The following is a 57,286-nucleotide window of genomic DNA, read 5'->3' on the forward strand; positions in this document are numbered from 1 at the left end:
GCCGATTCGCCTGAAGTCGAGCAGATCACGATTCACGAATCGGGTCTCCCCGACAACTATTCCGTTCTGGGTCTGCAGATTAGTGAAGTGACCCTGGAAAGGGCATTTCGCTATTTTGTCCACTGGTCCAAGGACCCGGTTGGACGAACCGTTGTCGTGCGCGACGTCCATGGCATTGTGAAAGCGATCGATGACCCTCAACTTGCCAGAATCCACAATTCGGCAGACATGGTCACGCCGGATGGAATGCCTCTCGTGTGGTCTGGAAGGATGTTGGGCAGATCGGTGAGCCGGACATGCGGGCCTGACCTGATGCACTACGTCCTCAAGCATTCCGCACGGGCGAACCTGAAGCACTACTTTTACGGCGGCAAGCCCGGTGTTGCGGGTCGTCTCAAGCTAGCATTCGAAAAGCGATTTCCAGATGTTGGAATTGTCGGAACTTCGACGCCGCCATTCCGTACGATAACGGACGAAGAGTTGAACGTCGTTGCCGAAGAAATTCGCCAGAGCGGAGCGCATGTTGTCTGGATCGGCATTTCCAGCCCGAAGCAGGAATATCTGATCGAGCGCCTGAAGTCCCTGGTGCCTGCTACGTTCATCGGCGTGGGTGCGGCCTTTGACTTCCACACCGGAGCTGTCAGTCGCGCTCCCTACTGGATGCAGGTTGCAGGCCTCGAATGGGGGTTCCGGCTTTTTTCCGAGCCGCGCAGATTGTGGCGGCGCTATCTTATCGTTGCCCCGCGTTTCGTCTGGCTGATGCTGAAGGACCATTTCTCAAAACATCCGGTCTAATAGCAGTTCCCTCGTTTCGGACAGGAATGTCGGCATTTAATTTCAGGTAAATGAAACATGAAGAAAGCTTTGACCGTCCTGGTGACTGCGCCATCGCTGGCTCATTCGAAAAACGTGTCTGGTGTTTCTTCCGTCGTGCGCGAACTCATAGCAGTGCTCGATGGAAAATTTCGTTTCAGGCACTTGCGGGTGGGATCAGAGCAGAATCCGAGCAGGTTTCTCCCCGCACGGATCGATAGCGTTGCCCGTACCGTAGGAGCGTTCTTCATTTGCCTTTTTGGCAGCTACGATATTCTCCACGCCAATGTTGCGCTCAACCGAAAGTCGATGATGCGTGAGCTGCTCTTATGCGTGGCAGCCCGATTGCGCGCCAAACCCATCATACTCCACCTCCATGGCGGCACTTATATCGAAGAGATTCCGCACGGTACGATCGCATGGCTGCAGAACGGCCTTTTCGACATGGCGAATACCATTGTCACGTTGAGCGAACGCGAGAGACGTCTGTTGACTGCAAGACGACCGGATTGCGCGTCCAAATTCCGAGTCGTCTATAACGGAACTCGTGTCCCTACCGCACTCGATCGGCCGAAGAAAAAGCCGGGCAGAATCGATGTCGTTTTCGCAGGGCGGCTCGTGGAAGAAAAGGGGATCGCGGCAATCATCAACCTGGGGCGCCGTATCAAAGGCACAGGTGGTATTTTTCTTCACATTTACGGCGAGGGAAATCTAAGGCCGCAGTTGGAGGAGCTGGCGGATAATTCATCGGTCTTTTACCACGGGATCTTCTCGCCTTCGGATCGGGAAAAGATCTTCAATGGCTGTGACATCATGATCCTTCCTTCTTTACGAGGAGAGGGAATGCCGATGGTTGTCGTCGAAGGCATGGCAGCCGGGGTCGTGCCGGTATGCACTCAGTTATCGTCCGTCCCCGAAATCATCACGGATGGACAGAATGGGGTTCTGCTTTCCGCATCAAGCGGAGAGGAAATGCATAATGTCCTGCTCGCACTTTTGAAAGATCCAGATCATCTGGATAGGATGTCCACACAGGCCCACGACTTCGCCAGAAGCCACCTCGATTCATCCGTCAACATGGCGATCTTCGACGGGTTGTATCGTCGAGCGACCAACAGCCTGTCTCTCGAGTAGATTTGCGGCTTGGCGCTATTGAGCCTCAGCTATCTCGGCAGTTGACGCAAAAATTTATGTGCTCCCCGATTTCAGGCCAGCTGGCGCAAGAATTTTCCGGGGGGCATGCTCTGGGACCAAACTTTAGCCCGGAGGCCGCTGCGAAGCGTGTATCGGTTATTCGATACAGTAGGAGCCACCATCCAGAATTGAGCAGTTTTGCACCGGTAGATTCGCAATGATGGGATTGCCGGTTCAGATCTTTTCAAGACCCGAATATCGAAAATCCGACAAAGCTACGGGAACATCGCAGCAATCAGCCCCAGCGGATGGCGGATGACGTTACCCGTCATTCTTTCTGTCTGGCATCTGCAAGAATATCCCGTCGACGATTTTAGGCCATCTGCTTCCTTTTCCAGCTGCGGCTTCCAAGAAAGATCGAAGAGGCGCCGCGATACCGTCTGGTGCCGCTTTTGATGGCCGAATAGGCCAGCCATGCCGCAACATCCCGTTGTCGGGATAGATAGATCGACGCCAAGTGCGTGGAAAACGTCGCGCCAGAGCATTCCGGCAGACGGCAGCGCTGTCGTCTCTGTACAATGCATCAGAAGTGTCGCTGTCCGCGGGTCTGTGACACGCGGAAACGCCCGTCCCTGCAGAACCTCTTGGGCCAGAAATTCCTGTGGCAGCATCACGGCGGGAACGCGATATCCTGCCTTCGCGTATTCCTGCCGCAAGGTCATCACAAATGCTGGGTCTATCCCGATCATCGGCAAGCCGGTCTTGGCTCCGCGTTCAAGAGCCTCCGTTATAACGGTAGCCATTTTGTCAAAGCCGAGATTGTCTCCCAGAGACCGAGCAGCTTTGCCGGCAGGTATCATGTCGACGAGAAGCGCGTGGTAACCGAGGGCGCGCAATCCGTCGATCGTATCGCGCTGAACCCCTTCGTCGAAAAGCGCGGTGAACCAGTCCTGCCAAACAAGGACAGTGTTGCTGGCAAGCGGATAGGCTCCGAGTTCGGCATGCGCGATCCTGTTTTCGGCCGGCATTTTGGCAGCGATCAGGTCGGGAAGATCCACTGCGTTCATCAGACGCTCCGCGATAGGTCGGATCTTGCTCCAGATCGGCCGGATTACCGGTGTCAAGGCGATCAGCCAGGGACTGAGGCGTTCGCCGAGCAGCGTCAACCTGTCCGCCAGAGGGCGGCGGTTGCGGCGGTAGAAATCGGCATAGAAGGCCGAGCGCATCTGCGGAATATCGACCTGGATCGGACAGGTCGAGGCGCAGGCCTTGCAGCCGAGACAAGTGTCGAGCACGCCCATAAGGTTCCGTTCGTCGACCGGCGGCGTGCCGCGCTCGCGGGCCGTTTTCCAGGCGCGTAGCGCATCTGCGCGGCCCTTGGGTGAATGCCGTAGGTCACCGGAGGCCTTGAAGGACGGGCACATGGGTGTCGTCGCCGCATAGCTCAGGCACTGGGCATTGCCGTTACAGCGAAAGGCCGCCGCGAGCGGATCGCCGGGCGCGGCGTTGAACGGCCGGAAAGCCGTGCCGGCAATATCCATCATCTGTTCAGGGGGGCCTACCAGCTTGCCGGGATTGAAGCGGTTTTTCGGATCGAAGGCGGCCTTGACGCCCTGAAGCGCCGCATAGGCCTGCGGGCCGAGCCATTCGGCCACATAGGCTCCGCGCACGCCCTTACCGTGTTCGCCCCAGAAAATGCCGCCATGGCGGCGGGTGAGGGCGAAGACCGCGTCGGAGACCGAGACCAGCTTGGCGCGATCGGCATCGCTGTCGATATTGAGCGCCGGGCGGATATGCAGGCAGCCGACATCGACATGGCCGTATATGCCGAAACCGAGGCCGTGATCTTTCAGAACCGCCAGAAATCCGTCGAGAAAATCCGGTAGGTTTTGCGGCGGCACGACGCAATCCTCGACAAAGGCGACGGGGCGCGCCGGCCCGTCCACCTTGCCGAGCAGGCCGACGCCGGCGGAACGGATCGCCCAGAGTTCGCGGATGTCCGCGCGGTCGCGCGCCACATGGATGGCGCCCGCGCCGGAAAGCGTTGCAAGACGGTGTCGGCAGGCGTCCAGGTTGCGGTCCAGCGCCTGACAATCCTCGCCGTTGAATTCGAGAAAGACATAGGCGCAGCGCAGATCGCCCTGCGGCCGCAGCGGGTCCGGCAGGCGCCGCAGAATGCCGGCTTCCGCGGCGATCTGCTGGACCCATTCGTCCATCACCTCGATCGCCGTCGGATCGTCCTGCAGAAGCGGTGTCGCGGCCGCGAGTGCATCGCGAAAGGTCGCGAAGGTGGCAACGATCAGCCGCTTTTCGGGTTCGATGCGCCGGAGTTTGACCCTGATCCGCGTGATCGGCCCGAGCGTGCCCTCGGCACCGAGAAACAGGCGCCACCATTCGAACCTGCCGTCATCGCGGCAGGCGCGCTCAAGATCATAGCCGGTAAAACGCCGGTTCAGCCGCGGCGTCTTCGCAATGAAGGCGTCGCGCCCTTCGCGGGCGGCCGCTTCCGCCGCTGCCAGCATGGGCCCGGCCCAGTCCGGCGCGGGTGCCAGGCTGGACATAAGTCCCTCCGCCTTGGCGATCTCGATCCCTAAAATATTGTCGGAGGTCTTGCCGTAGATCCGTGATCCCTTGCCGGATGCGTCGGTCGAGACCATGCCGCCGATGGTGCAGCGGGTCGAGGTTGAGGTTTCCGGCGCGAAGAACAGGCCGTGCGGGAGAAGCTGTTCGTTGAGATCGTCCAGCACCATGCCCGGCTCGACATCGGCCCATTGCTCCGCAACGTTGACGTCCAGCAGCCGCGACATGTGCCGGCGAAAATCGATGACGATGCCGCGGTTGAGGCTCTGGCCATTCGTGCCGGTGCCGCCGCCGCGCGCCGTCAGGGGCAGGCCGGCAAAGTCCGGACGGTCGATGACGCGTATCAGGACGACGACATCCGCCGTGCTCTGCGGGGCGACGACGATATCGGGAAAGATCTGGTAGACCGAATTGTCGGTGGACATGGCGGCGCGCAAGGCGCTGTCCGTCTCGATCTCGCCCTCAAAACCGTCACGCGCGAGGGCACGGGCAAAACGGCCGATCGCCTCGCCGTCCGGACTCATGGCTCCAGCGGCCGGAACAGGGGCACGGCCTGTTCGCCATCCTGCGACGGCTTGAACACCAGCGTGACCGGCTGGCCGATCGACAGCGCTTCCGGATCGCAATCGACGATATTGGTCATCATCGTCGGGCCTTCCTCAAGCGTCACATAGGCGATCACATAGGGTTCGGCCATGCGTCGCAGATAGCTGTAGGAATAGATTTTTCCGCGGCCGCTTGCCTGTCGCCAGACCGTTTTGGCACTGGCGCAGAAGGGGCAGCAGGGGCGGGGATACCAATGCGCCTGGTCACATTCCTCGCATTGCTTGATCAGGAATTCGCCGCGATTGGCGGCCTGCCAGAAGGGCAGGCTGTCGGGGCTCGGCTCCGGCGCGGGGTTTTGATAGGTCATTAGCTTATTCCCGTTCGAGAATGATGGTCGAGGAGGCATGGCGGACACCGAGCTGGCCGCCGATCGCATTGGCGAGCGCCAGCCTGCAATCGGGCACCTGCACGGCCGGATGCGCCTCGCCGCGGATCTGGCGCACCGCCTCGATCGCCTTGGTCATGCCGCCGCGATTGACCGGATGATTGTTGCAGAGCCCGCCGCCATCGGTGTTGAACGGCAGTCTGCCGACACCGGAAATCAGGTTGCCGTCCATCACGAAACGGCCGACCTCGCCTTTCGGGCAGAAGCCGAGATCCTCGATCTGCAGCATCGCGGTGATGGTAAAGCTGTCATAGAGCGAGACATAGCCGATATCGGCCGGCTTCACGCCCGCCTGGGCAAAGGCGGTGGCGCCGGAGCGCTGCGCACCGGTATCGGTAATTTCCATGTAGCCGCCATTCTGGCCGACCGGCGCCTCGCCGCAGCCGATCACTTTGACCAGCGGCCGTTTCAGGCTTTTGGCGATTTCCGGCCGGGTGACGATCAGCGCGCCGCCGCCATCGGTGACGACGCAGCAGTCGAGCCGGTGCAGCGGATCGGCGACGAGCGGCGAATTCACCACGTCCTCGACGGTCACCACATCGCGCAGCATGGCATGCGGATTGTGCTGGGCGTGATGCGAGGCGGCCACCTTGACCCAGGCCATCTGTTCGGCCGTGGTGCCGTAGAGGTTGCGGTGCCTTTGCGCCACCATGCCGTAGACGCCGAGGATCTGGATGCCAAACGGGCTTTCCCACTGGAAATCGGGCTGGTTCGGATCGTCCGCCCGCTTCAGCGCGCCCTTCGACTTGCCCTGCTGGCGCGGCCGGCCGGCGAGCGTGATCAGAGCGACATTGCATTTTCCGGCAGCGATCGCCTGGGCGGCGTGGGCGACATGGATGAGATAGGACGAGCCGGATGTGTTGGTCGTATCCACATGTCGCAGCTTCAGGTTCATGTAGTCGGCCAACGACAGCGGCCCGGTGCCCGGCGCGTCCGGTCCGCAGAAAAAGCCATCGACATCGTCCTTGCTCAGTCCTGCATCCGCCAGTGCGCCGAAGGCGACTTCTGCATGCAGCTGCGCGACGGACGTATCGGGCGCATTGCGCAGCGGATGTTCATAGGCGCCCGCAATATAGGCAAGGGCAGAGTGCGGCATGGTCGATCCTTTCGAACTCGTGCTTCTCTGACTTGCGCCTTGCCGGCACGGGTCTTGCGAAGTCGAGCGGCAGGATAAAGGCCGGAAGGAAAACCACAAACGCTGCTTTTTCGATGATCCGTTGAGAGAAGCTCAAAGCGCCTCCGCAGGACTGCGCAAAGGCGGCATGACGAAATCTAATCAACGCAGGCTTGATATTCACTCGTTTGACAGACGCGGCCGGCGATTGAAGTTTGCGTGCAAGGAGCGGTCGATCCGCGGGAGGAGATTTGCGCGACATGAACACTCTTTGCACCCAGACGAGACCTGGCCGGACAAGACCGGACGCGCGGAAGGTTCTTTAGAATGCAGCCGTTGCGAAAGACCCGGATCCTGGAATGGGCGGATGCATCGGTTGCGCCCTCGGTGTGCCGGGCGATTGCGCTGGCCGGCCGGATCGCCGCCGATTTCGGCGCCTCCGTCATGCATGGCGGTGAAGGCATGGCTGCCTTCTACCGGTCGGCGCCGGCCTATCTTGCGATCGGCAAGTCCGCTTCTGCCGGGATGGCCGTCGATACCGATGCCGTATTGGTGGGGCAGGGTGCGGAGAATGCCGCGGCCGTGTCGCCAGCCAGGGCGGTCGTCACCGTATCGCTGAAACCGGCCGGGGAAGAGCCTAGTCCGGCCAGCGCCTTCACGATCATGGCCTCGGCCGGCGTTCTCGATGTCATCGGTGATCCCGAGCGGGCACCGCTGCGCCTGCCGGGCGCGCAGCTCGACCTCTCGGCCGGGTTGTCCGCCTATACGGCGCTGGCGGGCCTGCTGGTCGGCGGCGGCGGCAAGGCGAGCGTGTCGCTGCTCGACGTCGCCATCTGGCTTAACTGGAAGAACATCGTCATGGCGCATGTCAACGGCACGGCGCCGAGCCGCAAGGGCCGGGGTGCCGAATGGCAGACGCTGCGCTGCAAGGACGGTTGGGTCGCGCTCGTCTATCGCGAAGGCGATTGGGCGGCCGTCAAGAAGCTGATCGGCGATCCGGCGATGGACGCGCCCGAACTTGAGGACCGCGGTATGCGCCGTCGTAATGCCAAATGGATCGCCGACCGGGCGGAAAAGGCATTCTCGACGATGACGCGCAGTGACATCGCCGCCTTTTCACGCGCAAACCGCATTCCGCTCGGGCCGGTCCAGCTGCCGCAGGAACTATTCGATGAGCCGCAATATCGCGAGCGCGGCTTTTTTGCCGAAACGGAAAGCGGTCCCATGCCGCGGCTTCCGGTTCTGTGGAACGGTGCGGCCTTTCAACCGGGCGGGAGGTCCGCATGACGATCAAGGCCAAGCCGCTTGCCGGTATCCGGGTCCTCGATCTCGGCATCATCACGGCCGGCGCCGCGACCTCGGCGATCCTCGCCGATCTCGGGGCCGAGGTGATCAAGGTGGAAAGCCCGACCTATCGCGATCCGTTCCGCATATGGGTGGCGATGCGCGAGGAGGACAAGAAAAAGCTCTCGCCGCATTTCCGGGCTACCAACCGCGGCAAGCGATCCGTCGCTATCAATGTCAAGACGCCGGAAGGGCGGGCCTGCCTGCTGAAACTCGCGGAACATTGCGATGTCGTAGTCGAGAATTTCCGCCGCGGCGTGATGGACAATCTCGGCATCGGCTTTGCGGCGCTGAAGGCGGCAAACCCGAAGATCGTGCTCGCTTCGATTTCGAGCCAGGGCGAAACCGGGCCGGACGCGCTCTACGTTTCCTATGGCTCGACGCTTGAAAGCATGGCCGGCATGGCCTGGCTGACCGGTTATGCCGGCGAGGCGCCGATGGTGAGCGGCGTCGATCTCAACTATCCCGACCAGGTCGTGGCGATCTTTGCCGCCGGCGTGATCTGCACCGCCTTGCAGGACCGGGAGCGGAACGAGGCGCTGCATCTCGACCTGTCGCAGCGCGAATTGACGAGTTTTCTGATCAGCGATGCCTTTGCCGAAACGCTGCCTGATGATGCGCAGCCTAGCAATCCACGGCTTGGCAATGGCGATCCGGAGTTCTTTTTGCAGGATTGCTTTCAGGCCATGGACGGGCGCTGGGTCGCCCTGTCGGTGACGGAGGCCGAACGGCAGCGGCTTGAGGATCTTGCCGGATCCGGCGGTATCGCGCCATGGATCGCCGCTCAGGATGCCGAAAAGGCGGCCGCGTCGCTGCAAGAGGCCGGGCTTGCCGCGGCCGTCAATCTTTCCGGCGAGGCGGTGCTTGCGGCACAGGAATGGCAGGCGGGGATGACGACCGCAAGTGACGGGCAGCCGCTGAAAGGCTCGCCCTTCGTGATCGACGGGCTGGATGCGCGCCCGGACGAGATCGGTGATTTCGGCGCCGAGACGGTTGCGGTTCTCAAAGAGATTGCCGGCTTCACGGATCGGGATCTGGCGCATCTGGCCGATGCCGGCGCCATCCCGGCGCCGGTCAAGGAATTGCCCAAAGAACTGCTTTGAGACGACAAGAGGAGGATTTTACCATGCAGGATACACGTCTCCTGATTGATGGCCGCTGGGCGGCCGGCAGCAAGGGCGAAAGGCTGGAGGTTTTTAACCCCGCGACGGGCGAGGTGTTCGGCCATGCCGCCGTCGCGACGGCTGAGGATATCGAGCGCGCCGCTGCGGCCGCCCATGGCGCCTTTGCCGCCTGGTCGAAAGTCTCCGGCTTCGAGCGGAGCGGCCTGCTGAAGGCGGCTGCCGCCCTGCTCAAGGAGAGGATCGAGACGATCGCGCCGATCCTGACGCAGGAACAGGGAAAGCCGCTTTCCGAGGCCAGGGGCGAGCTCGGCAATGCCGTCAATCTGATCGAGTTCTTTGCCGAGGAAGCGCGGCGGATCTATGGGCGCGATATTCCCGGCCGCACGCCGGCGGTCGTCCAGACGGTCCGTAAGGAACCGGTCGGCCCGGTTGCCGCCTTCACGCCGTGGAACTTCCCGGTCGCGCAATCCTGCCGCAAGATCGCAGCCGGCCTTGCCGCCGGCTGCACGGTCGTGCTCAAGGGGTCGGAAGAGACGCCGCATTCGGTGGCGGCGCTGGTCGGCTGTTTCGTCGATGCCGGCCTGCCCGCCGGCGCGCTCAACCTTCTCTATGGTGATCCGGCGATGATCTCCTCGCAGCTGATCGCCGACCGGCGCATCCGCAAGGTTTCCTTCACCGGCTCGACCCCGGTCGGCAAGAAGCTGGCGGCGCTGGCCGGCGCCCATATGAAGCGCACCACGTTCGAGCTTGGCGGCCATGCGCCGGTTCTCGTCTTCCGCGATGCCGATATCGACCAGGCGGCAACCCGGCTGGCCGGTGCAAAATACCGCAATGCCGGCCAGGTCTGCATTTCACCGACGCGCTTTCTCGTCGAGGAGGACGTGCTCGAGGAATTCACCGACAAGTTCGTGGCGCAGGTCAAGGCAGTAAAGGTCGGCAATGGTCTCGATCCGCAATCGACGATGGGGCCGCTCGCCAATCCCCGCCGCATCGATGCGATGGAACGGCTGGTGGCCGATGCGGTGGCCGGCGGCGCGACGCTGGCCGCGGGCGGTTCGCGCATCGGCAATGCCGGCAATTTCTTCGAACCGACCGTGCTGACCGATGTTCCGACCACCATCGCGGCGATGAACGAGGAACCGTTCGGCCCGATGGCGCTGATCCGGCCTTTCAAGGGGATAGACGAGGCGCTGTCGGAGGCGAACCGGCTCGATTACGGCCTCGCCGCCTATGGCTATACGCGCTCGTCCGAAACGGCTCATCGCATGGCGAGCGGCATCGAGACCGGTATGCTGTCGATCAACCATCACGGTCTGTCCCTGCCGGAAACGCCTTTCGGCGGCGTCAAGGATTCCGGCTACGGCTCGGAAGGCGGGGTGGAGGCGGTCGAAGCCTATCTCAACGGCAAGTTCGTGACGCACGCGACATTTTGAAATCCTCCCCCGAACGCACATGGCCGCCCCGATCTTCTCGGGGCGGCCATGTTGTTTTCAGATCATCCTGCCTATTCGGCGACGACCGTGTTCGAGAGCAGTCCGACCTTCTCGATCTCGACCTCGACGACATCGCCCGGCCGCATCCAGACCGGCGGCTTTCGCGCCCGGCCGATGCCTTCGGGCGTGCCGGTGATGATGACGTCGCCGGCCTCGAGCGGCGTGAAGACAGAGACGAATTCGATGATCGTCGGCAGGTCGAAGATCATTTTTGCCGTGCTGCTCGACTGCATCGTGGCGCCGTTCAGCCGCGTTTCGAGTGTCAGGCCCTCGCCCGGATCACCGACCGCGTCCGATGTCGTCAGCCAGGGGCCGAAACCGCCGGTCGAGGGAAAGTTCTTGCCGATCGTCGCCGAATATTTCGCCTGGAAATCGCGCATCGTCGCATCCATAAAACAGCTGTAGCCTGCAACATGGCCGAGCGCGTCGGCGCGGGCGATATGGCGGCCCGGCTTGCCGATGATGACGGCGAGCTCGCCCTCGTAATCGAGATTGTCGGAGGCCGGCCCGTGCAGGATTGGCCCCCGATGGCCGGTCAGCGTCGAGGCAAAACGCAGGAACAGGCCCGGATAGGCGGGCAGGTCGGCATTCTTGCCCTCGGTCAGATGATCGAGATAGTTGCGGCCGACGCAGATGATCCGGGCCGGATCGGGGATCGGCGGAAGCAGCGTGAGGGCGTCGAGCGGCAATCGCCGCGCCTCGCCCTTGCGGGCAAGGGCATTGTCGAGGCCTGCGGCGAGCGCCTGGCGCAGGCCGGAGCCGGTGAGGCTGCCGAGATCGAGTATCGCGTCGCCGTCGATAAGGCCGAAACTCTGCCGTCCGTCATGGGTGAAGCTGGCAAAGCGCATCTCAGCTTACTTTCCTGAAGGCGGTGACGGAGCGCAGGTCGTCCAGCAGCCAGCTGTCGCCGCGGCGGACATAACGCGCCGTCCACTCGCCGAGCGTATTGGGGACGCTGCTCGGCGAGACGCCCTTTTCGTCGGTTTCGCCGACATGCACCCAGGCGATGCAGTAGAAGGTGAGTTTTGCGGTGTCCGGATCGATGAAATCGACGACATGGTTCGTCAGCGTGTGCCGGGAATGGCGGTTGGCCGGCCGTTTTGCGGTCATGCCGAGAAGGCCTTCGGGCCCTTTCAGTTCGACCCCGGCGCGAAACCAGATGCATGTCGGGGTGATGAGGCCCGTCATCGTTTCGAATTCGCGGTTGTCGAGAGCGATGAAATAGCGGTTCATCGTCCGGATGATCGCGGCCTCGGCGGCCAGCATTGTATCGGCTGTCATCCCATTCCTCCTTCACGGGCATTTCCCTGCCGGCATCAGCTCTCCATGCCCCCGGAGGGTCAACTGATTTTACCGCAAGAGTTTTTTGCAGATTTGTCGTTTGACCTTTGTGGGCGTGCGACTACTCAAAGGTCGGGAAGATGTGAGGAGAAAATCATGAACGGTGCAGAATCTGTCGTTGCCACGCTGGTCGAAGCCGGGGTGGAAGTGTGCTTTGCCAATCCCGGCACGTCCGAACTGCATCTGGTCGCGGCCCTCGACCGCGTGCCCGGCATGCGCTGCGTGCTCTGCCTGTTCGAAGGCGGCGTGACCGGGGCTGCAGACGGTTATGCCCGCATGACCGGCAAGCCGGCGGCAACGCTTCTGCATCTCGGCCCCGGCCTGATGAATGCTGGCGCCAACCTGCACAATGCGAGGCGTGCCCACAGCCCGGTCCTTAATCTCGTCGGCGAGCACGCCACCTATCACCTGCAATATGACGCCCCGCTGACCTCGGATATCGCCGCCGTCGCCGGTGCCGTTTCCGCGCATATCGCCACGGCAAGCGCGGCCGAAACGGTGTCGAAGGATGCAGCCGAGGCGCTTGCGGCGGCACAGACGGGGCAGGGCCGGGTTTCGACGCTGATCATTCCAGCCGATGTCGCCTGGGGCGAGGGCGGTGTCGTCGCATCGCCCGTTGCAGCACCGGCCCGGCGAACGGTTTCGGACGAACTGGTGAAGGAAGCCGCCGCTGCGCTTGGTCGCGGCCAGGCGATGATCCTGGTCGGCAACGGTGCCCTGATGAAGGAACCGCTGATCAAGGCCGCTGCCGTCGCCCAGGCGACCAGCGCACGGCTTGCCTCGATCGGCCGCAATCCGCGCCTACAGCGCGGCGTCGGCACGCCGGTCGTCGAGCGCCTGTCCAATCCCGCCAGCCAGCAGATCAAGCAACTCGGCGAGATCCGCAACCTCATTCTGGTCGGCGAGGAGCCCCCGGTCGCCTTCTTCGCCCATCCGGACCGGCCGAGCGTCACGACCCATCCGGATTGCAACATCATCCGGCTTGCCGATGTGCATGACGACATTTCCGAATGCCTGGACCGGCTGGCGGCGGCGACCGGTGCCGATATCGCCGCCGTGCCGCTGCAGCAGCTCGTGCGCCCGGACATCCCGACCGGTCCGATCACGCCCGACACGGTCGCCATGGCCGTCGGCGCGCTGATGCCGGAAAACTGCATCGTCGCGGATGAATCGATCACCGTCGGCCGCAGCTTCTACCGCCAGACGGCCGGCGCCCCGGCGCATGACTGGCTGCATCTGCCCGGCGGCGCGATCGGCATCGGCATTCCGCTGGCGACCGGCGCGGCCGTCGCCTGCCCCGACCGCAAGGTCATCAACCTGCAGGCGGACGGTTCCGGCATGTATACGCTGCAGGCGCTATGGACCCAGGTGCGCGAAAACCTCAACGTCCTGACGGTCATCTGGTCGAACCGCAGCTACAAGATCCTGCGGGACGAATTGTCCAATGTCGGCCTGCCCGATCCCGGTCCGACCGCACTCGGCATGCTGGACCTGAGCAATCCGCCGCTCGACTGGGTGAGCCTTGCCCGCGGCATGGGCGCCGACGGGCGCCGGGTCTCCGATATGGACGGTTTCGTCGAAGCGTTTCGCGACGGTCTGGCGCGCAACACGCCCTATCTGATCGAGGTCGAAATCTGAGCGGGTCGTCGCGGCCGCTTCAGGCGGCCGCCTCCGTCGAGGAGAACGGCCGGCGCTTGGTCGCTTCCTCGCAGACCCATTCGACGAAGCCGGAAATGGCCGGGTGGGTGCGCGCCGTATGCTGGTAGACGACGTGAAATGCATTGCCGTCCGAACAGACATGTTCGAAAGGCGCGACCAGCCTTCCCGACATCAGGTCGTCCTCCACGAGCGGGCGCATCGCAATCGCAAGGCCGAAACCGCTGGCCGCCGTCTCATAGGCCATGGAAGAGCTTTCAAAGGTCAGGATCTCGCGGCTTTCCGGCGGCTCGACATGAAAACTTTCGAACCAGAGCTGCCAGTCCTGCAGCCGTTGTGACGATTGCAGCAGCGTCGTTCCCTCGATATCGGCAATGCTCCTGATATTGTGGGTGTCGCGATAGGCCGGGCTGCAGACCGGCGTCAGGTCGATGTCGAACATCCGCTCTCCCTTCAGATTGTGGGAGGGACCGGCAAGCCGGATGGCAACGTCGATGCCTTCCGCCTCCAAATCGACCGGCGGCATGCCCTTGTTGATCAACTTGATCGCCTGATTGGGGAAACGGGCATGCCAGGAGGCCATGCGCGGCATCAGCCAGCGCAAGGCGAAGGTGATCGGCGCAAACACGCGCAACTGCTCCTGGGTGCCCTGGCCGGCAAACCGCTTGGTTGCCTGGTCGACCCGCGCGAAGGCGGTGAAAAGCTCATCCGCATAGGCGCGGCTTTCATCGCTCAGGCGCACTTCGCGATAGTCGCGATCGAAGAGCGGCTTGCCGAGATAATCCTCCAGCGCCCGGATCTGCCGGCTGACGGCGCCTGGTGTGACGCAAAGTTCATCGGCCGCCCGCGTGAAGCTCGAATGGCGGGCGGTAACTTCAAAGACCCGCAGCGCGTTGAGCGGTGGCAATTTCCAGGACATGCAATTCCTCCCTTGCATTCAATTCATTCGAGAACTCTTCAAATCTCCCGGTTTGAAGCGGTTCCTGATTTTATGTCTTGAGTTTCTTTCACGAGAACATGGGATGGGCAACATTTTTCGTCGATGTCTGCGCTGGCCTCCCACTGCTCTCGGCATGCATGTCCTTGATCAGCGTTTCGGTGGAGCGAAATTCAACGGGGTCAGAAGAAAACGTCGTTTGACCGGTCTTGTCGATAAGGTCACGTTGGGTGCACGGAACGGCAAGGAGGGTTGCCGGTCGGTGAGGAGACATTGCTTGGTAGTCCATCTCGAAAAAGCTGAACATGTCGCGATCGTACGGCTCGACCGTCCGGAGGCGCTGAACGCGATCGATCCGGAAACGCGCGAGGAACTTCGCACGGTCTTTGCCGATCTCGGCGCTGACGACGCGATCCGCGTGGTCATCCTGACCGGCACCGGCGAAAAGGCCTTCTGCACGGGCTCCGACCTCAAAAAGACCATGCCGCCGGCCGAAACTTTTGCCCAGCAGGCCTTTGGCGGAACAAAAACCCGTGAAGCCTCGGAGACGATCACCAAGGTTCTGGCGATCCCGCAACCGATCATCTGTGCCATCAACGGCATCGCGGTCGCTGGCGGTCTCGAACTTGCTCTGGCCTGCGATATCCGCATTGCCGTATCGCATGCGACCTTCGGCCTTTCGGAGGTGAGGATCGGTTCTATCCCCGGGGGCGGCGGCACACAGCGCCTGCCGCGCCTCGTCGGCCTCAGCAATGCCATGCCCATGCTTCTCGGCGGCGGCCGGGTCGATGCCGAACAGGCGCTTCGCATGGGGCTGGTCTCGAAGATCGTCGATGCTGCCGATCTGATGGCGGAGGCGCTCGGCATGGCGACGCAGATCGCGGAGAATGCGCCGCTTGCGGTGCGCGCCGTCAAGGCGCTTGTCCATCAGGGGTCGAACCTGCCGTTGAGCGAGGGGCTCGAAATGGAGCGCATGGTGTTCGGCAACCTGCGCAATACGGAGGATCGGATCGAAGGCCGGCGCGCCTTCGCCGAAAAGAGAAAGCCTGTCTATCGGGGGTGGTGAGCCGGAACAGGCAACAAAAGGGAGGAAGAACGTGAGGAAACTGCTTCTAACACTGGCCCTGTCGCTTTCGGCAGCGCTTCCCGCCTGGTCGGCTGACCAGGCTCTGATCGATGCCGCCAAGAAGGAAGGCAAGGTCGTCTGGTATACGTCGCTGATCCAGGATCAGGCCGTGCGGCCGCTCGCCAAGGCATTCGAGGCGAAATATCCGGGCGTCAAGGTCGACGCGGTGACGGGCAAGACGTCGGAACTGCTGTTGCGCATCACCGATGAGATGAAGGCCGGCGCCCTGCAAGCCGATGTCCATCATGGCGGCGGCGCGGCGCAGGAATTGCTGGCCAAGGGCGCGCTGGAAAAATTCATTCCCGATTCCGCCGCCTCCTTCCCGGCCGATCTGAAGGATACCGATGGCTACTGGACGGCGCATGTCGTCAACTTTCTCGTTCCCGCCTACAATACTGACATGGTTCAGGGCGGCGACATCCCCAAGACCTACGAGGATCTGCTCGATCCGAAATGGAAGGGCCAGATCGCCTGGGCCGCCAGCATGAGCCAGGGCGGACCTCCCGGCTTCATCGGCACCGTGCTCGGCGTGATGGGCGAGGAGAAGGGGATGGATTATCTGCGCAAGCTCGCGCAGCAGAAGATCGTCAACGTGCCGACCAACCAGCGCGTCGTCGTCGACCAGGTGATGCAGGGGGAGTATCCGCTGGCGCTCTGCACCTTCAGCCACCATTCGGACATCAGCGCCGCCCAGGGGGCGCCGGTGAAATGGGCAGCCCTCGGTCCGGCCGTCACCAATACGATCGATCCGATCTTTCTGCTGAAGGGCGCGCCGCATCCCAATGCCGGCAAGCTGCTGATCGATTTCATCGAGTCGGACGAGGGCCAGCAGGCGCTCGCCAAGGCAAACTATATCCCGGCCAATCCAAAGTTCCGCAAGGAAGGCTCCGACCCCAAGGCATTCACGCTGACGCCGCAACTGATCGCCAAGGATTTCGACCGCTGGGTCTCAATCTATAACGAGCTGTTCAAGTGACGGCAGGCGAAGTCGACCGGCGGCATGCCCGTGCCGCCGGCACGGCGCGCATGCCATGGACCATGTCTTGGAAGGAGGATGTCATGTCGATCTGTCAGGCTTTCGGTTGCCAATGGCCAAGGGCAGCATCATGAATGCGGGTCAGGCTTTGCCGACAAATATGCCGAAAAACGGTGTCCCTGCCGCAAGCCCGAGCCGTCGGGGCGCCACCAGCTGGCGCGGCCGCGGATGGGTGCTGAAGGCGCCAGTCGCCCTGCTCGGATTGCTGCTCGCGATCCTCGTGGTGCCGCCGCTGATCATGCTCGTCCAGACCAGCCTCACGGATTATGCGAACCCGGATGCCGGCCTGTCCTTCATCAATTACCGGCAACTGATTGCCGATCCGCTTCTCTATATCAGCATAGCCAATTCGGTGATCTTCGCAGCCTGCGCCACGGTCCTGTCGCTCGTGCTCGGCGCCACCGTCGCCTGGGTGGTGGAGCGCACGAATGCGCCCTTCAAGCCGCTCGCCTATGTCACCACAGTCGTGTCGCTCGGCACGCCGGCCATTCTTTACGTCTCGGCCTGGACTTTCCTGCTCGGCAAGGCCGGACCGGTCAATGCCCTGTGGCGGTCGATCACCGGCGGTTTCCAGCCCCTGGTCAACATCTATTCGATCCCCGGCATGGTCCTGGTCGAGGGACTGCTCTGGGTGCCGCTCGTCTTCCTTCTCTGCGGCGCCACGTTCAAGCGCCAGAATGCCGATCTGGAGGAAGCCGCCCGCATGGCCGGCGCCTCGGTCTTCGATACGGTGCGGCGGGTCTCCATGCCGCTCGCTAAGCCGGCGCTGCTCGGTCTTGCGATCTTCATTTTCATCCGCAATCTCGAGGCCTTCGACGTGCCGGTCCTTCTCGGCACACCAGGCGGCGTTAAGCTTCTGACCTCCGACGTCTATCTGGCCATGACCCAGGTGCCGCCCGATCTTGGCCATTCCAGCGCCTTCGCCGTGCTGATGGTTCTGTTCGTGTCGATCCTTCTCGTTTTCTACGGCCGTGTCTCGCGTAGCGCCGACCGCTATGCCAGCGTGACCGGCAAGGGGTTCCGGCCGCGTCCGTTCAATCTCGGTCGCTATCGCTGGCTCGGCGGCCTGGTGATCTGGTTCAACTTTCTGCTGGTGCTGATCATTCCGATGACGGCGATCCTGTGGAATTCGTTGACCCCGTTCATCCGTCCGTTCAGCATGGCCGGCCTGAAGACGATGACGCTCAAGCATTATCTCGTCGCCCTGACAGACAGCTATTACCTGCACATGGCCTGGAATACCGTGCTGATCTCCGGCATTGCGGCGACCGCCGTCATCGCGATCACGGCGCTGGCGGCCTGGTTTTCCGTCCGGCGCTGGCCGGGCGCCTCCCTTCTCGATCAGCTGGCGAGCCTGCCGATCGTTCTGCCCGGCATCGTGCTCGGCGTGGCGATGATCCAGATCGCGCTGCGCACGCCCTTCGGCCTCTACGGGTCGCTGTCCTTGATCGGGATCGCCTTCGTCGTCCGCTACATGCCCTATGGAATGCGCTATGCCCAGCCGGGCGTGATGCAGATCCACCGTGAACTGGAAGAGGCGGCCGGCATATCGGGCGCGACTCAGCCGGCGATCTTTCGCCGCGTCGTCCTGCCGCTGCTGTCGCCGGCGCTGATCGCGGGCTGGCTGTTCATCTTCCTGCTGGCGGCCAAGGAACTGTCTATCGCCGTGCTTCTGGCCGGTGCCAATTCCAAGACGATCGCGGTCGCCATGTTCGACCAGTGGACCAACGGCCAGGCCGGCGAAGTGGCCGCGCTCGGCATCATCTGGACGGTCATCATGTCCTGCCTTGCGGCGCTGATGACCCGGCTGACGCGCAAGGACAACAATTCGGAAGGTGCCCTCTGATGCTCGCTCCCAACAATACGCTCGAAGTGCGCGGTCTCGGCAAGACATATTGGCCGAAAAGCAAATCCTTTCCCGGCGGCGGCATCCGGCCGATCTCGTTTTCGCTGAAGCCTGGAACCTTCTTCACCCTGCTCGGTCCATCGGGTTGCGGCAAGACGACGACGCTGCGCTGCATTGCCGGGCTGGAACATCCCGATACGGGCAGCCTGAAACTCGGCAACGAGGTGTTCTTCAATGCCGAGGCCGATCATGTCGTGCCGCTCAACAAGCGCAATATCGGCATGGTCTTCCAGTCCTATGCGATCTGGCCGCATATGACGGTCTTCGACAATGTCGCCTTTCCGCTGCAGGTCCGCGCCGGCGCAAAACCTGCCAAGGCGGAGATCGCCAAAATGGTCGAGACGGCTTTGGCGACGGTCGGGCTGGAAGGCTATTCCTCCCGTTCCGCCACCCAGTTGTCCGGCGGCCAGCAGCAGCGCGTCGCGCTTGCCCGCGCCATCGTCCATCAGCCGAGCCTGCTTCTGCTCGACGAGCCGCTTTCCAACCTCGATGCGCGGCTGCGCGACGAGATGCGCAACGAGCTGAAGCGGCTGCAGAAGCAGATCGGCATCACGACGATTTACGTCACCCACGACCAGAGCGAGGCGCTGGAAATGTCGGATGTGATCGCCGTCATCAATGCCGGCGAGCTGGAACAGATGGGCACGCCGCGGGAAATCTACGACCGGCCGCGCAACGCCTTCGTCGCGAGCTTCATGGGCGGCACCAATCTTCTGCCGGCGACGTTGACGGAGGCGGCCGCCGACGATGCGCGGATGATCGTAAAGCTCGATTCCGGCGCACCGCTCAAAGTCTGGTTTCCCTATGCGGTGCCGGCCGGCAGCCGGATTTCGGTGTCGATCCGGCCGGAGGTCATCGGCCTTGTCCGGCCGGGGCAGGCGGTGCCGGAAAACCACAACAGCCTTGCCGGAACGATCGTCTCCGCCAGCTATCTGGGTGGGATGATGCGCTACACGGTCGACATTGCCGGCGGCCGTCTGCAGCTGCATCAGCCGACCGAGGCCCTGTTCGAGCAGGGGCAGGCGGTTGCGCTGCATTTCCCGGTCGACAAGACACTCGGGCTGATCGCCGCGGCATGAGGACGGATGAGGACAGATGATCGACAAGAGAAAATATTCGCTGGCCGAAGCGCTTGAGGGGATAAGCGACGGGGCCGTGGTGATGATCGGCGGCTTTGGCGCCGTCGGCCAGCCGGATGCGCTGGTCGATGCGCTGGCCGAGATCGGCCCGCGCGACCTCACCGTGATCGCCAACAATGCCGGCTGGAGCCGCGAGACCGGCATTCCGCGCCTGATGGATCTCGGCCTAGTGCGCAAGATCATCTGCTCGTTTCCAAAGGGGTCGGAAGTCTTCAAGAGCCTCTACCTGGCCGGCAAGATCGAGCTTGAGATCGTGCCGCAGGGGACGTTGGCGGAGCGTATCCGCTGCGCTGGCGCCGGGATTCCGGCCTTCTACACCGCGACGGCCGCCGGCACGCAGCTCGAAAAGGGCAAGGAAACGCGCGAATTCGACGGCCGGCGTTACGTCATGGAACGCGCGTTGCCGGCCGATGTGGCGCTGATCGAGGCCTGGGCCGGCGATCGTTGGGGCAATCTCAGCTATCAGGGCTCCGGCCGTAATTTCAACCCGGTCATGGCGACCGCCGCGAAGCTGACGATCTGCCAGGTGCATGAACTCTTGGACGCCCCTCTCGATCCGAATGCGATCGTCACGCCGGGGATTTTCGTCAACCGGATCGTCCAGGTGAAGGCCGACAGCGACCGCCTGATCGCCGCCCAGCGGCTGGCCTGACCATCACCAGAGGGATTAATCCATGACCGTTCAAACCATCATCCAGCCGCAGGATCGCGAAGCGCCGGCACGACGACTGGCGCGCGACATCGAGGATGGCTGGTATGTCAATCTCGGCGTCGGCATGCCGACCAAGGTCGCCGACATGATCAACGACGAGCGCGAGGTCGTGTTTCACTCGGAAAACGGCATTCTGGGCATGGGCCCGACGCCGCCGGAAGGCGAGATCGATCCTTGGCTGGTCAATGCCGGCAAGAAGCCGGTGACGCTCCTGCCCGGCGCCTCGCTGTTCCACCATGCCGACAGTTTCACGATGATCCGCGGCGGCCATATCGATCTCTGCGTGCTCGGCGCGTTCGAAGTGTCGCAGACAGGCGATCTCGCCAACTGGACGACCGGCGGCGACGAACTCATGCCGGCCGTCGGCGGCGCGATGGATCTGAGCGTCGGTGCAAAACGCATCTGGGTGCTGATGCAGCACAATGCCAAGGGCGGCGAGAGCAAGCTGGTCGAAGCCTGCTCCTATCCGCTGACGGCGCCGGGCGCCGTGTCGCGGATCTATACGGATCTCGGGGTTTTCGGCGTCGCGGATGGCGGCTTTTACGTCATCGATCTTGCCGAGGGCGTTTCGCTGGGCGAGGCGCGGGCACGCACGGGAGCGCCTCTGCATGCAGAGTGAACGTACCGATGGCACCCGACCGCAAGCGGGCCCGGCCCGCCTGACGCCGGCCGGCGCGCGAAAACAACTGCGGACAATCCTGGCCGGCGACAAATGCGTCAGCCCGGCTTCGGTCTATGATCCGCTCTCGATGCGCATGGCGGCCGATCTCGGTTTCGAGCTCGCCATGCTCGGCGGCTCCGTCGCGGCGCTGGCCGTGCTCGGCGCGCCGGACCATGGCCTGCTGACGCTCTCCGAATTTGCTGGACTGTGCCGGCGCCTGTGCCGCACCGGCGCCCTGCCGCTCTTGGTCGATGCCGATCACGGTTTTGGCAATGCGCTGAATGTCATGCGCTGCGTCGAGGAACTCGAAACAGCCGGTATCGCCGGCATGACGCTCGAAGACAGCGAATTGCCGGCGCCTTTCGCGGCACCGGAAGGCCGGATCACCGGCATAGACGAGGCGGCGGCCAAGATCGCCGCTGCCGTATCGGCCCGCAGCGACCCGGATTTCATTGTCGTGGGTCGCACGACGGTCGGTGCCAAAATGGCGGGAAGCGGCAGGCCGGCCGACGATCTTCGCGATCGCACCTCCGCCTTTGCCGCGGCCGGCGCCCAGGCGATCTTTCTGGCGCGCGCACGCACAATCGCCGAGGTCGAGATGGCGGCCGAGGCCTCCGGCCTGCCCGTCATTCTGGCGGCGGCGAAAGGCGAGTTGGAAAAAGCCGATCTTGCCGCGCTCGGCGTGCGCATCTGCCTGCGCGGCCACGACACGATCGTCCGGGCGACGGCCGGCGCGTGGCAGAGCCTTGCCGATGCGGCTGGATCGGAACAGTCGCGGCCGGACGGTCTGATGGCCCGGTTCAGCGAGGAGGACCGGTACGAACGTCTGATCTCGGCCCATCTGAAGCCGCCTGCGGGCTGAGGCCGCAAAACCTGCGCACCCTGTGACGGGCGCGAGCATTGAGGGACTGCCGGAAAGGATGGCGATCGCCATCGCCATCGCGGAGGATAACCGCTTGTCTTCGCGTCCGCAAAATTGATGACCTGAGGACACTAAGTGCATGATTTTTCGTCGTTTGACGACCGGCAAAAGGGAAAGCAATCATCGCATTGCCGATGGGCTCCCCCCGTCGCATCTGCCGAACTCGTCGGTCATGGACCGCATCGCGGCGCTCTTTCGGCCGCATAGTCTAGAGAATGGGAAGACGTTGTGAGCAATCAACTTTCGAATGTCGCCGCGGTTGTCGGCATCGGCCATACGGATTGGCGCAAGGATTATGCCGCGCATCGTGCCGGCGAGGCCGGAAAGCTGGACTCGATCGGCCTCGCATCGCTGGCCTTCACGCGCGCCCTGAAGGATGCCGGCATTTCGCGCGATGAGGTGGACGGACTGATCGTCGGGCCGACCACTCCTTATGAGCGGATGGGCGAGGTTCTGGGCATCGATGCGCGCTGGGGCGGCCAGGCCGATGCCATGCTGGCCGTGATGCAGGCGACGATGGCGATCCATGCCGGTCTGGCTGAGGTCGTGGCGCTCGTCTACGGCAACAACCAGCGCACCGGCAAGACCAATTACGGCGGCGCGAACGCGGCCGGCGGTGCGAGCTTCCTGTCCTATGTCTATCACGCGCCCTGGGGCTTTACTTCACAGGGTGCGCTATATGCCCTGATGTTTCAGCGCTACATGGAGGAAACGGGGCTCACGTCGACGCAGCTCGGCGAGGTCGCCGTTGCGCAGCGCCTGGCCGCCAGCCTCAATCCCGAGGCGGTGATGCAGAAGCGGATCACGGTGGAGGATTATCTCGCCTCCGATTTCGTCTGCGAGCCGCTGCATCTGTTCGACTATTGCCTCGTCAACGATGGCGGCGTGGCGCTGATCATCATGTCGGCCGAGCGGGCCCGCAAGCTGCGGCCGGATCCGGTGATGATCCATGGCGTCGGCCGCTATGACCTTAACCGCGGCGCAACGAGCCTCGAACCGCGCCTGACCGAATATTACCTGCCGGCACAACAGAAGGTCGCCGCCCAGGTCTTCGACATGGCGGGGGTCGGTCCGGAGGATATTTCCTCGGCACAGATCTATGACAGCTTTTCCTGCCATATCCCGCTGGCGCTGGAAGGTTACGGATACTGCGCTCCCGGCGAGGCCGGGCGTTTCATGCAGGACGGCAATATCAAGCTCGGCGGGCGCCTGCCGGTCAATACGAGCGGCGGCCATCTGTCGGAAAGCTATATGCAGGGCTGGGGCCATCAGATCGAGGCGGTGCGCCAGATCCGCGGCACCTGCGGCGAGCGGCAGGTCGAGAACTGCCGCTTCGTTCATTACAGTTCCGACGTCGCCGGCAAGGCCGTCTCGATCATTTACGGAAGGTAACAGCCATGGGCAAATCGCAACCCGTCATGTCGATCGACGACCGCATCATGTGGGACGGAATCGAGCATGGAGAACTGAAGCTGCAAAGCTGCAGCCATTGCCGGACGCTCCGTTATCCGCCGGGGCCGATCTGCGCCGAATGCCTGTCGATGGAATCGAACTGGGTCCCGGTCGCCGGGACCGGGACGATCCTGTCCTGGGTGACCTTCCACAAGCGCTATTTCGACGATTTCCCGCCGCCCTACAATTCGGTTGCGGTGCGGCTCGACGAGGGGCCGATCATCATGTCCAACCTGGTGGGAGACGAACCCGAAGGCTCCTGGATCGGAAAGCGGGTGCGGCTCGAATTCGTCGACCATGACGGCCGCAGGCAGCATGCCGTGCGGATCGACAGGGCCGGCTAAAGGCCTTGCAGCCCATTGCCGTCGCGGTGAAAACCATCAGGAGAAGATAGCATGCCGAACCAGGACGACTATATTCCGCGTCCCCTCAGCAAACCGGGTAAGCCCCTGCCGGCGGGCGCCTGGGATTGCCACAGCCATGTCTTCGGTCCGTTCGACCGCTACCCGATCCGCAAGGGGCATCGCTACACGCCGCCCGAAGCCCCCTGGCAGGATTACGAGGCGATGCGGGCCGCGGCCGGTTTCGACAACGGCTCGCTGGTGCATGCCTCGTCCGCGGCCTATGACAATTCCGGCACGCTGGAGGCGATTTCCAAGGCAAAGGGGCGGGTCATCGGCGTCGCCGTGCCGGCGCCCGATGCAAGCGATGCCGAGCTGCAGGCTCTGCATGCAGCCGGCGTCCGCGCCGTGCGTTTCGCGCCGGCCCGCGAACAGGAGGATGCGCCCGGCACGCTCGATTTCGATGTCATGCAGCGCTGGGCGCCGCGGCTGAAGGAACTCGGCTGGCATATCCAGGTCCATAACGGACTGTCCAATATCGTCGAGCACCTGCCGATCTTCCGCACCATGTCGGTGCCGGTGGTGATCGACCATCTCGGCGGCGTCAAGCCGGATGTCGATCCCGACGGAAGCGAGTTTCGCGCGCTGCTGGATTATGCGCGGCATCACGATGTCTATGTGAAACTGACACTCAGGGTCGCCAGCAAGGCACCGGACTATTCCGATGTCAGGGCCTTCCACGACCGCTGGGTCGAAACGATCCCCGACCGGGTGATTTTCGGCAGCGACTGGCCCTTCATCAACCGCCGCACCGATCCGCCGCTGGTCGGCCATCTCGTCGATGTATTCGATGCCTGGGTGCCGGACGAGACCCTGCGCCGCAAGGTTTTCGTCGACACGCCGCTGCGGCTTTTCGGTGCCGCATGATCCGTCTCTGGTGGTCCTCCCGCTCACCCTATGTGCGGATCGTCACGCTGGCGCTGCATGAACTCGACTGCGCGGATGCGGTCACTCTGTGCCCGGTCTCGGTCAGCCAGAAGACGCCGCAATCCAATCTGGCGCTTGCCGGCGACAATCCGATGGTGAGCATTCCGACGATCGTCTTCAAGGACGGTCAGACACTGTCGGAATCGGCGTTGATCTGCCTTGCCCTCGACCGCCGCTTTGCGCCCGGCCGGCTTGTGCCTCTGGCCTCGGCAGAGATGGAAGCGACGCTCGCCCGTGTCGCCACTGCCAAGCTTATGATCGATGCGATGATGCAGCTGCGGCTTTATCCCGGTTTTCGCGAAAACGATGTCGAGGCCCGGATCGAAGGCTATCGCTGGAAGCTGGAGCGCACGCTCAATCACTTCGAGACGGCGGCGGCACCACAGCAAGGCGGATCCGCCGATCTCGGCGATTTGACGCTCGCCGCCGGCCTTTCCTATCTCGATTTCCGGCTGCCCGAGATCGCGTGGCGGACCGCCCGGCCGCGGCTTGCAGACCGGCACGCGGCCTTTGCCGCGCGGCCCTCCTTCCAGGCGACGGAGTATGTCGATGGCTGACGGCGGCTTGATCGAGGTCAATGGCACGGTGCTGCGCTATCGCCGCCTCGGCGAGGGGCGGACCCATCTGGTCCTGCTGCACGAAATGGGCGGGGCGCTGGAAAGCTGGGACGCGGTCGTGCCGCTGCTGCGCGAGAACTGCCGCATCCTCAGCCACGACCTGCGCGGCTTCGGCCAGTCGGAAAAGATCCGCGGCGCGATCGGCTTTTCCGATCTGACCCTGGATACGGCAGCGCTGATCGAGAAGATCTGGCCCGGCGAAAAGGTCTGGCTGGCCGGCTGCGCCGTCGGCGGCGCGGTGGCGCTGGATCTTGCCGCAAGCCGCGCCGATCTGGTGGCGGGTGTCGTTGCCTTCGCCCCAGCGACCGGGGTTTCCGAGACAAGGCGCGAGGGGGTGCTCGAGCGCGTGGCGGCGCTCGAGCACGATGGGCTTCGTGCCTTCTTCCCGCAGCTGGAAGAGCGCCAGTTTCCGACGCGGTTTCGTGATGATCCGACCCGTGTGGAACAGTTCAGGCTGCGGCGGCTTGCCTGCGATCCGCACAGTTACGCGGCCGTCTGGCGGGCCATGGCCTCGTCGGATCTGGAGCAGCGGCTCGACCGGATCGACGCGCCGGTGACGATCGTCGCAGGCAGCGAGGATAGCGGCCGGCCGGCCGATCAGTTGCGGCTTCTGGCCCGGCAGATCCGGCATTGCCGTTTCGAAGTGATCGACAGCGGCCATGCCATGCCGGTGATCTCGCCGCTTGCAGTCGCCCGCATCATCCGTGCCTCGATCAGCCAGAACCCCGTTTGATCCGCCGCATTGCGGCTGCATGGATCGGATATGCAATGAGCAGCAGAACTTATGATTTCATTGTCATCGGTGCCGGCATCGTCGGCGCGGCACTTGCCGCGGAAATCCTACGCCGAAAGCCCGGCAGCCGCCTGCTGCTTCTCGACAAGGAGGCGGTTCCCGCCTTTCACCAGACGGGCCGCAACAGCGGCGTCGTGCATTCCGGCGTCTATTACAAGCCCGGCAGCCTGAAGGCGCAATTCTGCCGCGAGGGGCTTGAAATGACGCAGGCTTTCTGCGCTGCGCGCAATGTCCGCTACGAAACCCGCGGCAAGCTTCTGGTCGCAACCAATCACGCGGAAGTCTCGCGTCTGCAGGCGCTGTCCGAACGCGCGGTCGAAAACGGCGTCCTCGCCGAGACGCTGGATGGTGCGGCGCTGCGCAGGCTCGAGCCTGAAGTTTCCGGCAAGGCAGCGCTGCGCATTCCGGCGACCGCCATCGTCGATTATGTCGGCGTCACCAGGGCATTACTGGCGGATGTGGAGCGGGCCGGCGGCGAGATCCGTTTCCATGCCGCCGTGACCGCGATCGAACGCCGCGCGCCGGCAAGCCGTGTCTCGGTCAATGGCGAGACGGTCGAGGCCGGCTGCGTGATCGCCTGTGCCGGCCTGGCCTCCGACCGCATCGCCCGCATGGCGGGCATCGATCCGGAGATCCGCATCGTGCCGTTCCGCGGCGAATATTTCGTTTTGCCGGCCGCGCTGAACACGGTCGTGCATCATCTCATCTATCCGGTTCCCGATCCGAGCCTGCCCTTTCTCGGCGTGCATCTGACGCCGATGATCGACGGCACGATCACGGTCGGGCCGAACGCCGTGCTGGCGCTCGCGCGCGAAAAATACAATCATTTCGGTTTCGATGCGGCCGATGCCATGGATGCGCTGTCCTATCCCGGATTGTGGCGGATGATTGCCCGGCATCCGCGCGCCACTTTCGACGAGATGAAGGGCTGGCTGTCGCGCAAGACCTATCTGGCGGCGGTGCGCAAATATTGCCCGCGGATACAGCTGTCCGATCTGACAACCTATCGTAGCGCCAACCGCGCCCAGGCCGTACGCCCCGACGGCACGCTTGTCGATGATTTTCTGATCAAGACGCAGGACGGAATCACCATGATCCTTAACGCACCCTCGCCGGCGGCAACCGGCGCCATGCCGATCGCCAGAGCGATCGCGGAACGGATATTGTAGCTGCGACAAAACTCCACCTCGTTTCGCCCGCAAGTGTTGTGAGCGCTTCTCAAAGCGCATTTACCTACCTAAAGAGGCCGAGCGTTTTCAGATGTTTGGTAGATGCTAACTGCATGGGAAATGGTTCGAATTCCATCAAGAGCGAAATCGCAGAAATCGGCGTTCAAGCACGGTGAAGTCTAGGTCCCCCGGGCGCTTGGCCGGGGGATCGCGCCTATTACGGCGTCGCCATCTTCTTGCTGGCCTTGAGGAATTCTCGCAGACGGCCGACGTCGCTTGCAGCAACCGGCGTTGCCGTATTGCCCCAGGAATTACGCACGAAGGTCAGGAGATCGGCAATCTGCCGGTCGTCCATCTTCCAGTCGAAGGCGGGCATACCGGCGGCCGTCTGGCGATCGTGGGTATGGGCTGCACGGGCGCCCTGCAGCATGGCATGGATCATGTTGGTTGCATCGCTCGACAACAGGCCATGATTGGCCTTGAAAGCCGGAACCATGCCCTCGATCCCTTCGCCGCCAAGACCGTGGCAGGCCGAGCAGTTGACCTCATAGGCCAGCGCCACCTTCTGCATGGCAGGCGTGTCAACGGGCTGCACCGGGCCTGGCTGTGTTGCGGAAGCGGGCAGGGATTTCAGGTAGGTGCCAACTGCAAGCGCATCGGCCTTGCTGAAATACTGCGTCGAATGCTCGACGGCCTCCGCCATCGGGCCGGCGGCAACGGCAACGCCGTCCGATCCCGTTTGCAGATAGTTGGCGATATCCTGCGCCGACGCGGTGCCGAGGCCGGCATGCGGGTTCGAGGTCAGGTCGGGTGCGAACCATTCACCGAGATTACCTCCTTGCAGATAGGCCGATCCCATTTCCGCACCCAGCATGTTGCGTGGCGAATGGCAGGCCGCGCAGTGACCGCCGCCATCGACGATATATTTGCCGCGGTTCCAGGCGTCGTCCTTCGAGCCATCCACGCGGAAACCGGAATTGTCGAAAAACAGCATGTCCCATCCCGCCATCGCCAGCCGGATATTGTACGGGAACTTCATACCGGCGTTTTCGTCAATATCGTGCTTTACCGGCGTGACCGTGGACATATAGGCCCACAGGTCATGCATGTCCTGATCGCTGAACTTGCGATAGGCGGTGAACGGCATGGCCGGATAGAGCATGCCGTGCTGGCCGATGCCCTGGCGGACCGCATTGAAGAAATCGCGCTCGGTCATGCTGCCTATGCCTGTGCCGGCATCCGGCGTGATGTTGGAGCTGACGAGCGTGCCGAAAGGCGTGCCGATTTCGTAGCCGCCGGCAAACTTGCCGTTTTCGCGTGTATGGCAGGCGGAGCAGTCTCCCAGACGCATGACGTATTCGCCGCGCTCGATGGCGGCCTGATCGGTGCTCTTGAAGTCAGCGAGGCGCGTCGTGTCGTCCGCCACATTCGAGGCCACCGTATTGAGGCTGTGCCAGGCCCAGCCACCGGCGCCGATGGCGGCTACGACCGCGATGACGGCGATACCGGCGCCGATCTTTTTCCAGTTTGCCATGATCTTATCCCTTCACCAGCGGGCCGGGGTTGTTCACATAGGTCTGATGGATGGCTTGCGCGGCACGGACGGCGAGTGCCCCCACCGTCACGGTCGGGTTGTAGCCGCCATTGTTCGGGAATGCGGAGGCGCCGACGACGAAGACATTGTGAACGTCCCAGCTCTGCAGGAACGGGTTCAGAGCCGAGGTGGTCGGGTCCGCGCCCATCACAGCGCCGCCGATCGTGTGCGACGAGTGCTGCTTGTAAGGGTTCCAGCTCTCTTCGGCCTGGTTTTCGACGATCATATCCTCGCCGCCGGCCTCGCGCATGATCTCGACCGAGCGGTCGGTCAGGTAGCGGAGCATGTTCTGGTCGTTACGGTTCCAGTCGAAGGTGAGCCGCAACAGCGGCTGGCCGTGGCGGTCGCGATAGTCCGGGTCGAGGTCGAGATAGGCATCGCGAACCGGCATCGAGGTGCCCTGGATGAAGATGCCGGCGCCCTGATTGTAATCGCGGGTATAAGCCTCCTTCCAGGCCGAGCCCCAGCGCTTCGATCCGGGGCGCAGGTTGTTCATGTTCTGGATGGGGCGGCCATTGGTGGAATAGCCCATGATCCCGGCGCCGCCGATGAAATCGAGATTGCCGTGGTCGAAATTGTCGCCGTTGAAATCGTCGATCTGCACGGCGAGGGCGCCGCCACCGATGAACGGGTTGGTGTATTTGTCGGAGAAGAAGGCGTTGACCGTGCCGCAGGTCTGGTAGGTGTAGTTGCGGCCAACCGTGCCCTTGCCGGTCGCGGGGTCGTACTGCTCGCCGATCCCGGACAGAAGCATCAGGCGGACATTGTCCATCTGATAGGCGGTGATGATGACGATATCGGCCGGCTGGAACCCTTCCTCGCCTTCCTTGGTGATGAACTTCACGCCCTTGGCCGTCTTGCCGTCGTCATGCTTGACGGCATGCAGTACCTCGGTCTCGGTCAGAAGGGTGAAGTTCGGCCGACGCATCAGCGCCGGCAGGATACAGGCCTGCGGCGAGGATTTGGAGAAATTGCCGCAGCCGTGGAAGTCGCAGAAGCCACAATAGGTGCATGGCCCCATCGTGACGCCGAGCGGGTTGACATAGGCTTGGCTGATATTGCCGGCCGGCAGCGTGAACGGATGGTAGCCCATGCGTTCGGAGGCTTCGCGGAACTCGCGCATCCAAAACGTGTCTTTCAGTGGCGGTGTCGGGTATTCGCGGGCGCGCGGACCTTCGAACGGGTTGCCGCCCGGCTTGATCTCGCCGTTGATGTTGCCGGCGATGCCGGACGTGCCGGCAATCCGCTCGAACCGGTCGTAATAGGGTTCCATTTCCGCATAGGTGACGCCCCAGTCCTGCAGTTGCAGGCCTTCCGCCTTGGCCGCGCCATAACGCTCGCGCGTCTGGGTGGCGACCTCGAAATCCCAGGGGGTAAAGCGCCATGACATGCCGGCCCAGTGCGTGCCAGCACCGCCAACATTCCAGCCGAACTGATAGGCCGACCAGTTGCGAACCGGCGCTGCCGTCTGGTCCATGCGGTTGCGGAATGTGGTGGTCTCGACGCTCATCGGCTGCAGGAGCTCGCGCCGGGTCGTCCAGCGCAGCTCATCCGGGTCGACGGCCGGCGGGAAGTCGGTGGATGTGTCGCGCCAGGCGCCACGCTCGATCGCGGTCACATTGAGGCCGGCGCGGGTCAGCTCTTCGGCCATGACCGAGCCGGCCCAGCCGAGGCCACAGATGACCACATCCGCCTTCGGACGTTCAATCGTCATAATTTTTCTCCTAAGGGGATATCAGTCTTTGGGGATCAGGCTGACCGGTTCGAGCTTGAGGTTCTCGCCTTGCCGCTCGATATAGGGACGGTAATCATATCGGGCGCCGGGGAAGCCGATCATCTTCCAGCCAGCCATGTCGCGGTTGCCGCCGTAAAGCGGATCGGCAAGATAGCCTTCGCGGGCGTTCTGCAGCATGAGTTCGAAGAACCACTTGCCCTTCACGCCGTTCGGCAGCTCGATCTTGCCTTCTTCCAGGCCGGACAAGATCTCGTCTATCCGGCCGGGGGAAAGCGCATGGAAGGCCACGCCGTCGGTCGCCTTCGCATAGGCTTCGAGCGCCTTCAGGCCATCCTCGTAGCGCTGGCGCGGGGTCTGGGTGAATTGCGGCGAGCCCATGATCGCCTCCTCGTTCTCAGGCCGGACCGGCCCTTCCAGATAGAGCGCGCGGCCTTCGCCATAACGGCCGGCCAACTGGTCGTCGAGGAACTCAAGACAGCCCGCCTCGCTTGCAGAAGGGCCGAATTTGTCGCTCGGGATCAGGCGATCGAAGACGGCTGCTAGTATCTTGCGGTCGTTTTCCTGGGTGAAGACCTGAAAACCGCCGCCCTTCATGGCGGGTCGTGGCAGATGGTCCGCAGACATCGCTGTCTGTTCGGGGAACCCTTTCAGTTCCGCTGCTGCAGCTGGAGAAACAAGGGCGGAGGTCGTCATCGCCGCCCCAAAGGAGCGAAGCAGGTCTCTGCGCTTCATGTGTAGATCCTTTCTCGCCGCAACGGTCGTATGGCCGAGCGGCAGCGTTCGCGCCGCAGGGATGTGGCGCGTTGGGAGTTGATCATGTGATGGCTGGATTATCGGGTGGGGTGTCGGATCTGGTTGGGCACGTGTCTCTGTGATCGTTCGATCATGCGCTAATTCGACGCATGGAGACTGGCAAGGCGCTAGAATTGCGTCATTGCATATTCCCTCAAAGTGAAGCGTCCGGCCGCTTAGAATACCCTCAAAATGAGGGATTTTTGATAGAAAGGCCTTCCTGATGCGTATCTGTCCGGTGGCTGGCTGCCCGAAAATTGACGCTGCTCAGGACGCTGACTAAGAGGAGCGCACCGCGTTTGGAAACGAAGGGCGCAGCCTTGTCACGGCATAAGACAATCGAAGATCTGGCACAGAAATCCCAAGTCAGTGTTTCGACGATTGACCGCATCCTGAGCGGCCGTGGGGCTGTCAAACCTTCGACCATGGAACATGTCCTGACCGTGGCCGAGCAGATCGGTTTTTACGGCACCGAGACGATCCGCAACAGGCTGCTTGGCGGCGCGCCCGAGCGGCGCTTCGGCTTTCTTCTCAACAGCAGCAACCGGCATCTCTACCGCTCGCTTGCAACCGAACTCGTGGCGCTCGTCAAAAAGAGTGTGGCGGTGAGGGGGCATGTCGTCATCCGCCATCTCGACGATACTGATCCCGATCTGGCTGCAAGCGCGCTTCTGGAGCTCGGCCGGGAATGCGATATCATCGCATGCGTCTGTGTCGATCACCCGGCCGTCAGCGGCGCGGTTGGCGAACTGGCTCTCAAGGGCATTCCGGTCATCGCGATGATTTCCGACATCTCGTCGCCGGCCAGAGCCGGTTTTGTGGGCTCCAATGACTGGCAACTCGGGCGGACGGCAGGTTGGTTTGCCAGCCGGCTGGCAAAACCGGGCAGGGCCGCGGTCCTTGTCGGTTCCGAGCGCTATACCTGTCAGCAGGTGCATGAGGCGAGTTTTCGAAGCTTTATCCGGGCGGACTGTCCCGACCTGAGGCTGACCGGCACGCGCGCAACCAACGAGTCCGACGATATCGCAAAAACCGTCATCCTGACTCTCCTCAAGGATGTCCCCGACCTGACGGTTCTGTTTGTGGCAGGCGGAGGAATAGACGGGATCTGTGATGGTCTTGCGCAGGCCGGCCGCGAGGACATTGTCGTTATCGGCTGTGAAATGACCGACAACACCCGCAGCCTGATCAGTCTCGGCGTGATCAGTGTCATACTGGCGCATCCCGTCGGAGAAATCGCGAGACAGGCTGTCGAGGCGATGATCGGCCTGAGCCTCGATCCCCCGGTTGAGCCGCATGCCGTACAGGTGACGGTCCCGTTTTCGGTGGTTGTCAGCGAAAACTGTTGACGATCAGTATGGTCCTCGGACGCTCGAGCCGGTAGGTGCTTGCTCGTATCGAATGCAATGAGAACGTCCTGACGAAATAAGCGTAGGCGTCAGGTTCGGTATGGCTCAATACCTACGTTTTAGACACCACATGTTCCATGCAGCTGTTACGATTAAATCGCGCCCACAGTTGACTATAACTTCAGGATTATCGCTTTGGTCCAATGGCCAAATTATGAAAACGAGCTTGTGCAGTCCCTTAGCCAGCAGTCTTAAGCGGAACGCGAGAGGCGTCGTTATTGCACTCGACCAGCTTCGACAACATGCTCATGAGAAGTTCGCGTTCTTCCTGTGACAACGGTTCGAGTATGCGCTCTTGCGCAAGCAGAACCTTGGGTTCGACCTCGTCGAGCAATGCCTTGCCCTGCGGTGACAGGTGAACGCGTTTTACCCGCTTGTCGTCCTTGTGGCCGAGCCTGAGGATCAGGCCTTTGCTTTCCATTCGCTCAAGCACGTTTCCGAGTGTCGAACGGTCGAATGCGATCAGCGCCGAAAGGCGGGTTGCATCGATGCCCGGATTGTCGCCGATCGCCACCAATGCTGCATATTGCACGGGCGTGATGTCGGCCGGCGCGACTCCTTCGAGGAAAATCGATACGGCGATCTGTTGTGCCCGGCGGATAAGATGGCCCGGCATTCCATAGACGTGTTGCATCGACATTATTCGTTCATTCCCTCTGGTTCGACGAGGCATGCCGCAGCGCAAACATACCAGATTGTCAGCATACGGTCGTTCTTCTGCGTGTCAAAGCCAAGAGTTTCAGAAACTCTATAATCTATTGTAATCGTTGAGATTAAGAATTGCCATCCACCATCTTCAGGATGCCTCTGAAGCCGATGATTGCCCGGTTTTTCGCAATTTCGTTTGACATGGATCAAATGATCCGCATACTGTCATTCAGTGCTCGGTCGATCTTTGTTGATTGATCGTCCGACCCGGGAGATGCGAGCGCCGGCTTGAGGAGGCCGGCACCTGCTGCAGAAAAAACATTATTCATAGACGGCCTTCGATTTCGCCCCGCGGTTCTTCGCGGCGCGAGCCTGCGCCGTCCTATGCGCTGATTGCTGGGAGGAGGAGCCCATCATGTGTCGCTCAGGAACCAATCCCGATTCCATCGCGGTCGAAATCGACGATACGGCGGATGTTTCCGCCGCACCCTCGGCTGAACTGATCAAAGAACTTGTCGCCGCCAACCAGATCCTCTTCGATCAGGGCGTGGTTGATGCCTTCGGTCATATAAGCGTACGGCACGACAAACGGCCGGATCGTTTTCTACTCGCCCGCAATATGGCGCCGAGCCGCGTTACGGCGGAGGACATCGTCGAGTTCACCCTTGATGGCGAGGCGGTCAACGCCAATGGCCGCAGGGTCTATCTCGAACGTTTCATCCACGGCGAGATCTACAAGGCGCGGCCGGATGTCGTTGCCGTGGTGCACAGCCATTCGCATTCGATCGTGCCGCTCAGCATCGTCAAGGGCATGCGGCTCCAGGCGGTTTTCCATATGGCCGGTTTTGTCGGCCAGGGCGCGCCGGTCTTCGAGATCCGCGAGGCGGGTGGCGACGCGACTGACCTGCTCGTCAGCAACAACATGCTGGGGGCGGCTCTGGCCAAACACTTTGATGGCCATGACATCGTGCTGATGCGCGGCCATGGCTCGACCGTGGTCGGTTATTCGGTCAAGCAGGTGGTCTACCGTGCCGTTTATGCTGAACTCAACGCCCGTTACCAGCTGCAGGCCATGCAGCTCGGCGAAGTGACCTTCCTGACGCCCGAAGAAAGCGCGGCCTGCGTCCGGAATGTCGAAGGCCAGGTCCAGCGTCCATGGGACATGTGGCTGGAACAAGCGCGGTCGCGCCGCAACTGACAGCAGGTTCAGCTGAAGCCGGGGCTCGTGCGATGCCTCGTTGATGTCTCAGCTCTAAACACTCGAATACATCAGGGATATGCGATGAACGAGAGAGTGGAAACACCATCCGACACGGTCGAACTCATCCTTCCGACGAGGACCGATCTCTATTATGGCGGCCAATGGCACGAGGCAATGAAGAAACGCCGTGCCGAAGTGACGAGCCCTGCGACCGGCAAGGTCATCGCCAGCGTTGCCGATGCCGACGCCTCCGATGTCGATGCCGCCGTTGCGGCAGCCCGCAAGGGTTTTGAGGAATGGCGTGCAGTGCCGCCGCTTGAACGTGGAAAAATCCTCAAGGCCATGGCCGCGGTTCTGCGCAAGAACGGCCGGGAACTCGCCATGCTTGATGCTGCCGATGGCGGCAATCCTTTTACTGAAATGCAGGGCGACGTGATGATCGCCGCTGCCCAGATGGAGTTTTTTGCGGGTCTGGTGACGGAGATGAAGGGCAATTCGATCCCGATGGGACCGACTGCCGTGAACTTCTCGATCCGCGAGCCGCACGGTGTCGTTGCTCGCATCATTCCCTTCAACCATCCGTTCATGTTCTGCGCCGGCAAGTCCGCGGCACCGCTTGCGGCCGGCAATGCCGTCATCATCAAGCCGCCGGAACAGGCGCCGCTTTCGGCGCTGCGGCTGGCCGAGCTGATCGGCGGCATGCTGCCGCCCGGTGTCTTCAACGTCATCCCTGGCGGACGCGAGGTCGGGGCCGCACTTTCGGGCCATGGTGATGTCAATATGGTCGCGCTGATCGGCAGTGTACCGACCGGCCGCGCCGTGATGAAATCGGCGGCCGAGACGATCAAGCCGGTTCTGCTTGAGCTCGGCGGCAAGAACGCCCTGATCGCCTTTGCGGATGCCGATCCGGACGAAGTGGCGACTGCCGTCGTCAGCGGCATGAATTTCACCTGGTGCGGTCAGTCCTGCGGCTCCACCAGCCGCGCCTTCCTGCATGACGATATCCACGATGCCGTCGTGGCCAGGGTCGCCGAGCGCGCCGCGCGCTTCAAGCCGGGCATTCCGACCGATCCGGCAACGACCATGGGCGCCATCGCCAGCAAGGCGCAATATGAAAAGGTCATGCGTTATATCGATATCGCCAAGTCCGAAGGCGCGCGCGTCGTCTGCGGCGGCAAGCGGCCCGATGGCGTGGAGCTTTCCGAAGGCAATTTCGTCGAACCGACCATTTTCGCCGATGTGACGATGGACATGACCATCGCCCGCGAGGAGATTTTCGGGCCTGTTCTTTCCGTTCTGCGCTGGAAGGACGAGGCGGCCATGGTGAAGCAGGTCAATCAGGTCGAATATGGCCTGACCTGCTCAATCTGGACCAATGACCTGACCAAGGCACACCGCACCGCTCTCGAGGTCCAGGCCGGTTACATCTGGGTCAACGATACCAGCAAGCATTTCCTCGGCGCGCCTTTCGGCGGTTTCAAGCAGTCCGGTATCGGGCGCGAGGAATGCCTGGAAGAGCTGATCGCCTTCACCCAGGAAAAGAACATCCACATCAATCTCAACCGGGGAGTGGCCCGGCCATGAACGATATCAGCTTCAAGACATCCGAGATCGCCGGCATCGAACAGCCACAGGCTTCGCCGCCGCAGGGCAATGCGCTGTTCGGCAGCGATGCGATCGCCGAGACGCTGCGCGCGCTCGACATTCCCTATATCGCGCTTAATCCGGGGGCCAGCTATCGCGGCCTGCATGACAGCCTGGTCAATCATCTCGGCAATGCCAGCCCGCAAATGCTGCTCTGCCTGCATGAGGAACATGCTGTCGCCATCGCCCAGGGCTGGGCCAAAGTGACCGGCAAGCCGATGCTCGTGGCAGTGCATTCAAATGTCGGCCTGTTCCACGCGACCATGGCGATCTTTAATGCCTGGTGCGACCGCATGCCGATGATCGTGCTCGGTGCGACGGGTCCCGTCGATGCCGCCAAACGTCGCCCCTGGATTGAGTGGATCCATACCGCGCAGGATCAGGGCGCGATCGTCCGCCCCTATGTCAAATGGGATGCGCAGCCCGCATCGCCTGCTGCCGCCCGCGAAGCCCTGTTGCGCGGCGCCTGGCTTGCAAAGACGGCTCCGCAAGGTCCTGTCTATATCAATCTCGATGCCGGTATGCAGGAAGAGCCGCTGGGCGAAGTCTTGCCGGAGCTGCAGCCCGGCCGTTTCATGCCGCCAGTCACCGCGACCGTCTCGGAAAGCCTGATCGACATGCTGCTCGGCATGCTCGAGGAGGCGAAGAAACCGGTCATCCTGATGGGCCGTGTCGGCCGTGGCGAAGAAGGCTGGCGGCAGCGCATCGTGCTGGCCGAGGCGTTTGATGCCCGCGTCGTTACCGATCTCAAGGTCGGCGCGGCTTTCCCGACCGATCATCCGCTGCATGTCGGCAGCCCCGGTGTCTTCCCGCTACCCGCGGCGATGGACGAGATCGCCGGTGCGGACCTGATCATCAGCCTCGACTGGGTCGATCTTGCCGGAACGCTGCGCATGGCCTGCGGCGGCGTGCCGGCGGCCAAGGTCGTACAGGTCTCGCTCGATCATGTCCTGCACAACGGCTGGAGCGCCGACCATCAGGGCCTGCCGCCGGTGGATCTGTTTCTCGCTGCCGAGCCGGATCGGCTGGTCGCGGATCTGGTCTCGAAACTGGGCGAGATGACCGTCTCGACCCTGCCGGCTGTGGCGGATCCCGAGGCAAGCAAAACATCCGGCGAGATCGCCGTGCCCGAAATGGCCGCCGTCCTTCGGCAGGTCGTCGGCGCGCGGCCTGTCTCGCTGCTGCATCTGCCTTTGTCCTGGGACGGTGCGTCCTGGCCGTTCCGGCATCCGCTCGATTTCCTGGGCTCCGACGGTGGCGGCGGGATCGGTGGCGGGCCAGGCATTGCAGTCGGTGCAGCGCTCGCCCTTCGCGGCTCGGGTCGGCTGCCGGTTGCCATCTGCGGTGACGGCGATTTCCTGATGGGTGTCACTGCTCTGTGGACCGCTACGCATTACCGGATACCGATGCTGTTCGTGATCGCCAACAACCAGTCCTTCTTCAACGACGAGGTGCATCAGGAGCGCATGGCGCGGCTGCGCGACAGGCCGGTCGAAAACAAATGGATCGGCATGCGCATGACCGATCCGGAAATCGATCTCGCCAAGATCGCCGAAGCCCAGGGTGCGACGGGGTTAGGTCCGGTCAAGTCGATGGACGAGCTGGAAGCCGTCTTCAATGAAGCGATTGCTGTCGTTGATGCCGGGGGTGTCGCGGTCGTCGATGTCCGTGTCATCACCGGTTACACGCCGGCGATGGCGAGCGCCCTGACCCGATCGTCCAATGGGGGCAAGCCATGATTGCCGAAAGAGATATCGCCACCTCCGTTGCGCCGGGCGCAAAACCTGCCCCATCCGGCCCGCCGCCGCTGACCGTTGAGAACGTCACGAAACGGTTCGGCGAGGGCCCGACTGCCCTGACCGCCGTCGACTCCGTGTCGTTCACGCTGGATGCCGGCGAATTCGTGTCGGTGATCGGCCCGTCTGGCTGCGGAAAATCCACGCTGTTCCACGTCATTGGCGGCCTGTCCGATGTGACGCAGGGCATCGTGCGGGTGGAAAACGAAACGATCAACGGCCCGCATCCGGCGGTCGGCATCGTGTTTCAGGAGGAATCGACCTTTCCCTGGCGCAATGTCATCGACAATGTCGCGTTCCCGCTCGAATTGCGCGGCGTCTCGCGCAGCGAGCGGCACGCCGCAGCCTCGCATTATATCGACATGGTCGGCCTGCACGGTTTCGAAAAACGGCTGCCGTCCGAGCTTTCGGGCGGCATGCGGCAACGCGTGTCGATCGCCCGCACGCTGGCGGCCAAGCCGCGTATCCTGCTAATGGACGAGCCCTTCGCGGCGCTCGACGAACAGACCCGTCTTCTGCTCGGCGACAAGGTGCTGCAGATCCAGCAGCAGCTGAAACAGACAACACTGCTGATCACCCATTCGATCACCGAGGCCGTGCAGCTTTCAGACCGCATCCTGATCATGAGCTACCGCCCAGGCAGGATAAAGCGGATTGTCAATGTCGATCTGCCGAGGCCGCGCACCTCGGATGTCGTCAGCAGCCCGGAATTCGGGGCGATCGTTGCCGACATCTGGGCGGACTTACGCGAAGAGGCGAGCCGCGGCCTGCAGGAATCCGAACGGGGACAGGGATGAAACGAGTTCCGATCATCAGCCCAGCCTTCCTGCTCAGCATCGGCACGATCGCTGGCCTGCTTGTGATCATGCAGGCGCTGATCATGACGGAGATCGTCAGCCCTTATGTCGTGCCGCTGCCGTCCGATATAGCCGCAAGCTTCTGGCGGGTCATCGTCGAGGAAGGAGTTCCCGGCCGCTTCGCCGTGACCGTCGGCGAAACCTTCGCGGCAAGCCTGCTGATCCTGATCGTCGGCATTCCGGTCGGATTGCTTCTCTACCGTTTCGGCAAGCTTCGGCTCGCCTTCGAGCCCTGGCTCGCGGCCATGGCCGCAGCACCGCTGGTGCTGGCCTATCCGCTGTTCCTCGTTCTGTTCGGTCGCAGTTCGCTCACGATCATCATCATCGGTTTTACCGCCGGCGTCGCGCCGGTGGCGCTGAAGACGATCGAGGGGTTTACCTCGACGCGGCGTGTGCTGATCGACGTCGGCCGCAGTTTCCGGCTGACACCGGCCCAGGAATTCCGCCAGATCCTGCTGCCGGCAGCACTACCGCAGATCTTCGTCGGTCTGAGGCTCGGCCTGATCTTCTGCCTCATCAATATCGTCGGGGTCGAGTTTCTCATCAATCTCGGTGGCCTCGGCCAACTGATTAACGACCTTGCCGAACGTTACGATCTGCCCGGCACCTATGCGGCGATCTGTTTCGTGGTCTGTGTCAGCATTCTTTTCTTCGCCGTTCTCGACAGGGGTGAAAAATGGCTGCAACGACGCGGGTAACCGCCGCTCCCGCCCGGCTTAATCTCAGCGTTTCGGCCATTCGTGTCATCGGCGCGGTCGTCATTCTGGGCATATGGCAGCTCCTTGCCCTGTCCGGCCTGTTTTTCCGCGATGTCGTTCCGCCGCTGCAGAATATCGCGGGTGGCCTGATCAAGCTGCTCGGCAGCGGCGCCTTTTACGCCAATCTGGCTGTGACCGGTTTCGAGCTCATCCTGGCGCTGGCGATCGGCGGCATTGCCGGCCTCGTCGTCGGGCTTCTCCTCGGCAGCAGGGCGCTGCTGTCCGATGCCTATGAAAGCTGGCTGAGTTATCTCGGTCCGACGCCGAAGATCATTCTCTTTCCGGTGATGATCATGCTGTTCGGGGTCGATTCCGGCTCGAAGATCGCGATGGGGGCCATCTCCTGTTTCTTCCCGATCGCTATCAGCGTTGCGGCCGGCATGCGCGGCGTCGATCCGACGCTTCGGCGTGTCGGGCGGTCGCTGCAGGCCAATAGCTGGCAGATGTTCTTCAAGATCGAGCTGCCGGCCATGGCAGCACCTCTGGTCAACGGTGTGCGGCTCGGTTTCGGGGTTGCCGTCATCGGCACGCTCCTGGCCGAGACGAAGCTCTCCAACCAGGGCATCGGGTTCATGATCATCAACGCCTATACGCGTTTCGACATGCCGCAAATGTATGCCCTGTTGATCGTCACGATCACTTTTGCCGCTGTCGTCAATGCTTTCGCGGAGCGTATCGCAAAACGCTTCGGCGGAGCTGGTTCTGGGAGGAAACCATGATGATGAAACTGAAACATGTAGTGCTGACAGCACTTGCGCTGGCATTGACCGGATCGGTCTTTGGGGGCGCGGTGCAGGCAGAAGAATTGAAACTGGCCGTCGGCCAGCGCGGCGCTTGGGATACGTCTATTTCCGAAATGGCGAGCCGTTCTGGTATCTTCAAGAAACACGGTCTCGACGTGCAGATCCTTTATACGCAGGGCGGTGCGGAAACGCAGCAGGCCGTCATGTCGCGCAGCGTCGATATCGGCGTTGCGGTGGGCACGCTGGGTGCGCTCGGTGTTGCCGCCAAGGGGGCGCCGCTGCGGATCATCGGCGGTGAGGCGACCGGTTTCGGCGAGCTCTACTGGTATGTGCCGATGGCGTCACCGATCAAATCGGTTGCCGACATGGCCGGACATACGGTCGGGTATTCGACCGCGGGTTCGTCTAGCCATACGCCGCTTCTGCTGATGGCGAAGGAAAACAAGATCGAGCTCAAGCCAACTGCGACGGGTGGCCTTGCGCCGACGCTGACCCAGACCATGTCCAGCCAGGTCGATGTCGGCTGGGCCGTCGCGCCCTTCGGTCTCGACCAGCTCGACAAGACGATCCGGATCGTTGGCCGCGGCGCCGATGTCGTTTCCGCCAAGCAGCAGACGACGCGTGTGCTGATCACCCATGCGGCGACGCTCGGCGAAAAGAAGGCGACGATCGACAAGTTCCTCGATGCCTATAGGGAAACGATCGACTGGATGTATTCGAGCCCTGACGCGATCAAGACGTTTGCGGCTTTCGCCGGCATCAGCGAGGCGGCGACGAAACGCACGCGCGACGAGTTCTTCACCAAGGCGGCGCTCGATCCGGGTACCGTCAGCGGCCTGCCTCAGCTGATGGCGGACGGGGTGCAGTTCAAGTTCCTGTCTGCCCCGCTGTCGGAGGAACAGCTTGGCCAGATCATTCAAATCGGGAGGAAAGCACAATGAAACGTCGTGATGCCCTGCGCCTGATCGGCGCCACGGTGCCCGCCCTCGCCTTGAGGCCGGGATCCCTGTTTGCCGCCGAGGATACGTTCAAGCTCGCCATCGGCCAGCGCGGCAACTGGGAAAATTCCGTCTGCGAACTCGGCCAGAATGCCGGCATCTTCAAGAAGCACGGCGTGACGCTGGAACTGCTCTACACCGAAGGCGGCGGGCAGACCCAACAGGCGGTCATTGCCGGCAGCGCCGATATCGGAATCGGCGTCGGCACCTATGGCGTCATGGGCGCCGCCGCCAAGGGCGCGCCGCTGAAGATCATCGGCTCGTCGATGACCGGCGCGCACGATCTCTACTGGTATGCCAAGACCGATGGCGGCATCGCCACGATCAAGGAGGCGGCCGGAAAGACCGTCGCATATTCCACCAACGGTTCCTCGACCAATCTCGTCGTGCTCGGCTTGCAGAAGACACTCGGGATAAAGTTCAATCCGACGGCGACGGGCAGCCCTTCATCAACCTTCACTCAAGTCATGTCCGGCCAGATCGATGTCGGCTGGGCCTCGCCACCCTTCGGCGTTAAGGATGTCGATGGCGGACGCATCAAGATCGTCGCACGTGGCAGCGATGTGCCGGAATTCGCCGACCAGTCTGTGCGGGTGATGATCGCCAATGCCCGTTCCTTCGAGGGCAAAGCGGATGCCTATGGCCGTTTCATGAAGGGCTATCGTGAAGCGCTGGACTGGCTTTATGCCGATCCCGCCGCTCTCGACGCCTATGCTGCCTGGGCAGGCGCCGATGCGGCGCTCGCCAAGAAAGTGCGCGACGAATTTTATCCGAAACAGAACCTGCAGCCCGACAAGGTCAATGGCCTCGACAAGCTGATGGTTGACGCAGTGACCTATAAATATCTTCCGGCGCCGCTGGATGCCGGCCAGCTGACGAAACTGGTCGTCGCCGGCACCGGCCCGCTCGCACCCTAACACGAACGGTCGTGGGTTTGATCGGTGGTTTCTGCCGCCGATCAAACCACGGTCTCCACAGACAAAACCGGCAATGCTTTTCGTCGCGGCTGAGAGCTTCGGCGGCAAGACCTTGCTGTCATTTTTCCCATTGAAGGCAGATGGCGATGCAATTTCATTTGAATGGTTTTCGGACAGGCGACCCGACGATTTCGGAGCCATCTCAGGAACGGTTGGCCGGCTGCGGCGGGTCCGTGCCGGACGAGGTGGATGTGCTGATCGTCGGCTGCGGCCCGGCCGGCCTGACGCTTGCCGCACAGCTTGCCGCCTTTCCCTCGATCAGGTCGGTTATCGTCGACCAGAAATTGGGTCCGCTGCAGCTCGGTCAGGCGGATGGCGTCGCCTGCCGGACGATGGAAATGTTCGAAGCTTTTGGGTTCGCCGAAAAGGTCCTGAAGGAATCCTACTGGGTCAATGAAACCGCTTTCTGGAAGCCGGACGAGGTAAACAGGAACAATATCGTTCGCCAGGGTCGTGTCCAGGATGTCGAGGACGGGCTGTCGGAGATGCCGCATGTCATCCTCAACCAGGCGCGGGTCCATGATTTCTATCTCGATGTCATGCGCCGTTCGCCGAGCCGGCTCGAGCCGCATTACGGACGCCTGCTCACCGAACTCGTGATCGATGCGGATCCTTCGAACGCCTATCCCGTCACGGCGCGTTTCGAACGGGCAGACGAGGGGCACAAGGGCGAGATCGAGATGGTCCGTGCACGATACGTGGTCGGCTGTGATGGCGCCCGCAGCACCGTGCGCCGCTCGCTCGGGCGCGAGCTGAAGGGCGATTCCGCCAATCAGGCCTGGGGCGTCATGGACGTGCTTGCCGTCACCGACTTTCCCGATATCCGCCTCAAGGGTGTCATCCAGTCGGCCGACGAAGGCAGTATCGTGCTGATCCCGCGCGAGGGCGGATATCTGGTGCGCATCTATGTAGAGATGGACAAGCTTGCCGCAAACGAGCGCGTCGCCAGCAAGAATATCACCGTCGATCACCTGATCGCATCAGCGCAGCGCATCCTTCGCCCCTACACGCTGGACGTCAAGGAAGTCGCTTGGTGGTCGGTCTATGAGATCGGCCAGCGCCTTTGCGACAAGTTTGACGATGTGCCGGAAGACGAGGTCGCGACACGCCTGCCACATGTCTTCATTGCCGGTGATGCCTGCCATACCCACAGCCCCAAAGCCGGACAGGGCATGAACGTTTCTATGCAGGACGCATTCAATCTCGGCTGGAAACTGGCGGCCGTGCTCGAGGGCCGCGCGTCGCCGGATCTGCTGCACAGCTATTCCAGCGAGCGCCAGTCGATCGCCCGCGAGTTGATCGATTTCGACCGGCAATGGTCTAAGATGCTGAGCACCCCGCTCAAATCCTCTTTCAATCCGGATGGCGTCGAACCCCAGGAGGTTCAGGAGTATTTCATTCGGTCGGGGCGCTATACGGCCGGTACGGCGACACGTTACGCTCCTTCGACCCTGACGGGCGATACGACACATCAGGATCTCGCCACAGGGTTTTTGATTGGAACGCGATTCCACTCCGCACCGGTCATCCGTCTCGGCGATGCCAAGCCGGTCCAGCTCGGCCACGCGGCGAAAGCGGATGGTCGCTGGCGGATCTACGCCTTTGCCGGCGAAGGAGACCGCGGACAAGTTGGCGGTGAGCTCGCGACACTGAGCGAATTCCTGCAAGCCTCGCCGGCCTCTCCCGTCGGAAAATACACGCCGGCACAAAGCGACATCGATTCCGTCATAGACCTGCGTGCCGTATTCCAGCAGCCGTATCGCGATCTGGCAATTGAGACCATGCCGGCGTTGCTGCTACCTGCAAAAGGGAGGCTTGGATTGCGAGATTACGAGAAGATATTCTGCCCTGACTTCACAAACGGCAATGATATCTTCGATCTGCGCGGGATTGATAGGAAGTGCGGCTGCATGGTGATCGTTCGCCCTGACCAATATGTCGCTCACATTTTGCCTCTTGATGCCTACTCTGCCCTTGCGGACTTCTTCGGCGGATTTTTTAAACTGCCTCATTAGGGGATACTGACTTCGCCAACAGAAACCGGGAAGCAACGAGCGCATATTGGAGCCTTTGGCGGCTCTCTCGCTCTGAAATCAAGTATCTGATTTCGGCGGAATTGGTGAAGACAGAAGGTTTGCTAAGAATTCGGATCTCACCAAAACCAGAAGGCTATTTCTGGCAACAAAATGTCGAAGGCAATGACGCTTCAGACCTGAAATCATAAGGCTTGGTGCGCGTCTCTATGCTCCTTGCAGCCACGAGAGCAGCCATAATACGAAAACTTCGACATCTTCCCGATGCCGGGATTAAAGCTGTTGGTGGGGTCGAGCGAGGCGTAATGGCTCATTAGAGCAGGTTCCGCCGCGTAGACGTGGCCGACATTGTGTTCTGCCGGGTATTTTGCTCCGCGTGCATCCAGAATTTTCAACATGGCCTGCTTAAGTGCAGACGGATCGCAACCCTTTTTTACGGCATAGTCCTGGTGCAGTACATGGCATAGAAAATGGCCGTAATAGATCTTCTTCCCGATCTGGGTGTCGAGTTCGGGTGGCAGCTGCTCGAACCAGTCGTCGTCGTTACGCTTCAGGGCGATATCGAGTGACAGGATCCCCTCCACCCTGTCAGGCCTGACAGCGCCGTAGCGGATGGCGGCGCCTGCGGCCGCGAAACGGTGCAGCATCGCCTTTTTGGTTTCCTTGTCGTCGCAGGCAAACCAGCCGTCGGATCCGACACAATCCAGCAATAGCGTCTCGGTCTGCGCAACCATAGAACCAGGCACCTTCAAAATCAGATGATGCTCGAAGCGATCGCGGAAATCCAAAAGCCGTCTGGGGAGCGCCTCGGGCAAGAGAGCCGATACCGCCTGCATGAACCGGTCTGTCAGGTTCCGCGGCAGAAACCTGATTTTCTCGAGCCGCGCATCAATTGCTCCCTTGAGTGCGAAAAAGGCTGGCAATCTGTCGGTGCCGAGCCAGTGGATCATCAACAGTACGTCCTTGCCGTAGCGATGCGTCAGGTCGAAACAGTCGCGGTGGAGATATTCGCCACTGATCGGTAATTCCGGCAATTCTGTCAGCAGACGTCTACGTAGGGAGGTCAGTACCGACGACTTGTTGGTGCCGATGTAATAGACCTTGGCGCCCGTCTCTGCCGGAAAGGTATCCAGCCTTACCGCAAACACGGCCACCTTGCCGGCAGAACCGGAGGCCTCGAACAGACCGACCGGATCGGAATTGTAACGGGCCGGCGTATCGGCATCGACGGCGCGCAGTCTTGCGGCATATCCACTGTTGGAAGCATGGCCGGCCCCGTGCCCGACGCTGGCGGGATCGATATCGCCCCGATCCAACCGCCCGAGTATCTCTTCCGGCGTCTCGCCGAGCTCGATGTCCAGATGATTGACGAGCGTCAGCTCGCCCTCCGCGGTCACTTGCGCATAAAGTGCAAGCTCGGTGTAGACAGGCCCGCGGCGGACCAGTGCCCCGCCGGAATTGTTGCAGACGCCGCCGACGATCGACGCGCCGATGCAGGAGGAGCCGATGACCGAATGCGATTCGCGCCCATAGGGCCGCAGCAGCTTTTCAAGCTCAAACAGCGTACCGCCCGGATGGCTGACGACCTGCCGCCCGTGGTCGAGAACATGCAGGCGGTTGAGCCGAAGTGTCGAAATGATGACGACATCGCGGTCGTAACTGCCGCTCGGTGTGGAGCCCTCGGTCAGGCCTGTATTGGCCGCCTGCAGGATGACGATGCAGTCCGCTGCAACGATCAGCTGGAGGACCTTCCACATTTCGAGCAGGGTGCCGGGAAGGACGACCATGGCGGCCTCTCCCTCTCCCGAGCGAAAGCCTTTTCGGAAACGCTCCGTCTGGCGTGGCTTCGTCAGGCAGTAGCGTTCCCCGACAATGACCTCGATCGCCGGAACGAGGGGATGCTTGCTCATCGTTCTTCTCACACTTTGCCGAGCTGTTCGCGCCAACGCTTTCAGTCGTGATCCTGCCACCTTAGCAGTCCCGCTATTTACCGCACGCCACCCAGTAATCTTTCGAACAGGTCTGGACCACCCATCTGGCCGCCCTTCAGCATCAGCTCAAGGCCGTCGATCCGCTTGTCCTCGGAGTTCGCCCTGGTCAGCGTGACACCTTTCGACAGCGTCCCGGCAAAACCCAGCGCCCAGATGTCGAGAGCCTCCACGGCAAGGCTTGACGTGTCGCCGCCTGCGACACCTGCCCTGCGAACGAAAGGCGCACGCCGCAATACATCGGCAAGCAGCCGGCCTCCGGCCTGCGCGACCGAAAGCTGCGATGGGCCGCCATCCGTCATTCTGCCCGTATGGGCAATGACCGAGTGGCCTTGCCGCAGCAGGCTCGCACACTGTTCGGCGGTGGTGGCTACTGCGGCGCCATCAGATACGATCGACGGGATATCGAGCGCCACCGATCGGTAGCGTGCATTTGATCCACCGGCGAGTGCGGTCTCCACCTGGGCTGCGGTCAAAGCTGATTGGCTGCCTGCGAGCACGAAGACCGGATCGCGCGCCGGAGCGATTTCCAGCGCAGGCACTTCTGCGGTGCAGAGCCCGATCTCGCGCCAATGCGCAATCACAGCTTCCGCAACGCTGCTCGCGCCGACCGCAAGCAGCGGGGCCGAATGTGCCGACTGCCAAAGTTGCCTGCCAATGCGCTGGAGATGCCCAGTCTGGAGCACATCGAACATGACGGCGCGGCCCTCTATCGCTGCAATCCTAGCATCGAGCGCTTCGTCTGACGCGCTATCGAGTTGGCGCCAGTCCACCAGATCGATATCCGGCACGCCCTGCTTCGACAGATGCAGCCGCAGATCAGCCTCCGACATCGGAGTGACCGGATGATGGGCCATGGTCGGATGGCGGTCGATGCGAAAAACCTCGCCGCCAGTGCCAGCGGCGGCAAACAGGTTGCCGAAAGCACAATATCGCCCCAGGCTCGGCTGGCCGCCGACAATGGCGCGGAGTGGGTTCGGCATATAGTGTTCAAGAGTCCGGATGGCTTCGCCAAGGCTGCCGAAAGTCGGAGAACTGTCGAAGGTCGAGCAACATTTGTAATGCAGCAGCGTAATTCGCAGCTCTTGCGCAAACCGGCCGACCGGATCGACCTCCCGTCGAAGTGCCTCGGGCGGCATGGATCGCGCAGCGCCGGCAATACCCAGGGCATCGAACGGTCCAACGGCCGCGAGGCGCCCGAGATCCGGCACCCCGAGGCAGAGCAGTGCTTTCAGGCCGGCCTCGGCGAATGTCGCGAGCGTGTCGGAGGCGCCGGTAAAGTCATCGCCATACCAGAGATATTTGATCGCCTGCCTGTCGCCTGTCACTTCGACCTGCCGAAAAATGAAAGCGCCGCGGCAAGGTTGGGCGCTTCTGCCGCCGCCTCGGCCAGTGTCTGACCTGCCGCGAGCGCTGCCCAAGCCTCGTGCAGGCTTTTTACGCCTGCAGTCGGGCCTTGAGGGTGAGCGAGGATGCCGCCGCCGCACATGAAAAGAAAGTCGCCGCTCGGCACGGCTTTCGCCGTCTGGGGCAGGGTGCCTGCCCACTGGCCCGAGGAAAAGGCGGGCATGACGATGTCGTCTCTATCGGCCGGATCCGCGAGCGGCGCCAGACTGTCATGCGCGCCCTCGATCACTTCCGAATTCGGCTGCGAGAATTTGCCGTCCAGACCGTGGACATGCATGTGATCGGTGCCGGTCAGCCTCCACAGCGTCTGATAGGGCTGGAAATCCATGCCGAGCGCTGGGTGGCGGGACATCATGCCGAAACCATTGCGGTGCCCGTGGATAACGAGGTCGGTGTGCCGTCGCAGCGCCTGCACGGACGAAAACCCGGCCCAGTTCAGGCTTACCATCACACAGGTGCCGCCTTCGCGGGCGACGAGATCCGCATGCCTCAGCATCGCCTCGTGCTCATCGCTGATGTTGAAGGCGACCATGACCGCCTTGCCTGTCTTGTCCTGCCAGCGCCGGACGTGATTCATCACGGCCGGGATGCGCTGAGCGATCGGGGCATGCTCGGAATCGGCGTTGCACTCGTCGTCCTTGATGAAGTCCACACCCGCTTCACAGAGTTCACCAACGAGCGTACCCGTCTCCTCCGCAGACAGTCCGACATTCGGCTTGATGATCGTTCCAATCAGCGGCCGTCCCTCGACCTGCGTCAGCATGCGCGTCCCGCGCACGCCGTGGCGGGGACGTTCGAAGCGGTTGCGGAACTCCGACGGCAGATCGATATGCTCGAGGCGCAAGCCCGTCGTCCCACCGAGATCATAAAGGTTGCCAGCAAGTGTCGCCGCGAGCGTCGGCAAGTTGCGGCCGATATTGGCGGGCGGAAAGGATACGGTGACACGTGCTCGCCGCCACGGCCCGCCGCGCCCCTGCCGCGACAGAAGAGCATTCGGCAGGCTCGGTTCGGACAGTGGTTCCAGCTCCTCGATTACCTCCACCGTGGCGCGGGTCAGTGCCTTGAGATCCTCGCTCTCGTTGGCAACCCGCACGAACGTTCCGCTGCTCTGCTCGCCGGCCAGCACTTCGGCAACCTGCATGGGCTCATCGGGTGTCTCGATGAGATAACGCGCCTTGATCCGCTGCATCAGAGCGTTCCCAGATCCGGGAACGCCCGCACCGGATCTGAGCCGTCCCACCCGACGGACGCTTCGCGGATGAGATTGAAAAGTCGGCCTTTCGGGCCTGCGACCTCAGAAAGTTCGATCACCGTGCCTGGATGGACAATGTTGCCGGGTGTCTTCTTCTCGAAATAGACGAAGCGCCCGTTGCTGCCGACTTCGCCGGTCATGCAGACTTCAAAACCTTCCTGCGTTGCGCGTGCCAGGTCGGCGTCGAAATTTTCGGTCCAGTAAGCGAAATGCTGGACACCGGTAAAGCCGGCACGCTGAAAATCGCGATACATGGACGGGACATCGTTGCGGGTCTGGAGCAGCTCGATCTGCAGCCCGCCGGCATTGGCAAGTGCGACGGAATTGTGCGGCTCATGGGGCTCGCCACGATAGGTGTAGTTTACGATCGGAACCTTCGGATTGTAATAGAAGGGCCCGACGCCGAGTACTTCCGTCCAGTAGCGCATCGCGTCCTCGATATCCGGAACGAGATAGGCGACCTGTCGAATTTCACCAAAAAACCTGCTCATGCGTAAATCCAGTTCTGTAAAATGTCAGAGAAATCCGATGGAGAGCCACGGCCAGGCGGCGATCACGACGATGCCGATCGCAAGTGCAGTCATGTAGCCCCAGATTGGCCGCATCCCGAGGCTCGGATCGACCTTGCCGATAGCGCAGGCGGTGTAATAACCGACACCGAATGGCGGCGCGAAAAGCCCCAGACCCATAGAAAGCACAACGACGATTGCATAATGCACCTCGTGCACCCCCACTTGATGGGCAATCGGGAACATCAGCGGGCCGAACAGCACGATCGCCGGAATGCCTTCCAGAAGGCTGCCGAGAATGACGAAAACGAGGATCGACACCGCCATGAAGGTGACCTGTCCGCCGGGCAGGCTGGCGATGAAGGTCGCCAGGTTCGAAGCAAAGCCGGATTGGGTCAGAGCCCAGGCCATGCCTGTCGCCGCGCCGATGATGAAGACGATTGCTCCGGAAAGAGCAGCGGTCTCGATCAGCATCGGGATGAGCCGTTTTGCGTCGAAGCAGCGATAGACGAAGATCCCGACGATCGTGGCATAGGCGATGCCGATGGTCGAAACTTCGGTCGCGGTCGCGACACCCTCGACCACCGCCGTGCGCACGATGATCGGAAGTGCCAAAGCCGGAAGCGAATAGAGGAAGCTCCACCAGATTTCCTTGCGGCTTGCGCGGACGATGCCGGAGAGGTCTTCCTTGCGGTATCGCCACCAGACGACGAGGCAAAGCGCCAGCCCTAGCAACAGGCCGGGAAGCATGCCACCGGTGAAAAGTGCCGCGATCGATACGCCGGTGACCGAACCAATGGTAATCAGAACAATCGATGGAGGCACTGTTTCGGTCTGCGCCCCGGTTGTTGCGAGAAGTGCAACGAGATCGCCCTGGTCGGCGCCGCGTGCCTTCATTTCCGGAAACAGGACCGGCGCAATGGCCGCCATGTCGGCGGCCTTGGAGCCTGAAATGCCGGAGACCAGGTAGATGGCACCGATCAGCACATAGGAGAGGCCGCCACGCACATGGCCGAGAAGATTGGCCAGAAAGCGCACCATGGCGCGCGCCATGCCGGTCATTTCGATCAGCAGACCGAGAAAGACGAATAGTGGCACGGCAAGAAGGATCATGTGCGACATGCCTTCGTCCATACGCCCGACCAGCACGACCATGGGAGTGCGGGTGGTCAGAGCCATGAAGCCGAAGGTCGACAGCGCAAAGGTGAAGGCGATGGGCACGCCGGCAAACACGCCTGCGCCGACGATGACCACGAAGAAAACGATGAGATTGAGTTTGCCGAGCGGGACCAGAATGGGACTGGCGAGCCACATAGCAACGCACAGTACGGCGACCAGGCTCACCGCCTTGGCGACGGTGGTGAGATCGGCGCGCGTGACAAGCCTCAGAACGGCAAGAACAATCATCAGGCCGACACCGACGGGCAGGGCGGCTGCACGCCAGGCATTGCTGATCTCGAGTGCCGGCGTGGAAACGATCGCCTCGCGGCCGGCATATTTATAGGCCGGGTAAGCTATCAGTAAGAGAAAGGCGAGTGCAGCACCCTGCGCCACCATTTCCAGAAACACGCGCGTCTGGGGTTTTGCATAAGAGACGAAGGCCGTCATGCGCATATGCTCGCCGCGCCGCAAGGCGACGGCGGCCCCCAGCATGGACAGCCACAGGAAGAAGATTCCCGCCAGCTCGTCCGACCAGACGATGGGTGCGCGAAAGATGTATCGCGCAACCACGCCGCTCAGGAGAATAGCGATATCGCCGAAGGCAAGCGCCGCGGCTGCTATCTCCACGCAGCCGCCGACGCCCCGTTCCACCTGGCCGATGACAGCCCGCCATCCCGAGGCGGGCCGACTGCCGGCTTCAAGCAAGACCCCGCCGCTCATCAGAGCTTCTTGCCTACGCTGGCTTCCAGCAAAGCCCAGGCTTCGTCACCGAACTTGCCCTTCCATTCGTCGTAGAACTTGGCTTTCTGGAGCTTTTCCTGAAAACTGTCGGCGGACGGTGCGTTGAAGACCACGCCCTTGGCGGAAAGATCGCCTTCGATGCCCTTGTTGATCTTCTCGAGATCGGCGCGCTGCTGGATGCCTGCCTCGTTGAAGGCGCGTTCGATGATCGTCTGCAGATCGTCCGGCAGCGAGCTCCAAGTGTCGCCGTTGAAGGTGAAATGATAACCGTCCCAGCTGTGATTGGTTTTCGAGCAGTATTTCTGCACTTCGTAGAGCTTGGCCGTCTGCATGATGGCCAGCGGATTTTCCTGTGCCTCGACGATCTTCGTCTGCAGCGCCGAATAAACCTCGCTGAATTGCAGGCTGGTCGGCGAGGCGCCGAGCGACTTGAACAGCGAAACGCCCATGGCGCTGACCGGAACGCGGATGGTCAGGCCGGAAAGATCGGCGGCATTGGTGATCGGCTTGCTGCTCGTGGTGATCTGCCGGAAGCCGTTGTCCCACATTTTCGAGAATGTATGGAGGCCGATCTTCGTGAAGGCGCCGCGGATATGATCGCCAAGCTTGCCGTCCACCGCGCCCCAAATCTGGCTGTAGTCGCTGAAGGCGAAACCGACCGCCGTGATGGCGCTGATCGGCGCAATGGTGGCAATCACCATCGTGCCGGGCGTGAACATATCGACGCCGCCGCTGCGAACCTGGCCGAGCATGTCGGTGTCACCGCCGAGCTGGTTGTTCGGGAAGATGGCGATTTCCACCCGGCCATTGCTTTCCTTGGCGACACGTTGTGCAGCCTCGGCGGCACGAATGTTCAAGGGGTGGCTGAGCGGCAGGTTGTTGGCGTATTTCAACGAGAATTCAGGTGTCGCTGCAAGGGCCAGATGTGGTGCGCCGAGCACCATTCCGGCGACCGGCAGGGCTGCCATCTGCTTCAAAACCGTACGACGGGTAAACGTGGTCATCTTAATCCTCCTCCAAAGATCACATTTTCAATTTGGATGATCCGCCGGAATGGAAATCTCCTACCCACATTCCAGCGGAAACCATCAAGCTCAATCAAAAACCATCAATGATCAGCCGCACCTTGCATGCATGCCGCCATCGACCAGCAATTCAACGCCATTGATATATTTCGCCTCGTCGCTCGCGAGGAAGACCGCGGCATGGGCAACATCCCAGCCATCCCCCATGCTGCCGGTCGGCGAAAGCCGGTTACGGGCGGCGACCATCTCGTCGCGGCCAGCATAAAAACCCGAGATCTGACTATATATATGCGGGGTATCCATCACGCCCGGTAGAATGCAGTTGGCGCGAATGCCCTTTGCTGCATATTGCAGGGCAATGCTCTGGGTAAAGCTGTTCACGGCGCCCTTGCTGGCGGCATAGGCGCAATAGGCATAACCGGTCCAGCGAACCCCGCCGAGAGCACCGATATTGACGATCGCGCCGCTTCCCTGAGCTTCCATCACAGGCAAAACTGCCTTGCAAGTCAGGAACATGCTCTTGACATTGACCGCCATGACCTTGTCCCAGGTGGCCTCTTCGGTCTCCACCGGACCGCCTTGCGATGTAATGCCGACATTGTTGTGCAGGATGTCGATCCGTCCGAACGCGTCGAGCGTCTTGTCGATGCATGCCTTGATGTCCGAAAACGAAGTCGCATCGGCGACCATGGCCTGAGCGGTGCCACCTTCCTCGCGGATAATCTTCTCGGTGACGGCAGCCGCATTGCCATTCACGTCGATGACGGCGACTTTGGCGCCCGCCCTCGCAAATGCAACGGCAACCGCCTTGCCATTGCCCCATCCCTCTCCAATCGAGCCGGCACCGAACACTGCGGCAGTTTTGCCGCGCAGCCGCCCCGCAAGCGCATTTTCCACCGCAAGCCTCCTCGCCTATTTGGTGAAACATAGATATATTATTGATTGAAATAACAGGCTTGAAATGCAGAAGCAATCAAATTATTTGATGTAATTTGATTGAATTAGAGGTGAGAGATGACGACTGAACCCGCTGGCGCCGAGATATTGGGACGCAAGGTGAATATCGCTGAGCTTGCGGCGGCTGCGGGCGTTTCCACCGCCACGGTCGATCGCATCCTCAATCAGCGCGGTGGCGTACGCCAGCCGACGATCGACCGCGTCATTCTGGCGGCCGATCAGCTCGGTTTTGCGCTGCCGGCAACGATGCGCAGGCAGGCGCCGGCGATGCGTCTGTCCTTCGTACTGCCTGTCGCCAACAACAAGTATCTCCGGCTGCTTGCCGACACGATCCGGCAATCGGTCGAGGAGTTGGAGCAGTATAATGTTCGCTGTCAGGTTATCCCGATCGCAAGCTTCAATCCTGCCGTGCTGGCCGAACATCTGATGCAGCTTGCAGCGACAGAGGATGGCATTGCCTTCATGGCGCTGGAGCATCCGCTTGTGCGCGAGGCGGTGAAGACCCTGTCGGGCCGCGGCATTCATCTGCTGACCCTCATATCCGATATCTCCAACGCGCCTCGGGCAGCTTTTGTCGGCATGGACAACCGGTCTGCCGGCCGGACCGCGGGCCTGCTTCTCGGCCGCTTCGTCGGTACATCGACGCAGGCCGGCAATAAGGTCGTGATGTTCGCGGGGTCACTCAGCTATCGCGGCCATGAGGAACGCGAGATGGGTTTCCGGCACATCCTGAACGAGGCCTATCCGAGACTCGAGATCATCGGGTTACGCGAGGGGCATGACGATGCCCACAGCAATTACAAGATCGCATCGGCTCTGCTCGAGCAGCACCCGGACATTATCGGGATCTACAATGTCGGCGGCGCCTCGGAGGGTGTTGCGAGGGCGCTGGTGGAGGCGAACCGCCATCAAGATGTTGTCTTCATCGGCCATGGTCTGACGGCGGAGACCCGTGCGTTGTTGGTACAGGGAACGCTGGATGCCGTCATCAACGTGACGCCGCTGACACTGATGCGAAATGCCGTTCGCATCTTCAACAACCTGCGCGAGGGCCGCGAACCAACGGTTGGCGTGGAGGCCGCGCCGATCGGTATCGTTCTACGGGAGAATCTGCCTTGAGGCTTGGCAAATTGGCGTCTGCAACCACGCGTCGTTGCTGTGAGCAACTAACGATATGTGCGGTGCCGGAGCGAAGGCTTAATCGGTGAACCCCTCTATAAATCGCCTTATTGATTAGGCCTTCGCCGTGTCGACGGTTCGATTCCATTCAGGACCAAATGCATCACTTTTTCGCCACTGCTCAAGGCAGCATCCATTCGGGGGCATTTTGATAGCATACCGGACGAAGGAATCTCCGGATCGACATTGTCCCGACACTCGTGGCACCGAAATTCGTCGATGCCGGATAGGGGCCGCCATGCACCATTGCATCGCAAACCTCGACGCCTGTCGGAAAACCGTTGACGAGCAATCTACCCGCCTTGTGCTCGAGAATGCGGGCAAGCGATGTCGCCAGATCGCGGTCGGCCTCTTCGATATGCACGGTTGCTGTCAGCTGCCCTGAAAAATTCCGCGCGACGGACAGCATTGCGTCCTCCGATGGAAGCCGCACGACCAGCGCTGTCGGGCCAAAAACCTCTTCATGCAGGTGGTGAGTGGCAAGGAAGGTTTCGGCATCCGTCTCGAAAAGCGCCGGCGCGCTGTTTCGGCCGCTTGCACCACTGTTGAGCAAGGTGCGGACACCTGGTGTCGCGGCCATCTGTGCGGTTCCCCGCGACCAAGCGGTGGCAATGCCGTCGGTCAGCATGGTTTGCGGTGCGATCGCTTCCAGGGCCGCGTGGGCTGCCGCAATGAAGCGATCGGCGGCGGGGCCGTCGATCAGGAAGGCAATCCCCGGATTGGTGCAGAACTGGCCGGCGCCCATGCTGAGCGAGCCGGCCCAGCCGGCGCCCAGCCCTTCCGCACGACCGTCAAGCGCAGACGGCAATACGAACATCGGATTGACACTGCCGAGTTCGCCGAAAAAGGGAATAGGCTCGGGCCGTGCGGCGCAGAGATCAAACAAGGCGCGTCCGCCGAAAAGTCCGCCGGTAAAGCCGACGGCCTTGATCGCCGGATGCGTCACGAGTGCCTCGCCAACCACGCGGCTGCCTGCCTGGATCAGGCTGAAGACACCGTCGGGCATGCCGGCGGATTTCTGGGCGGCAAGGATGGCCTCGGCGACGATCTCGGATGTGCCGGGATGGGCGGAATGGCCCTTGACCACGACCGGGCATCCGGCCGCAAGCGCCGCTGCCGTGTCGCCGCCCGCCGTCGAAAAGGCGAGTGGAAAATTCGAGGCGCCGAACACGGCGACGGGGCCGATCGGCCGCTGGATCAGCCGCAATTCAGGGCGGGGCAGGGGCGAGCGCTCGGGCTGCGCCGCGTCGATCCGTTCGTCAAGATGGGTACGGCCAAGAATATGGCGCGCAAAAAGCCGCAACTGTCCCGTCGTTCGCGCCCGTTCGCCGTCAAGGCGGCCCGGCGGAAGACCTGTCTCGCGGCTGCCGATCCAGGTGATTGCCGCGGCGCGGCTTTCGATCTCGTCGGCAATGGCATTCAGGAATGCGGCGCGGCTCTCGATCGATGTCGAGGCATAGGCATCGAAGGCCGCCGCGGCCGCCCGGCACGCATCATCGACCAGCGCCGCATTGCCGGCCGAAAATTCGAAAGCCGGTCCCTCCGCCGGTGACGAGGAAAAATGGTCTGGCGTGTCGACCCAGGCCCCAGCGATCAGGTGGCGGCCGTGCGGTCGAAATTGAGCGTCGGTCATCTCTTTGGCTTTCGCAGATTGTCTTTGAAAATGGTCATGGGGAAATGATCCGGCCCGCAGGGGGCCGGACGATCGGATGGGTGTTGCCGATCAGAGATCGCGGACGGCGAGATCGCCGAACGCTTCCGGCTGGTCGACGGCGACGGCATTGCGCAGCGGCTCGCCGAAGCCCGGCGCCTCGATCTCGAAAACGTCGCCCGGTTCGACGCGGATACCGTCCCCGAAGGACAGTGTCGCAGTGCCGAACATATGGACATGCACATCGCCCGGCCTGCGGAACAGGCGGTATTTGAAGTGATGATATTCCAGATTGGCAAAGCTGTGGGACATGTTCTCCTCGCCCGAAAGGAAGGGCTTTTCCCAAAGCACCTTGCCATCGCGCAGGATACGGCTCGTGCCACGAATATCGGCGGGCGGCGCGCCGACGCGGATTTCCGGACCGATCGAGGCCGGGCGCAGCTTGGAATGGGCCAGATACAGATAATTCTGCCGCTCGGTGACATGGTCGGAAAATTCGTTCGACACGGCAAAGCCGAGGCGGAAGGCCTGGCCCTTGTCATCGATGACGTAGATGCCGGCCATTTCCGGCTCCTCGCCATGGTCGAGCGCAAAGGCGGGCGAGGTCAACGCCTTGCCCGGTGCGGCCAGGGAGTGGCCATTGCCCTTGTAGAACCATTCCGGCTGCACGCCGACCTTGCCGGCTTCGGGCTTGCCGCCTTCGATGCCCATACGGAACATCTTCATCGTATCGGTCGCGCCGACCTCGACCTTCTTGACTTCCGCATGCATGCCGTCGCGCGTCGCTGCCGATCCGAGATGGGTGAGGCCCGTGCCGGTCAGATGCAGATGCGCCGGATCCGC

The 57,286-nt window shown here is 62.1% G+C and carries 49 protein-coding genes (2 of these 49 only partly in view); 30 read left to right on the top strand and 19 right to left on the bottom strand.

Going from position 1 to position 57,286, the window contains the following annotated elements; genetic code table 11:
- A protein-coding gene (locus FHW37_RS28555; RefSeq protein ID WP_145642645.1) for a GNAT family N-acetyltransferase crosses the window boundary here: on the top strand, window positions 1-795 show its 3' portion. It extends 1,137 nt beyond the left edge of the window; the window shows 795 of its 1,932 coding nt (coding positions 1,138-1,932); the start codon falls outside the window, past its left edge; it ends in the stop codon at window positions 793-795.
- Window positions 796-852: 57 nt separating this feature from the next.
- A complete protein-coding gene (locus tag FHW37_RS28560; RefSeq protein ID WP_145642647.1) occupies window positions 853-1,947 on the top strand; it encodes a glycosyltransferase family 4 protein in 1,095 nt (364 codons plus the stop codon).
- Window positions 1,948-2,222: 275 nt separating this feature from the next.
- Here the strand turns inward: FHW37_RS28560 and FHW37_RS28565 are convergent, their stop codons facing one another.
- The 3 genes from FHW37_RS28565 to FHW37_RS28575 are packed head-to-tail and all read right to left on the bottom strand — an operon-like array spanning window position 2,223 to window position 6,614.
- The gene (locus FHW37_RS28565; RefSeq protein ID WP_145642649.1) at window positions 2,223-5,051 is read right to left on the bottom strand and encodes an FAD-binding and (Fe-S)-binding domain-containing protein; all 2,829 of its coding nucleotides are present in this window, start codon (window positions 5,049-5,051) and stop codon (window positions 2,223-2,225) included.
- A complete protein-coding gene (locus FHW37_RS28570) occupies window positions 5,048-5,440 on the bottom strand; it encodes a Zn-ribbon domain-containing OB-fold protein (RefSeq protein ID WP_246690975.1) in 393 nt (130 codons plus the stop codon). Before FHW37_RS28570 ends, FHW37_RS28565 begins: the two co-directional genes overlap by 4 nt.
- 4 nt (window positions 5,441-5,444) lie before the next feature.
- On the bottom strand, window positions 5,445-6,614 hold the full coding sequence (locus tag FHW37_RS28575; protein WP_145642653.1) for a thiolase domain-containing protein: 1,170 nt from the start codon (window positions 6,612-6,614) through the stop codon (window positions 5,445-5,447).
- A gap of 345 nt (window positions 6,615-6,959) precedes the next feature.
- Here FHW37_RS28575 and FHW37_RS28580 point away from each other — a divergent pair, with 345 nt between their 5' ends.
- The 3 genes from FHW37_RS28580 to FHW37_RS28590 are packed head-to-tail and all read left to right on the top strand — an operon-like array spanning window position 6,960 to window position 10,533.
- Entirely contained in the window at window positions 6,960-7,919 is a 960-nt protein-coding gene (locus FHW37_RS28580) for a CoA transferase (RefSeq protein WP_145642655.1), read from the top strand.
- Window positions 7,916-9,079, top strand: coding sequence for a CaiB/BaiF CoA transferase family protein (locus tag FHW37_RS28585; protein WP_145642657.1), 1,164 nt, complete (start codon window positions 7,916-7,918; stop codon window positions 9,077-9,079). The genes FHW37_RS28580 and FHW37_RS28585 overlap by 4 nt, the downstream gene beginning before the upstream one ends.
- A gap of 23 nt (window positions 9,080-9,102) precedes the next feature.
- A complete protein-coding gene (locus FHW37_RS28590) occupies window positions 9,103-10,533 on the top strand; it encodes an NAD-dependent succinate-semialdehyde dehydrogenase (protein WP_145642659.1) in 1,431 nt (476 codons plus the stop codon).
- Between the two features lie 71 nt (window positions 10,534-10,604).
- Here FHW37_RS28590 and FHW37_RS28595 read toward each other — a convergent pair whose 3' ends face one another.
- Complete coding sequence (locus tag FHW37_RS28595) at window positions 10,605-11,441, bottom strand: fumarylacetoacetate hydrolase family protein (RefSeq protein ID WP_145642661.1); 837 nt, start codon at window positions 11,439-11,441, stop codon at window positions 10,605-10,607.
- 1 nt (window position 11,442) lies between these two features.
- Entirely contained in the window at window positions 11,443-11,874 is a 432-nt protein-coding gene (locus FHW37_RS28600) for a nuclear transport factor 2 family protein (RefSeq protein ID WP_145642663.1), read from the bottom strand.
- Window positions 11,875-12,030: 156 nt separating this feature from the next.
- Between FHW37_RS28600 and FHW37_RS28605 the strand changes: the two genes are divergently transcribed.
- On the top strand, window positions 12,031-13,572 hold the full coding sequence (locus FHW37_RS28605) for an acetolactate synthase large subunit (protein WP_145642665.1): 1,542 nt from the start codon (window positions 12,031-12,033) through the stop codon (window positions 13,570-13,572).
- Window positions 13,573-13,591: 19 nt separating this feature from the next.
- Here FHW37_RS28605 and FHW37_RS28610 read toward each other — a convergent pair whose 3' ends face one another.
- Window positions 13,592-14,509 carry a LysR substrate-binding domain-containing protein gene (locus FHW37_RS28610; protein WP_186458451.1) on the bottom strand — a complete coding sequence of 306 codons (918 nt, stop codon included), beginning with the start codon at window positions 14,507-14,509 and terminating at the stop codon, window positions 13,592-13,594.
- Window positions 14,510-14,804: 295 nt separating this feature from the next.
- Between FHW37_RS28610 and FHW37_RS28615 the strand changes: the two genes are divergently transcribed.
- The 13 genes from FHW37_RS28615 (at window position 14,805) to lhgO (ending at window position 27,388) form a co-directional block, all read left to right on the top strand.
- On the top strand, window positions 14,805-15,593 hold the full coding sequence (locus FHW37_RS28615) for an enoyl-CoA hydratase/isomerase family protein (protein WP_246690976.1): 789 nt from the start codon (window positions 14,805-14,807) through the stop codon (window positions 15,591-15,593).
- 31 nt (window positions 15,594-15,624) lie between these two features.
- On the top strand, window positions 15,625-16,629 hold the full coding sequence (locus FHW37_RS28620) for an ABC transporter substrate-binding protein (RefSeq protein WP_186458452.1): 1,005 nt from the start codon (window positions 15,625-15,627) through the stop codon (window positions 16,627-16,629).
- A 130-nt stretch (window positions 16,630-16,759) separates the two neighbouring features.
- Window positions 16,760-18,535 (top strand): ABC transporter permease, encoded by a 1,776-nt coding sequence (locus FHW37_RS28625; RefSeq protein WP_246690977.1) that lies wholly within the window; start codon window positions 16,760-16,762, stop codon window positions 18,533-18,535.
- On the top strand, window positions 18,535-19,674 hold the full coding sequence (locus FHW37_RS28630) for an ABC transporter ATP-binding protein (protein WP_145642671.1): 1,140 nt from the start codon (window positions 18,535-18,537) through the stop codon (window positions 19,672-19,674). Before FHW37_RS28625 ends, FHW37_RS28630 begins: the two co-directional genes overlap by 1 nt.
- A 19-nt stretch (window positions 19,675-19,693) precedes the next feature.
- Complete coding sequence (locus tag FHW37_RS28635) at window positions 19,694-20,386, top strand: CoA transferase subunit A (RefSeq protein ID WP_210249340.1); 693 nt, start codon at window positions 19,694-19,696, stop codon at window positions 20,384-20,386.
- A 22-nt stretch (window positions 20,387-20,408) separates the two neighbouring features.
- Entirely contained in the window at window positions 20,409-21,065 is a 657-nt protein-coding gene (locus tag FHW37_RS28640; protein WP_145642675.1) for a 3-oxoacid CoA-transferase subunit B, read from the top strand.
- Window positions 21,055-21,969: an isocitrate lyase/phosphoenolpyruvate mutase family protein gene (locus tag FHW37_RS28645; RefSeq protein WP_186458453.1), complete on the top strand. Its 915-nt coding sequence runs from the start codon at window positions 21,055-21,057 to the stop codon at window positions 21,967-21,969. Before FHW37_RS28640 ends, FHW37_RS28645 begins: the two co-directional genes overlap by 11 nt.
- A gap of 288 nt (window positions 21,970-22,257) precedes the next feature.
- Complete coding sequence (locus FHW37_RS28650; protein WP_145642679.1) at window positions 22,258-23,421, top strand: thiolase family protein; 1,164 nt, start codon at window positions 22,258-22,260, stop codon at window positions 23,419-23,421.
- Window positions 23,422-23,426: 5 nt separating this feature from the next.
- A complete protein-coding gene (locus tag FHW37_RS28655) occupies window positions 23,427-23,825 on the top strand; it encodes a Zn-ribbon domain-containing OB-fold protein (protein WP_145642681.1) in 399 nt (132 codons plus the stop codon).
- Between the two features lie 51 nt (window positions 23,826-23,876).
- Window positions 23,877-24,749, top strand: coding sequence for an amidohydrolase family protein (locus tag FHW37_RS28660; RefSeq protein ID WP_145642683.1), 873 nt, complete (start codon window positions 23,877-23,879; stop codon window positions 24,747-24,749).
- Window positions 24,746-25,366 carry a glutathione S-transferase N-terminal domain-containing protein gene (locus FHW37_RS28665; protein ID WP_145642685.1) on the top strand — a complete coding sequence of 207 codons (621 nt, stop codon included), beginning with the start codon at window positions 24,746-24,748 and terminating at the stop codon, window positions 25,364-25,366. Before FHW37_RS28660 ends, FHW37_RS28665 begins: the two co-directional genes overlap by 4 nt.
- Window positions 25,359-26,159, top strand: a complete 801-nt coding sequence (locus FHW37_RS28670) for an alpha/beta fold hydrolase (RefSeq protein ID WP_186458454.1) — start codon at window positions 25,359-25,361, stop codon at window positions 26,157-26,159. Before FHW37_RS28665 ends, FHW37_RS28670 begins: the two co-directional genes overlap by 8 nt.
- Window positions 26,160-26,194: 35 nt before the next feature.
- Window positions 26,195-27,388, top strand: a complete 1,194-nt coding sequence (gene lhgO, locus FHW37_RS28675; protein ID WP_145642689.1) for an L-2-hydroxyglutarate oxidase — start codon at window positions 26,195-26,197, stop codon at window positions 27,386-27,388.
- A 217-nt stretch (window positions 27,389-27,605) separates the two neighbouring features.
- On the opposite strand, the gene FHW37_RS28680 is transcribed toward lhgO, so the two are convergent.
- Genes FHW37_RS28680 through FHW37_RS28690 form a run of 3 tightly spaced genes read right to left on the bottom strand, consistent with a single transcriptional unit; the run spans window position 27,606 to window position 31,449 of the window.
- Window positions 27,606-28,922 carry a c-type cytochrome gene (locus FHW37_RS28680; protein WP_145642691.1) on the bottom strand — a complete coding sequence of 439 codons (1,317 nt, stop codon included), beginning with the start codon at window positions 28,920-28,922 and terminating at the stop codon, window positions 27,606-27,608.
- Between the two features lie 4 nt (window positions 28,923-28,926).
- The gene (locus FHW37_RS28685; RefSeq protein WP_145642693.1) at window positions 28,927-30,696 is read right to left on the bottom strand and encodes a GMC family oxidoreductase; all 1,770 of its coding nucleotides are present in this window, start codon (window positions 30,694-30,696) and stop codon (window positions 28,927-28,929) included.
- Between the two features lie 21 nt (window positions 30,697-30,717).
- Window positions 30,718-31,449: a gluconate 2-dehydrogenase subunit 3 family protein gene (locus FHW37_RS28690; protein ID WP_145642695.1), complete on the bottom strand. Its 732-nt coding sequence runs from the start codon at window positions 31,447-31,449 to the stop codon at window positions 30,718-30,720.
- A gap of 380 nt (window positions 31,450-31,829) precedes the next feature.
- Between FHW37_RS28690 and FHW37_RS28695 the strand changes: the two genes are divergently transcribed.
- Window positions 31,830-32,858 carry a substrate-binding domain-containing protein gene (locus tag FHW37_RS28695; protein ID WP_145642697.1) on the top strand — a complete coding sequence of 343 codons (1,029 nt, stop codon included), beginning with the start codon at window positions 31,830-31,832 and terminating at the stop codon, window positions 32,856-32,858.
- Window positions 32,859-33,096: 238 nt separating this feature from the next.
- On the opposite strand, the gene FHW37_RS28700 is transcribed toward FHW37_RS28695, so the two are convergent.
- Window positions 33,097-33,558: a MarR family winged helix-turn-helix transcriptional regulator gene (locus FHW37_RS28700; RefSeq protein WP_145642699.1), complete on the bottom strand. Its 462-nt coding sequence runs from the start codon at window positions 33,556-33,558 to the stop codon at window positions 33,097-33,099.
- 423 nt (window positions 33,559-33,981) lie between these two features.
- Here FHW37_RS28700 and FHW37_RS28705 point away from each other — a divergent pair, with 423 nt between their 5' ends.
- From FHW37_RS28705 to FHW37_RS28745, 9 genes are all read left to right on the top strand, one after another.
- Complete coding sequence (locus tag FHW37_RS28705) at window positions 33,982-34,764, top strand: class II aldolase/adducin family protein (protein ID WP_145642701.1); 783 nt, start codon at window positions 33,982-33,984, stop codon at window positions 34,762-34,764.
- Between the two features lie 84 nt (window positions 34,765-34,848).
- Window positions 34,849-36,351, top strand: a complete 1,503-nt coding sequence (locus FHW37_RS28710; protein ID WP_145642703.1) for an aldehyde dehydrogenase family protein — start codon at window positions 34,849-34,851, stop codon at window positions 36,349-36,351.
- A complete protein-coding gene (locus FHW37_RS28715) occupies window positions 36,348-38,150 on the top strand; it encodes a thiamine pyrophosphate-binding protein (protein ID WP_145642705.1) in 1,803 nt (600 codons plus the stop codon). Before FHW37_RS28710 ends, FHW37_RS28715 begins: the two co-directional genes overlap by 4 nt.
- The gene (locus FHW37_RS28720; RefSeq protein ID WP_246690978.1) at window positions 38,147-39,004 is read left to right on the top strand and encodes an ABC transporter ATP-binding protein; all 858 of its coding nucleotides are present in this window, start codon (window positions 38,147-38,149) and stop codon (window positions 39,002-39,004) included. The genes FHW37_RS28715 and FHW37_RS28720 overlap by 4 nt, the downstream gene beginning before the upstream one ends.
- Complete coding sequence (locus tag FHW37_RS28725) at window positions 39,001-39,762, top strand: ABC transporter permease (protein WP_246690979.1); 762 nt, start codon at window positions 39,001-39,003, stop codon at window positions 39,760-39,762. Before FHW37_RS28720 ends, FHW37_RS28725 begins: the two co-directional genes overlap by 4 nt.
- Window positions 39,741-40,541, top strand: a complete 801-nt coding sequence (locus FHW37_RS28730) for an ABC transporter permease (RefSeq protein ID WP_145642707.1) — start codon at window positions 39,741-39,743, stop codon at window positions 40,539-40,541. Before FHW37_RS28725 ends, FHW37_RS28730 begins: the two co-directional genes overlap by 22 nt.
- On the top strand, window positions 40,538-41,506 hold the full coding sequence (locus FHW37_RS28735; RefSeq protein WP_246690980.1) for an ABC transporter substrate-binding protein: 969 nt from the start codon (window positions 40,538-40,540) through the stop codon (window positions 41,504-41,506). The genes FHW37_RS28730 and FHW37_RS28735 overlap by 4 nt, the downstream gene beginning before the upstream one ends.
- Entirely contained in the window at window positions 41,503-42,480 is a 978-nt protein-coding gene (locus tag FHW37_RS28740) for an ABC transporter substrate-binding protein (protein ID WP_145642709.1), read from the top strand. Before FHW37_RS28735 ends, FHW37_RS28740 begins: the two co-directional genes overlap by 4 nt.
- Window positions 42,481-42,626: 146 nt before the next feature.
- Window positions 42,627-44,555, top strand: coding sequence for an FAD-binding monooxygenase (locus tag FHW37_RS28745; RefSeq protein ID WP_145642711.1), 1,929 nt, complete (start codon window positions 42,627-42,629; stop codon window positions 44,553-44,555).
- A 203-nt stretch (window positions 44,556-44,758) separates the two neighbouring features.
- Here the strand turns inward: FHW37_RS28745 and dld are convergent, their stop codons facing one another.
- From dld to FHW37_RS28780, 7 genes are all read right to left on the bottom strand, one after another.
- A complete protein-coding gene (gene dld / locus FHW37_RS28750; RefSeq protein ID WP_145642713.1) occupies window positions 44,759-46,483 on the bottom strand; it encodes a D-lactate dehydrogenase in 1,725 nt (574 codons plus the stop codon).
- 77 nt (window positions 46,484-46,560) lie between these two features.
- A complete protein-coding gene (locus FHW37_RS28755) occupies window positions 46,561-47,889 on the bottom strand; it encodes a four-carbon acid sugar kinase family protein (protein WP_186458455.1) in 1,329 nt (442 codons plus the stop codon).
- The gene (locus tag FHW37_RS28760; protein ID WP_145642715.1) at window positions 47,886-49,157 is read right to left on the bottom strand and encodes a ribulose-bisphosphate carboxylase large subunit family protein; all 1,272 of its coding nucleotides are present in this window, start codon (window positions 49,155-49,157) and stop codon (window positions 47,886-47,888) included. The genes FHW37_RS28755 and FHW37_RS28760 overlap by 4 nt, the downstream gene beginning before the upstream one ends.
- A complete protein-coding gene (locus FHW37_RS28765) occupies window positions 49,157-49,711 on the bottom strand; it encodes a VOC family protein (protein ID WP_145642717.1) in 555 nt (184 codons plus the stop codon). Before FHW37_RS28765 ends, FHW37_RS28760 begins: the two co-directional genes overlap by 1 nt.
- A 24-nt stretch (window positions 49,712-49,735) precedes the next feature.
- Entirely contained in the window at window positions 49,736-51,610 is a 1,875-nt protein-coding gene (locus tag FHW37_RS28770) for a TRAP transporter large permease subunit (protein WP_145642719.1), read from the bottom strand.
- A complete protein-coding gene (locus FHW37_RS28775; RefSeq protein ID WP_145642721.1) occupies window positions 51,610-52,635 on the bottom strand; it encodes a TRAP transporter substrate-binding protein in 1,026 nt (341 codons plus the stop codon). The genes FHW37_RS28770 and FHW37_RS28775 overlap by 1 nt, the downstream gene beginning before the upstream one ends.
- A gap of 111 nt (window positions 52,636-52,746) precedes the next feature.
- A complete protein-coding gene (locus FHW37_RS28780; RefSeq protein WP_145642722.1) occupies window positions 52,747-53,553 on the bottom strand; it encodes an SDR family NAD(P)-dependent oxidoreductase in 807 nt (268 codons plus the stop codon).
- A 117-nt stretch (window positions 53,554-53,670) separates the two neighbouring features.
- Here FHW37_RS28780 and FHW37_RS28785 point away from each other — a divergent pair, with 117 nt between their 5' ends.
- Window positions 53,671-54,732 carry a LacI family DNA-binding transcriptional regulator gene (locus FHW37_RS28785; RefSeq protein WP_145642724.1) on the top strand — a complete coding sequence of 354 codons (1,062 nt, stop codon included), beginning with the start codon at window positions 53,671-53,673 and terminating at the stop codon, window positions 54,730-54,732.
- A gap of 181 nt (window positions 54,733-54,913) precedes the next feature.
- On the opposite strand, the gene FHW37_RS28790 is transcribed toward FHW37_RS28785, so the two are convergent.
- Both FHW37_RS28790 and araD1 read right to left on the bottom strand, forming a co-directional pair.
- Window positions 54,914-56,425 carry an aldehyde dehydrogenase (NADP(+)) gene (locus FHW37_RS28790; protein WP_145642726.1) on the bottom strand — a complete coding sequence of 504 codons (1,512 nt, stop codon included), beginning with the start codon at window positions 56,423-56,425 and terminating at the stop codon, window positions 54,914-54,916.
- Window positions 56,426-56,515: 90 nt separating this feature from the next.
- Window positions 56,516-57,286 carry the 3' portion of an AraD1 family protein gene (gene araD1 / locus FHW37_RS28795; RefSeq protein ID WP_145642728.1) on the bottom strand. The gene runs 231 nt beyond the window's last position, so the window shows 771 of its 1,002 coding nt (coding positions 232-1,002); the start codon falls outside the window, past its right edge; its stop codon occupies window positions 56,516-56,518.

The organism is Neorhizobium alkalisoli, assembly GCF_007829835.1.
Classification (GTDB): domain Bacteria; phylum Pseudomonadota; class Alphaproteobacteria; order Rhizobiales; family Rhizobiaceae; genus Neorhizobium.

What these genes read in the sequence shown, in the direction of transcription:
- FHW37_RS28775 (WP_145642721.1), bottom strand. Translation starts at nt 52,635, where the DNA reads ATGACCACGTTTACCCGTCGTACGGTTTTGAAGCAGATGGCAGCCCTG.
- FHW37_RS28710 (WP_145642703.1), top strand. Translation starts at nt 34,849, where the DNA reads ATGAACGAGAGAGTGGAAACACCATCCGACACGGTCGAACTCATCCTT.
- FHW37_RS28740 (WP_145642709.1), top strand. Translation starts at nt 41,503, where the DNA reads ATGAAACGTCGTGATGCCCTGCGCCTGATCGGCGCCACGGTGCCCGCC.
- FHW37_RS28670 (WP_186458454.1), top strand. Translation starts at nt 25,359, where the DNA reads ATGGCTGACGGCGGCTTGATCGAGGTCAATGGCACGGTGCTGCGCTAT.
- FHW37_RS28640 (WP_145642675.1), top strand. Translation starts at nt 20,409, where the DNA reads ATGACCGTTCAAACCATCATCCAGCCGCAGGATCGCGAAGCGCCGGCA.
- FHW37_RS28735 (WP_246690980.1), top strand. Translation starts at nt 40,538, where the DNA reads ATGATGATGAAACTGAAACATGTAGTGCTGACAGCACTTGCGCTGGCA.
- FHW37_RS28610 (WP_186458451.1), bottom strand. Translation starts at nt 14,509, where the DNA reads ATGTCCTGGAAATTGCCACCGCTCAACGCGCTGCGGGTCTTTGAAGTT.
- FHW37_RS28705 (WP_145642701.1), top strand. Translation starts at nt 33,982, where the DNA reads ATGTGTCGCTCAGGAACCAATCCCGATTCCATCGCGGTCGAAATCGAC.
- FHW37_RS28625 (WP_246690977.1), top strand. Translation starts at nt 16,760, where the DNA reads ATGAATGCGGGTCAGGCTTTGCCGACAAATATGCCGAAAAACGGTGTC.
- FHW37_RS28680 (WP_145642691.1), bottom strand. Translation starts at nt 28,922, where the DNA reads ATGGCAAACTGGAAAAAGATCGGCGCCGGTATCGCCGTCATCGCGGTC.
- FHW37_RS28580 (WP_145642655.1), top strand. Translation starts at nt 6,960, where the DNA reads ATGCAGCCGTTGCGAAAGACCCGGATCCTGGAATGGGCGGATGCATCG.
- FHW37_RS28585 (WP_145642657.1), top strand. Translation starts at nt 7,916, where the DNA reads ATGACGATCAAGGCCAAGCCGCTTGCCGGTATCCGGGTCCTCGATCTC.
- FHW37_RS28595 (WP_145642661.1), bottom strand. Translation starts at nt 11,441, where the DNA reads ATGCGCTTTGCCAGCTTCACCCATGACGGACGGCAGAGTTTCGGCCTT.
- FHW37_RS28575 (WP_145642653.1), bottom strand. Translation starts at nt 6,614, where the DNA reads ATGCCGCACTCTGCCCTTGCCTATATTGCGGGCGCCTATGAACATCCG.
- FHW37_RS28770 (WP_145642719.1), bottom strand. Translation starts at nt 51,610, where the DNA reads ATGAGCGGCGGGGTCTTGCTTGAAGCCGGCAGTCGGCCCGCCTCGGGA.
- FHW37_RS28655 (WP_145642681.1), top strand. Translation starts at nt 23,427, where the DNA reads ATGGGCAAATCGCAACCCGTCATGTCGATCGACGACCGCATCATGTGG.
- FHW37_RS28685 (WP_145642693.1), bottom strand. Translation starts at nt 30,696, where the DNA reads ATGACGATTGAACGTCCGAAGGCGGATGTGGTCATCTGTGGCCTCGGC.
- FHW37_RS28715 (WP_145642705.1), top strand. Translation starts at nt 36,348, where the DNA reads ATGAACGATATCAGCTTCAAGACATCCGAGATCGCCGGCATCGAACAG.
- FHW37_RS28790 (WP_145642726.1), bottom strand. Translation starts at nt 56,425, where the DNA reads ATGACCGACGCTCAATTTCGACCGCACGGCCGCCACCTGATCGCTGGG.
- FHW37_RS28760 (WP_145642715.1), bottom strand. Translation starts at nt 49,157, where the DNA reads ATGCAGCGGATCAAGGCGCGTTATCTCATCGAGACACCCGATGAGCCC.
- FHW37_RS28730 (WP_145642707.1), top strand. Translation starts at nt 39,741, where the DNA reads ATGGCTGCAACGACGCGGGTAACCGCCGCTCCCGCCCGGCTTAATCTC.
- FHW37_RS28600 (WP_145642663.1), bottom strand. Translation starts at nt 11,874, where the DNA reads ATGACAGCCGATACAATGCTGGCCGCCGAGGCCGCGATCATCCGGACG.
- FHW37_RS28765 (WP_145642717.1), bottom strand. Translation starts at nt 49,711, where the DNA reads ATGAGCAGGTTTTTTGGTGAAATTCGACAGGTCGCCTATCTCGTTCCG.
- FHW37_RS28565 (WP_145642649.1), bottom strand. Translation starts at nt 5,051, where the DNA reads ATGAGTCCGGACGGCGAGGCGATCGGCCGTTTTGCCCGTGCCCTCGCG.
- FHW37_RS28590 (WP_145642659.1), top strand. Translation starts at nt 9,103, where the DNA reads ATGCAGGATACACGTCTCCTGATTGATGGCCGCTGGGCGGCCGGCAGC.
- FHW37_RS28725 (WP_246690979.1), top strand. Translation starts at nt 39,001, where the DNA reads ATGAAACGAGTTCCGATCATCAGCCCAGCCTTCCTGCTCAGCATCGGC.
- FHW37_RS28785 (WP_145642724.1), top strand. Translation starts at nt 53,671, where the DNA reads ATGACGACTGAACCCGCTGGCGCCGAGATATTGGGACGCAAGGTGAAT.
- FHW37_RS28720 (WP_246690978.1), top strand. Translation starts at nt 38,147, where the DNA reads ATGATTGCCGAAAGAGATATCGCCACCTCCGTTGCGCCGGGCGCAAAA.
- FHW37_RS28690 (WP_145642695.1), bottom strand. Translation starts at nt 31,449, where the DNA reads ATGAAGCGCAGAGACCTGCTTCGCTCCTTTGGGGCGGCGATGACGACC.
- FHW37_RS28570 (WP_246690975.1), bottom strand. Translation starts at nt 5,440, where the DNA reads ATGACCTATCAAAACCCCGCGCCGGAGCCGAGCCCCGACAGCCTGCCC.
- FHW37_RS28665 (WP_145642685.1), top strand. Translation starts at nt 24,746, where the DNA reads ATGATCCGTCTCTGGTGGTCCTCCCGCTCACCCTATGTGCGGATCGTC.
- FHW37_RS28660 (WP_145642683.1), top strand. Translation starts at nt 23,877, where the DNA reads ATGCCGAACCAGGACGACTATATTCCGCGTCCCCTCAGCAAACCGGGT.
- FHW37_RS28700 (WP_145642699.1), bottom strand. Translation starts at nt 33,558, where the DNA reads ATGTCGATGCAACACGTCTATGGAATGCCGGGCCATCTTATCCGCCGG.
- FHW37_RS28745 (WP_145642711.1), top strand. Translation starts at nt 42,627, where the DNA reads ATGCAATTTCATTTGAATGGTTTTCGGACAGGCGACCCGACGATTTCG.
- FHW37_RS28630 (WP_145642671.1), top strand. Translation starts at nt 18,535, where the DNA reads ATGCTCGCTCCCAACAATACGCTCGAAGTGCGCGGTCTCGGCAAGACA.
- lhgO (WP_145642689.1), top strand. Translation starts at nt 26,195, where the DNA reads ATGAGCAGCAGAACTTATGATTTCATTGTCATCGGTGCCGGCATCGTC.
- dld (WP_145642713.1), bottom strand. Translation starts at nt 46,483, where the DNA reads ATGAGCAAGCATCCCCTCGTTCCGGCGATCGAGGTCATTGTCGGGGAA.
- FHW37_RS28605 (WP_145642665.1), top strand. Translation starts at nt 12,031, where the DNA reads ATGAACGGTGCAGAATCTGTCGTTGCCACGCTGGTCGAAGCCGGGGTG.
- FHW37_RS28645 (WP_186458453.1), top strand. Translation starts at nt 21,055, where the DNA reads ATGCAGAGTGAACGTACCGATGGCACCCGACCGCAAGCGGGCCCGGCC.
- FHW37_RS28560 (WP_145642647.1), top strand. Translation starts at nt 853, where the DNA reads ATGAAGAAAGCTTTGACCGTCCTGGTGACTGCGCCATCGCTGGCTCAT.